Source organism: Treponema sp. JC4 (assembly GCF_000260795.1).
GTDB lineage: Bacteria > Spirochaetota > Spirochaetia > Treponematales > Treponemataceae > Treponema_D.
Genome location: NZ_AJGU01000009.1, coordinates 1 through 57671, shown reverse-complemented (window position 1 = coordinate 57671; position 57671 = coordinate 1). Strand labels below are relative to the sequence as shown.

46 protein-coding genes, 1 rRNA gene, 1 pseudogene and 1 riboswitch (1 of these 49 running past the window's edge) are annotated in these 57671 nt (G+C 41.5%); of the genes and pseudogenes, 31 read left to right on the top strand and 17 right to left on the bottom strand.

What is annotated here, in order from left to right:
* The 3 genes from MSI_RS05840 to MSI_RS05830 all read left to right on the top strand — a co-directional run.
* Window positions 1–129, top strand: the end of a protein-coding gene (locus MSI_RS05840; protein ID WP_155815502.1) for a hypothetical protein. It extends 798 nt beyond the left edge of the window; only the last 129 of its 927 coding nucleotides appear in the window; its start codon lies beyond the left edge, outside the window; its stop codon occupies window positions 127–129.
* Between the two features lie 81 nt (window positions 130–210).
* A complete protein-coding gene (locus MSI_RS05835; RefSeq protein WP_009104667.1) occupies window positions 211–1692 on the top strand; it encodes a glycine--tRNA ligase in 1482 nt (493 codons plus the stop codon).
* A 119-nt stretch (window positions 1693–1811) separates the two neighbouring features.
* Entirely contained in the window at window positions 1812–2573 is a 762-nt protein-coding gene (locus MSI_RS05830) for an aldo/keto reductase (protein WP_009104664.1), read from the top strand.
* Window positions 2574–2584: 11 nt separating this feature from the next.
* Here MSI_RS05830 and MSI_RS05825 read toward each other — a convergent pair whose 3' ends face one another.
* Window positions 2585–4009, bottom strand: coding sequence for an HD-GYP domain-containing protein (locus MSI_RS05825; RefSeq protein WP_009104662.1), 1425 nt, complete (start codon window positions 4007–4009; stop codon window positions 2585–2587).
* A 306-nt stretch (window positions 4010–4315) separates the two neighbouring features.
* Here MSI_RS05825 and MSI_RS05820 point away from each other — a divergent pair, with 306 nt between their 5' ends.
* A complete protein-coding gene (locus MSI_RS05820; RefSeq protein WP_009104660.1) occupies window positions 4316–4981 on the top strand; it encodes a DUF4912 domain-containing protein in 666 nt (221 codons plus the stop codon).
* Between the two features lie 23 nt (window positions 4982–5004).
* A complete protein-coding gene (locus tag MSI_RS05815) occupies window positions 5005–6600 on the top strand; it encodes a 1,4-alpha-glucan branching protein domain-containing protein (protein WP_009104658.1) in 1596 nt (531 codons plus the stop codon).
* Window positions 6601–6779: 179 nt separating this feature from the next.
* On the opposite strand, the gene MSI_RS05810 is transcribed toward MSI_RS05815, so the two are convergent.
* Complete coding sequence (locus MSI_RS05810) at window positions 6780–8075, bottom strand: UPF0164 family protein (protein WP_009104655.1); 1296 nt, start codon at window positions 8073–8075, stop codon at window positions 6780–6782.
* A gap of 117 nt (window positions 8076–8192) precedes the next feature.
* Here MSI_RS05810 and MSI_RS05805 point away from each other — a divergent pair, with 117 nt between their 5' ends.
* The 4 genes from MSI_RS05805 to MSI_RS05790 are packed head-to-tail and all read left to right on the top strand — an operon-like array spanning window position 8193 to window position 16424.
* Complete coding sequence (locus MSI_RS05805; RefSeq protein WP_009104653.1) at window positions 8193–10697, top strand: hypothetical protein; 2505 nt, start codon at window positions 8193–8195, stop codon at window positions 10695–10697.
* On the top strand, window positions 10690–11343 hold the full coding sequence (locus tag MSI_RS05800) for a hypothetical protein (RefSeq protein WP_009104651.1): 654 nt from the start codon (window positions 10690–10692) through the stop codon (window positions 11341–11343). Before MSI_RS05805 ends, MSI_RS05800 begins: the two co-directional genes overlap by 8 nt.
* Window positions 11344–11348: 5 nt before the next feature.
* On the top strand, window positions 11349–15992 hold the full coding sequence (locus tag MSI_RS05795) for a SpoIIE family protein phosphatase (protein WP_192807740.1): 4644 nt from the start codon (window positions 11349–11351) through the stop codon (window positions 15990–15992).
* A gap of 54 nt (window positions 15993–16046) precedes the next feature.
* Entirely contained in the window at window positions 16047–16424 is a 378-nt protein-coding gene (locus MSI_RS05790) for a hypothetical protein (RefSeq protein ID WP_009104646.1), read from the top strand.
* Here the strand turns inward: MSI_RS05790 and cytX are convergent.
* The 7 genes from cytX to MSI_RS05755 all read right to left on the bottom strand — a co-directional run bounded on the left by cytX (window position 16381) and on the right by MSI_RS05755 (window position 22719).
* Window positions 16381–17556 carry a putative hydroxymethylpyrimidine transporter CytX gene (gene cytX / locus MSI_RS05785; RefSeq protein ID WP_009104644.1) on the bottom strand — a complete coding sequence of 392 codons (1176 nt, stop codon included), beginning with the start codon at window positions 17554–17556 and terminating at the stop codon, window positions 16381–16383. The genes MSI_RS05790 and cytX overlap by 44 nt on opposite strands.
* A 32-nt stretch (window positions 17557–17588) precedes the next feature.
* Window positions 17589–18380, bottom strand: a complete 792-nt coding sequence (thiD, locus tag MSI_RS05780; RefSeq protein WP_009104642.1) for a bifunctional hydroxymethylpyrimidine kinase/phosphomethylpyrimidine kinase — start codon at window positions 18378–18380, stop codon at window positions 17589–17591.
* 61 nt (window positions 18381–18441) lie between these two features.
* On the bottom strand, window positions 18442–19116 hold the full coding sequence (locus MSI_RS05775; protein WP_009104640.1) for an HAD family phosphatase: 675 nt from the start codon (window positions 19114–19116) through the stop codon (window positions 18442–18444).
* Entirely contained in the window at window positions 19113–19763 is a 651-nt protein-coding gene (gene thiE, locus MSI_RS05770) for a thiamine phosphate synthase (RefSeq protein ID WP_009104638.1), read from the bottom strand. Before thiE ends, MSI_RS05775 begins: the two co-directional genes overlap by 4 nt.
* The gene (gene thiM / locus MSI_RS05765; protein WP_009104636.1) at window positions 19750–20571 is read right to left on the bottom strand and encodes a hydroxyethylthiazole kinase; all 822 of its coding nucleotides are present in this window, start codon (window positions 20569–20571) and stop codon (window positions 19750–19752) included. Before thiM ends, thiE begins: the two co-directional genes overlap by 14 nt.
* A gap of 50 nt (window positions 20572–20621) precedes the next feature.
* Window positions 20622–20731, bottom strand: a riboswitch (TPP riboswitch).
* Between the two features lie 66 nt (window positions 20732–20797).
* Window positions 20798–21385, bottom strand: coding sequence for a DJ-1 family glyoxalase III (locus tag MSI_RS05760; RefSeq protein WP_009104634.1), 588 nt, complete (start codon window positions 21383–21385; stop codon window positions 20798–20800).
* Window positions 21386–21393: 8 nt separating this feature from the next.
* The gene (locus MSI_RS05755; RefSeq protein ID WP_009104632.1) at window positions 21394–22719 is read right to left on the bottom strand and encodes an aspartate kinase; all 1326 of its coding nucleotides are present in this window, start codon (window positions 22717–22719) and stop codon (window positions 21394–21396) included.
* A gap of 134 nt (window positions 22720–22853) precedes the next feature.
* Between MSI_RS05755 and dapB the strand changes: the two genes are divergently transcribed.
* Together dapB and MSI_RS05745 are read left to right on the top strand one after the other, a co-directional pair.
* Complete coding sequence (gene dapB / locus MSI_RS05750) at window positions 22854–23636, top strand: 4-hydroxy-tetrahydrodipicolinate reductase (protein WP_009104631.1); 783 nt, start codon at window positions 22854–22856, stop codon at window positions 23634–23636.
* Between the two features lie 27 nt (window positions 23637–23663).
* Complete coding sequence (locus tag MSI_RS05745; protein ID WP_009104630.1) at window positions 23664–24887, top strand: LL-diaminopimelate aminotransferase; 1224 nt, start codon at window positions 23664–23666, stop codon at window positions 24885–24887.
* Window positions 24888–25045: 158 nt separating this feature from the next.
* Here the strand turns inward: MSI_RS05745 and MSI_RS05740 are convergent, their stop codons facing one another.
* Window positions 25046–26257, bottom strand: a complete 1212-nt coding sequence (locus MSI_RS05740; RefSeq protein ID WP_009104629.1) for a hypothetical protein — start codon at window positions 26255–26257, stop codon at window positions 25046–25048.
* 174 nt (window positions 26258–26431) lie between these two features.
* Between MSI_RS05740 and MSI_RS05735 the strand changes: the two genes are divergently transcribed.
* Genes MSI_RS05735 through MSI_RS05720 form a run of 4 tightly spaced genes read left to right on the top strand, consistent with a single transcriptional unit; the run spans window position 26432 to window position 31325 of the window.
* Window positions 26432–28966, top strand: a complete 2535-nt coding sequence (locus MSI_RS05735) for a chemotaxis protein CheW (protein ID WP_009104628.1) — start codon at window positions 26432–26434, stop codon at window positions 28964–28966.
* A 12-nt stretch (window positions 28967–28978) separates the two neighbouring features.
* Window positions 28979–30376 carry a CheR family methyltransferase gene (locus MSI_RS05730; protein ID WP_009104627.1) on the top strand — a complete coding sequence of 466 codons (1398 nt, stop codon included), beginning with the start codon at window positions 28979–28981 and terminating at the stop codon, window positions 30374–30376.
* Between the two features lie 10 nt (window positions 30377–30386).
* Window positions 30387–30869 carry a chemotaxis protein CheX gene (locus tag MSI_RS05725; RefSeq protein ID WP_009104626.1) on the top strand — a complete coding sequence of 161 codons (483 nt, stop codon included), beginning with the start codon at window positions 30387–30389 and terminating at the stop codon, window positions 30867–30869.
* Between the two features lie 21 nt (window positions 30870–30890).
* Window positions 30891–31325: a response regulator gene (locus MSI_RS05720; protein ID WP_009104625.1), complete on the top strand. Its 435-nt coding sequence runs from the start codon at window positions 30891–30893 to the stop codon at window positions 31323–31325.
* A 62-nt stretch (window positions 31326–31387) separates the two neighbouring features.
* On the opposite strand, the gene MSI_RS05715 is transcribed toward MSI_RS05720, so the two are convergent.
* Window positions 31388–32152, bottom strand: a complete 765-nt coding sequence (locus tag MSI_RS05715; RefSeq protein ID WP_009104624.1) for a hypothetical protein — start codon at window positions 32150–32152, stop codon at window positions 31388–31390.
* An 85-nt stretch (window positions 32153–32237) separates the two neighbouring features.
* On the opposite strand from MSI_RS05715, the gene MSI_RS05710 reads away from it, so the two are divergent.
* The 6 genes from MSI_RS05710 to MSI_RS05685 all read left to right on the top strand — a co-directional run bounded on the left by MSI_RS05710 (window position 32238) and on the right by MSI_RS05685 (window position 36658).
* Window positions 32238–32834, top strand: coding sequence for a chromate transporter (locus tag MSI_RS05710; protein ID WP_009104623.1), 597 nt, complete (start codon window positions 32238–32240; stop codon window positions 32832–32834).
* Entirely contained in the window at window positions 32831–33415 is a 585-nt protein-coding gene (locus tag MSI_RS05705; RefSeq protein WP_009104620.1) for a chromate transporter, read from the top strand. Before MSI_RS05710 ends, MSI_RS05705 begins: the two co-directional genes overlap by 4 nt.
* Before the next feature lie 30 nt (window positions 33416–33445).
* Window positions 33446–34150 carry a purine-nucleoside phosphorylase gene (deoD, locus tag MSI_RS05700; RefSeq protein ID WP_009104618.1) on the top strand — a complete coding sequence of 235 codons (705 nt, stop codon included), beginning with the start codon at window positions 33446–33448 and terminating at the stop codon, window positions 34148–34150.
* A 22-nt stretch (window positions 34151–34172) separates the two neighbouring features.
* Window positions 34173–35081 (top strand): hypothetical protein, encoded by a 909-nt coding sequence (locus tag MSI_RS05695; protein ID WP_009104616.1) that lies wholly within the window; start codon window positions 34173–34175, stop codon window positions 35079–35081.
* A gap of 73 nt (window positions 35082–35154) precedes the next feature.
* A complete protein-coding gene (locus MSI_RS05690) occupies window positions 35155–35973 on the top strand; it encodes a type I phosphomannose isomerase catalytic subunit (protein ID WP_009104614.1) in 819 nt (272 codons plus the stop codon).
* 43 nt (window positions 35974–36016) lie between these two features.
* Entirely contained in the window at window positions 36017–36658 is a 642-nt protein-coding gene (locus MSI_RS05685; protein WP_155815500.1) for a hypothetical protein, read from the top strand.
* Between the two features lie 10 nt (window positions 36659–36668).
* Here MSI_RS05685 and MSI_RS05680 read toward each other — a convergent pair whose 3' ends face one another.
* Both MSI_RS05680 and MSI_RS05675 read right to left on the bottom strand, forming a co-directional pair.
* Complete coding sequence (locus MSI_RS05680) at window positions 36669–38570, bottom strand: heavy metal translocating P-type ATPase (protein WP_009104611.1); 1902 nt, start codon at window positions 38568–38570, stop codon at window positions 36669–36671.
* Between the two features lie 43 nt (window positions 38571–38613).
* Window positions 38614–38832, bottom strand: a complete 219-nt coding sequence (locus MSI_RS05675; RefSeq protein WP_009104609.1) for a cation transporter — start codon at window positions 38830–38832, stop codon at window positions 38614–38616.
* 151 nt (window positions 38833–38983) lie between these two features.
* Here MSI_RS05675 and MSI_RS05670 point away from each other — a divergent pair, with 151 nt between their 5' ends.
* From MSI_RS05670 to leuB, 3 genes are all read left to right on the top strand, one after another.
* On the top strand, window positions 38984–39724 hold the full coding sequence (locus MSI_RS05670; protein ID WP_009104607.1) for a metalloregulator ArsR/SmtB family transcription factor: 741 nt from the start codon (window positions 38984–38986) through the stop codon (window positions 39722–39724).
* 228 nt (window positions 39725–39952) lie between these two features.
* Window positions 39953–41590, top strand: a complete 1638-nt coding sequence (gene cimA, locus MSI_RS05665) for a citramalate synthase (RefSeq protein ID WP_369759173.1) — start codon at window positions 39953–39955, stop codon at window positions 41588–41590.
* Window positions 41591–41812: 222 nt separating this feature from the next.
* A complete protein-coding gene (leuB, locus tag MSI_RS05660; RefSeq protein ID WP_009104603.1) occupies window positions 41813–42904 on the top strand; it encodes a 3-isopropylmalate dehydrogenase in 1092 nt (363 codons plus the stop codon).
* Between the two features lie 117 nt (window positions 42905–43021).
* On the opposite strand, the gene MSI_RS05655 is transcribed toward leuB, so the two are convergent.
* Window positions 43022–45058, bottom strand: coding sequence for a SulP family inorganic anion transporter (locus MSI_RS05655; RefSeq protein WP_009104600.1), 2037 nt, complete (start codon window positions 45056–45058; stop codon window positions 43022–43024).
* Here MSI_RS05655 and MSI_RS05650 point away from each other — a divergent pair.
* Window positions 45026–46033, top strand: a complete 1008-nt coding sequence (locus MSI_RS05650) for an exonuclease domain-containing protein (RefSeq protein ID WP_039924371.1) — start codon at window positions 45026–45028, stop codon at window positions 46031–46033. The genes MSI_RS05655 and MSI_RS05650 overlap by 33 nt on opposite strands.
* Window positions 46034–46091: 58 nt before the next feature.
* Window positions 46092–48136: pseudogene (locus tag MSI_RS05645) on the top strand (EAL domain-containing protein).
* Between the two features lie 9 nt (window positions 48137–48145).
* On the opposite strand, the gene MSI_RS05635 reads toward MSI_RS05645, so the two are convergent.
* On the bottom strand, window positions 48146–48517 hold the full coding sequence (locus tag MSI_RS05635) for a metal-dependent transcriptional regulator (RefSeq protein WP_009104591.1): 372 nt from the start codon (window positions 48515–48517) through the stop codon (window positions 48146–48148).
* A gap of 19 nt (window positions 48518–48536) precedes the next feature.
* Window positions 48537–48944 (bottom strand): thioesterase family protein, encoded by a 408-nt coding sequence (locus MSI_RS05630; RefSeq protein WP_009104589.1) that lies wholly within the window; start codon window positions 48942–48944, stop codon window positions 48537–48539.
* A gap of 75 nt (window positions 48945–49019) precedes the next feature.
* Between MSI_RS05630 and MSI_RS05625 the strand changes: the two genes are divergently transcribed.
* The 4 genes from MSI_RS05625 to MSI_RS05615 all read left to right on the top strand — a co-directional run bounded on the left by MSI_RS05625 (window position 49020) and on the right by MSI_RS05615 (window position 54149).
* Window positions 49020–50552 carry an ATP-dependent endonuclease gene (locus MSI_RS05625; protein WP_009104587.1) on the top strand — a complete coding sequence of 511 codons (1533 nt, stop codon included), beginning with the start codon at window positions 49020–49022 and terminating at the stop codon, window positions 50550–50552.
* Between the two features lie 250 nt (window positions 50553–50802).
* Window positions 50803–50979, top strand: coding sequence for a hypothetical protein (locus MSI_RS14665; RefSeq protein WP_009104585.1), 177 nt, complete (start codon window positions 50803–50805; stop codon window positions 50977–50979).
* 35 nt (window positions 50980–51014) lie between these two features.
* Window positions 51015–52568, top strand: coding sequence for a Na+/H+ antiporter NhaC family protein (locus tag MSI_RS05620; protein WP_009104583.1), 1554 nt, complete (start codon window positions 51015–51017; stop codon window positions 52566–52568).
* A 411-nt stretch (window positions 52569–52979) separates the two neighbouring features.
* Window positions 52980–54149: a type III PLP-dependent enzyme gene (locus MSI_RS05615; RefSeq protein WP_009104581.1), complete on the top strand. Its 1170-nt coding sequence runs from the start codon at window positions 52980–52982 to the stop codon at window positions 54147–54149.
* Between the two features lie 336 nt (window positions 54150–54485).
* Here MSI_RS05615 and ilvB read toward each other — a convergent pair whose 3' ends face one another.
* Complete coding sequence (gene ilvB, locus MSI_RS05605) at window positions 54486–56216, bottom strand: biosynthetic-type acetolactate synthase large subunit (RefSeq protein WP_009104578.1); 1731 nt, start codon at window positions 56214–56216, stop codon at window positions 54486–54488.
* 976 nt (window positions 56217–57192) lie between these two features.
* Here ilvB and MSI_RS14660 point away from each other — a divergent pair.
* Window positions 57193–57671, top strand: a 16S ribosomal RNA gene (locus MSI_RS14660); the annotation flags it as partial.

The window sequence follows — 57671 nt, the reverse complement described above, 5'->3', positions numbered from 1 at the left end:
GATATGACTAACTATCCTAACGTTATTGATATGTCTGCCATCATTATGGCCAAGGAAGCTGAAAAGAATACTGAAGTATTTGATGGAGATACGGACTTCGGTAATCTTGAAAATGTTGACGAGCCTTAACTATTTTCCTTTTTTATGATATGTTTTTTCCATTAAATTAATTCACGCGGCGCAAACCGGCGTCGCAAAAGGAATGTAAAAATGGCAGACACAAAAGACACACATGCATGTACATTGGACAAAATCATTTCGCTTTGTAAAAGACGTGGTTTTGTATATCAGGCTTCAGAAATTTACGGCGGTCAGGCCGGCGCATGGGATTACGGTCCTCTTGGCGTAGAATTCAAAAGAAACATTCAGAACGAATGGTGGCATTACATGACTCAGCTTCATGATGATGTTGTTGGACTTGATTCAGCAATTTTCCAGCACCACACAACATGGAAGGCTTCTGGTCACGTTGATCACTTTTCTGACCCTATGATTGACTGTCTGGAGTGTCAGGCTCGTCACCGTGCAGATAAACTTATTGAAGACTTTGTTGCAGCTAATCCTGACAAAGCACCTGGAAAACCAGTTGATACAATGTCACACGAAGAAATGAAAGAGTACATTGACGCAAACATCAACTGTCCTACCTGCGGAAGCAAAGAACGCAAATATACAGCAGTCCGCGAATTTAACCTTATGTTTAAAACATATCAGGGACCAATTGCTGATGAATCTCACCTTATTTACCTTCGTCCAGAAACATGTCAGGGTATTTTTACAGACTTCAAGAACATCGTTCAGTCTAACCGCATGAAAGTACCATTTGGTGTTGCTCAGGTTGGTAAATCTTTCCGTAACGAAATCATCTTTAAGAACTTTATTTTCCGCACCTGCGAATTCGAGCAGATGGAAATGGAATATTTCTGTAAACCTGGTACAGAAGATGAAACATTCGAGCGCTGGAGAAAAGACCGCTGGCAGTTCTATTTGAAGTACGGTATCCCTGAAAAACAGCTTAAATGGCACCACCACGACAAGCTTGCTCACTACGCTAAAGACGCTTACGATATTACATATAACTTCCCAATCGGATTTGAAGAGATTGAAGGTATTCACAGCCGTACTGACTTTGACCTTAGCCAGCACATGGAATACTCAAAGAAGGATATGTCTTATATCGATCAGGAAGACGGCAACAAACGCTACGTTCCATACGTAATCGAAACTTCTGCCGGTCTTAACCGCAACTTCCTTATGTTCCTCTGCGAAGCTTACGAAGAGCAGAACGTTGGTACAGACGGAAAAGAAGATTACCGTACAGTTCTTCACCTTGACCCACGTCTTGCACCAATCACTGTTGCAGTACTTCCATTGATGAAAAAAGACGGTCTTGCAGAAAAGGCTAAGGAAATCCAGCACTTGTTGAAGGAAGACTTTGTAACTGACTACGATACTTCAGGAACTGTAGGTAAACGCTACCGCCGCCAGGACGAAGTTGGTACTCCTTTCTGTGTAACTGTAGACTACGACACAATTCAGGAAACAAAAGAAGACGGTTCAAAGAACGAACTCTTCAACACTGTTACAGTCCGCTACCGCGACAGCATGGAACAGGAACGCGTTTCTCTGGATGACCTGGTATTCTTCATTCAGAAGGCTATTAAAAACTATAAGCCGGTAGAAAGAGCTTAGTAAAAAATGGGCTGTGGGACGCAGGCGGAAATTAGGGGGGAACCCGTGAGGGGGTGGTACCCTGATTTACGCCGTCGCTGGGACCCGCAGACCATTTTTTTTGGCAGGATGATTTTTATATGGACTACATAAGACTTGGTAAAACTAATGCTTTAATTTCCCGTGTGGCCTTTGGCGCAATGCGTCTTTTAGACAGCGAAGGCGAAAACAACGCCGGCGCCATTGTCCGCAAGGCCTACGATGCAGGAATTAATTTTTTTGATACTTCCCGTAAAACTCCGGAAACAGAAAAACTTCTGGGAGATGCCCTTTACGATATCAGAAAAAACGTATTCCTTTCTACAACTACAGCTTCTACAAGCGCAGAAGAAATTAAAGAAGACCTTGAAACAAGTCTTATGACCCTCCACTGTGATACCGTTGACCTTTATCAGTTTGAAACAGAGGATTTTCTTCCTTTGCCTGATGGGGAAGACGGTATCTACAAGCTTTTTATGAGCTTCAAGGCAGAAAACAAGGCAAAAAGCATAGGAATTGTTACTACAAACTTTGACCTTGCTAAAAAAGCCGTAGAATCTGACCTTTATGACACAATCCAGTTTCCTTTCAGCATGGTAAGCCCTGATGAATCTGTAGAAATTGTTAAGCTTTGCGAAGAGCATGATATGGGCTTTATTGCAATGCAGCCACTTGGAGGTGGAATCATTCAGAATATTCCGCTGGCCTTCGGCTTCTTACACCAGTACGAAAGTGTAATTCCTATCTGGGGAGTACAGACTCAGGAAGAACTGGAACAGATTTTGTATTTTTACGAGCATCCGCCGGTAATTGATGAAAAGTTTAAGGCAGATGTAGATCAGATCAGAAACTTCTTTAATTAATTTTCAGAAATTTACTCAAACATACTGATATCAACTTCTTCTGTGCTGTTTTCGGACGACTGTCCCGCAGACGGAGAAGAAGCTGCAGCGCTTACAGAAACCTTTTCAAGGCTTGCAATGCTCTGTGCCTTTTGAATTACAGGCTTCTGGGCAGAAGCGGTGTTTACAGCTACTTCGTTATTTTGGGCAATCTTTTTTGCCTGATCCATTGCGCTTTCTTTTGATTCAACAACCTTAAGAATATCCTCTTTTTCCTGCTTTGAAAGAATACGGAGAATTGAAAGCTCTGGGGAAGTCTGAATTGTTTTTGGAGAACCATCAGCTTCCTTTTCTGTAATCATCTGAACAATAGGACACTTCGGATTTTTCTGATTTGAATCAATTACTACACCAATTTTTCGGTTAGAAAGATAAACGTAAGTTCCGATAGGGTAGAGGGAAACTGTATAAAGAAGGGCCTTTAATACTACATCATCATAGGCTCTTTCCCTGTTCTGAATCATTTCCAGAAGGGCATCAAAAGTTGTTCTTTCATCCTTATAGGTGCGGGGAGAAGAAATTGCTTCGTATGAGCAGGCAACTGAAATAATTTTTGCTATCGGTTCGATTTTTTCTCCCGGAAGACGGCGGGGATAACCCATACCGTTCTCTTTTTCGTGGTGTTCGAGAACTCCCAGCTGAACCGGAATAGGGAAGTTCAAATCCTTAATGATTGTGTAGCCGAATACTGTGTGGCGTGAAATCTGAGCCCTCTGACCGGAAGTTAGCTTTTTTGAAGTATTATAAAGCTGAGGAGGAAGACGCAGCATTCCTATTTCATGAAGGATGCAGGTTACGCCAAGGTCAATCATTTTGGAAAGCGGCATTTTCAGCTGCTGGGCGATTGCAATTGCAAATACTGTTGTGCGCATTGCGTGAACGACAATAAAGTTTCTGTCCGATTCCTTTGGATTCTGTGCAAGGCGAAGAATGTAGCGGCGGTTTTCCTTGATAAAAACGCAGAGCTGCTGAACGGCATCTGATAAATCTGCCTGGTCTATTACCTTGTGGGTAGAATAATGAGTAAAAACACGTTCAATGTAGTTCATGTATTCTTCATATACTTCATGAACTGAATTAAGGCGGGCTTTTTCGCTGCTGTCAAAAATAGACTGCTTTGAATTTTCAATAACCTTTTTAATATTTACGCTGATTTTTTCTTCTGTATGCTGAATTACAGAAGAAGGTTCAAGTTCAATAGGTGTTTCTTCTATTTCGCCGCCAATACTTAAATTACCGTCGCAAAGAATGTGTTCAACATTCCAGGTTTTAAGAGCCTTTATAAGGCTTTCGTTAACGTCAGCACCTTTTGGCAGCAATAAAAAGCTGCTGTCCAGGAGGAGATCGCCGGTAAAAGAGGAATTTGGTTTTAGTGAGTCAATCGAAAGCGTTTCCATGCTTTTTTTTTTACATTATATTATCGGTAATTATACCATAAAAGTTTATAATGAACAAAAAAAAAGGCTGAAAAACCTCACACGTTTTTCAGCCCCTATAAGTAAACAAAAAAGGAATTTTTTAATCAGGTGTCTGGATGTCTTACCCACCCGAAGTTCATCCCCATTAATTTTATTATCGGGGATTAGGTTTTTGACTTTAGTAAATTTTCAAAAAAAATTATAAATTTTTGAAATATTTTCAGCTTAAGCTTTAAGAAACGCAGTTGACTAATAATGGATTTTTAGAGATTATTAACAACAATTATGGACGAAAAACAGATTAGCCGTGCTTACTTAGAAACACTTTCGTTTTCAGATCTGAGTGTTTTAGCTGATAGATTTGGAGTAGATGTTCCTGTTGATTTGGACAGGCGCTTTTTAATTGCAGAACTCCTGGAAATTAATGAGGAATTAAATCAGAGCCAGGAAGATATGGTGGTTGCCCAGCATTCTGAAGATGATCTTCAGGACTTCAAGCTTCCCCACAATTATAACGAAACTCAGGTTTCCTGCGTACTTGCAAATCCTGCCTGGCTTTTTGTTTTCTGGAATATCGGTGATTCTGACTTCCATTCCCTTAAAAAACTTGGAAATTACACTTTAAAACTTAGAATCTGTACTTTGGAATCTTCTAAAGACGCTCTGCCTGTTGAAGCTTTTGAAATTCAGACAGTAAATGAAAGTCAGGAGCAGTTTGTCCTTCTTCCTACAGGTAAAAAATACATTAAAGTTGAACTTGTATATACAACAGCAACTTCCGGAAAGGTTCTTGCCTTTTCTCCAGTCATCTCAATTCCTCAGGGCGCTCCTATTCTTACAGATTTGCAGCTGGGCCGTGATGACGACAACTTCCCGGAAATCATCAAACTTTCGGGCATGAGCAAAATATTAAAAAATCAATATAAAAATTACAGACATTCTTTTTCATGATGCTGCAATAAGTGGATACTAAAATGAATAAAAATATAGCCTTTATCATCAAAGCAAATCAGGATTTTGTAAGACATACAGAAAGTGATGTAAAAAAGAATAAACCGATTTTAAACTCTTTCTTTGAGTCAATTTCGAATGTTTATCTTCCCCTTCTGGATATGCTGGATAATTTTGAAAAGGAAGGTCTTTTTGTAAAAGTAGGACTTGTCCTTCCTCCGGTTTTATGCAGCCTGCTTTCTGATGATGCAATTCAGACTCTTTATTCTTTGTGGCTTGATGAAAGAAATGAAGTTGGAAAGAACGAACTTTCCCGCAACTCAAGCGATTCTGTCCTGGTAAAAACAATTGAAAGTCAGATTGAACGCAATATCTATCTTAAAAAGCTTTTTGAAGAGACTTATAAAAAGGATTTGATTAAGGCTTTTGCTGATAATGCTAAAAAAGGCTATATCGAACTTTTGGGAACCTGCGGAACTGATATTTTCTTTCCTCATTATACAGACATGAAAGAAATTATTTCTGCTCAGGTAGAAAGCGGACTTCATTCATACCGTCAGATTTTCGGTTTTATTCCTGAAGGTTTCTGGCTTCCAGATTTTGGCTATACTCCGGGCGCTGAAAAACTGATTAAGGCTTACGGCTATTCCTACACTATTGTTGATGCCCGCTCCCTTCTTCTTGCTCAGAAAATGCCTTCAAAGGGAATTTTCTATCCTGTACGTACAGAAAACTCTCTGGCTCTTTTTGCCAATGACCCTGACTGCTATGATGACCTTTTTGATGAAGAAAATGGTTTTGTAAATGCTCCTGCTTACCGTAACGAAAAGCGCGATATTGGTTTTGAGCTTGAACTTGATGCATTGCAGCCTCTTATGGATAAGAATACTGCCCGCTTTGCAACAGGCTTTAAATACTGGAACAAGGATTTTTCTAAGGACGGCAGCGAAGGCTATTATTCTCAGGATGATGCTTTTGCTCAGGCAGAAAAAGATGCTGCTTCCTTTGTTGAAAAACGGGTACAGCTTTTGACTAAGGCTTCTGAAGCTGCTGGGGATTCTGATTTTATAAATCTTGTCTGCACCTTTAATTCTGATGATTTGAAGGGCTGGAACGAAAGCTATAAGTGGCTGGAATTTGTTTTAAGAAAGGTTATGCAGTCTGACCTGTCTCTTGTTTTCTGTAAAAATCTTCTGGAAAAACAGTATGAGCTTGAAAAGATTGCTCCGTATTTTTCTGCTGGAAACGGAACCGGCTATGGAGAAAACCTGCTTTCTAACCGTAACAGCTGGATGATGCGTTATGTACGCAAGGCTTGTGAAAGAATTGTTGACCTTTCTGACCGCTTCCCTAACGATACAGGTCTTAAGACCCGTCTTCTGAATCTGGGGGCAAAGGAACTGATGCTTGCTCAGAGCCTTAATCTTGCAAAAATGATTGAAAACGAAGATTATGCTGACTACGCAATCACTCGCTTTAAGGATTCAATTGAGGCCTTTACAATTGTTTTTGATTCCCTTGGCTCGAATACAGTCAGCACAGAGTGGCTTACAACCATAGAGATGAAAGATTCTTTCTTCCCTTGGATGAACTACAGAATTTTCAGTAAAAAGAAATAAAGTTGCAGGAAAATTAACTTCCGGTCGCAAAGCATGGTGCAAAACCGCGCGATATCGCGCTACACGCTGCTTGCGGCAAAGAAACTATTAGATTGGCCGCTTTTGCGGCCTCCACAAGCAGAGTGTTTTTGCCCCACGCTTTACTCCCTCACGTCAATTTTCTTGAAAAATATTTTTTCTTACTCAAACTTCAAGCTCTCTTTAATCTTTCTGAACATCTCGATTTCGCTCTGGGCGCTTTCTATGCCAAGTCGGGCGGGGTCGTAGCGTTTGTTAATTTTTAAAACTTCGTTCCACACGTCAATTGCTTCCTGCCATTTTCCCTGAGAGTAGAGGGCAAGGCCTTCGCGGTAAAGAAGGTCTATCTGCTCCTGAACTTTACTTCTTCCGTTATCACCAAAAAGGATTTTTGCCCCTATGCTGACACGGTTAAAGGGATTAAAGGAGGAGGTAAAATCAAGAGTGTAATTAAAATTAAGGCGCAGTTTGAAAACTTCAAATTCAAAACCTGTGCTGAAAGCCGGGGTAGCACCTTTAATCTGAAAGCCCGTCAGGAAGGAAAGGAATTTTGTAAACTGGACTTCTATTCCAAGACTTTCGTTAAGCATGTAAAAAGTGCCCGTCTGCAGATTTACAGGGATTTTTACGTCTACGCTGATGGTAATTGGCTTTATAAACTTTAAGGACAGCCCGCCTGCAAGGATTGTCGGAAGGGCATCATCAAGAACAATGCCTTTACTGCTGCCAAAGCCTGTAAAAGCTGCTCCCAGATTCATTACAGAAAGTCCAAAGCGGACATTTGCATCACGCGAAGAGTAGAATTTCAGGAAGTTGAACTGCAGCATAAGGCCAACATCTGCCATTACTGCAAGGGCACTTTGTTCAAGGCCGGAGCCTTCTATCAGGCTGTTAGTGTCGTTGTCTGTGTAGTCAGGCATTCCCCGCCAGCCGCCCTTTATGGTCATGCCAAGGGCAAGTCCTTTAAAATTATAGCCGGCTAAAAAGTTGTAGGAGGCATTTATTCCGCCAACTGTTTCTGTGTAGTAACTTCCTGCAACGCGGTCGCCGAAAAGGTTGTATTCGGTAAAGGGAACGTAAAAGCAGCTCAAAAAGGAACCTAAAGAAAAATTGGTTTTTCTTGTCGTAAAGGCGATTGTTTCCATTTTTGAATCAGCAATCCACTGGTTATGGTAAAGTGCCAGCTGAGTCTGATTCTGGATTGAACCCGCTGCAGGGTTAAACTGGAGGTAGCTTACGTCATCACAAAAGCCGGTATAGGCGCTGCCAAGGCTTTCTGTGCGTCCTCCAAAGGGAATTAAAAGAGAGCGGAAGGTTGTTGTTCCTTCATTTTGATCAATTCGGGTATAAAAAACATCAGAAAGGGCAGAGGTAACAGACGAGTAATCCAGCGCAAAAACTGAAAGCCGGATTGTTAAGAGAAAGCCTGTAATTAAAAAGCATCGTGCCATCTTCATGTTTTTCTTGTCTGTATGGTTTGTAAACTTTTTAAAGATTTTCTCTTTTTTCTCGGGCTTTTTACTACAATATATAAGTATAAATTCCGAAAATTATACATATAATATATACTATAAATGCCAAAAAAACTACTTTTTCTGACATTACTTTTTTTCCTCTTTTTTAAGCCTTTATCCCTTTTTTCTGCGGGAAAAGTCAGGGCAAAAAATTCTGATTTAAAACTTTCAAAGATAGATTCTCTTATCAAGCGTACCGAATATGATGAAGCGCTAAGACTTTTGAACGAATATATTGCCAATAATCCGGACAACTTTGATAATGCCCAGATCAGAATAAAACACATCATTAAGGCGCGAAAGGAATATTCAAAACTTGCGGACCGCCTTATTGATATGATTTTAAATGAGCCGGAAAACAACAAGGAAATCTACGAGATTATCGCCCAGCTTGAAAAATACGAGCGCCATCCTTCCGATGCAAACCTTCAGTTTATTGCCGATGTAAAAAAATCTGCCCAGTTTAACTATTTCCGCGCAGTTTTTACAGATATCCAGACTACAGCGGCCAGCCTTACAATGGCAGCGTCTTATGTCCAGGCTGTAGAAAAAATCAGGGAAGGCTTCTGGCTTTACAAGGATGATTTTTATGAGCAGTGGGAAAGAAGACCGGAATTTACCAGAAAAGCAGATGCTATTCTTTCTGACCTAGAAAAAAATCTGACCGCCTTTGAAGGCCGTGATTATGTCCAGAAGATTACGGAAAGCGTTCAGAAATTCATTCAGTATGTAAATGCAGATTCCTACAAGGAAGCCCTTGCGGTTTTCGGCGAGGTTCAGAGGCATTTTGCCGAGTTAAATCTTCTTCATCAGAAAATTAAAAAAGATTGTGATGATTTTGAAGCTCTTTTTGCCCAGGTAAAGGCTGTAGATAATGATGCTACCGATGCTTCTTATCTTCCCTTTATGATTCGTTATATCAAAGGACTTGATTCAATTCAGTCCAGCGGAATTAATGGAGTTATTACAGGCCTCTGGGATAAACTTTGTGCAAATATGAATGATGCAGTTTTTGCACAGCTTTCTGCACGTTATGAAAAATATTACGAGGCACTGAAGCCTGAAAGTCAGAATAAAAAGAATAATGCCGAACTTAACCTTTTTGATTATGCCGACCGGGTTTTGAATTACTGCATTCTTGAAAACCGTGTAACTGCACTTTATGAAATAAAATCTGGCCGCGATTCTACAGTAAATCCTCTTCATGATTACCGTATTCTGAGTGCTTATGCGGCAAATCTTGTAAATGAAACTCAGAATTTAAAATCTGCGCAAAATCAGCTTGAGCATATTAAAGATGAACAGACAGAATTGATTGCAAAAATGGGGCAGGAAAATCAGAATAAGGCAGAAATCATTAATTCCCTTTTTTCCATGACAGACCGCCTTTCTGCCCTTACCGGCCTTCAGTCTGAAAGGGAACTTTCAAATGCCTTATGGGCAAAGGATTATATTGAGCTTGGAGCAGAAAACTGGAAAAGTCTTTCGGACTATTATTCAGCTCTTCTTGCAGAGGTTTTTACAGAGGTTCAGAAAATTGATTCTGCTTCCTGGACTCAGATTTCCAGTTTTTACAGAAACCGTTCAGATTTTTATGTTTCAGAGGCCAGGGAACTCAATTCTACGGGTAAGTTCTTTAATGCAGGGCTTTTTGAAAAACTTACTCTAAAGCTTTCTTCGGATTTTAAGAAAAATGTAAAGCTTGCCAGAGAATATGCAGAAGGGCTTGAGGAAAATACAGCTTCAGACGGGCAGGAGGATTTTGAAATTGTCTATAATTATCCTGACATAGCCAAAGTCATATTTGAATATAATAATTCTCAGATTGATAAAAACATTCAGGATATAAATGCTGCGGATTCCCTTCTGGCAGGCTTTTTTGAAAAAAATCCAGACTGGGCAGGAGACCAGGAGATTTCCGGAATTGAGAGCGAAAATAAACGCTATTTTGCTACTAACATCAGCATTTTACAGGAACTTAAAAATCTGAATGCTGAGCAGACTGCAATCTGTGATTCAAAAATTCTTGCCGCAAGGCTTTCGCGTAATGAAGCCGATCTCCGTTATGATGAAGCGGAAAGTGCCTATAGGACAAAGAATTTTGCCCTTGCCCGTAAAAAGCTTCAGGATTCGCTTACAAAGTATGATGAATCGCTTGCAAATCAGGATGACCAGGAGCTGCGGCTTTCCTGCGATAAAAAACTTTCTGAACTTGCCGCTAAAATTACCCGGCTTGAAAATGAGCTTGTAGTTGTTGAAGTTCGAAACCTTAAAACTCTTGCAAAAGATGCCTATTTCAACGGCCGTTTTGATGATGCAGAAAAGTATCTTAATCAGGCTAAAACCCGCTGGGCTGATACAAATGCTACAGAAGATGAAGAAATTACAAACCTGATGACCTTTGTAAATACAGCGGTTTCAATGAATACAGGTCGCGAAATATTGCCAAGCTATCCTCAGTATCCGGAAATGTCTCAGCTTCTTGATATTTCCTACCAGTATTATGAATCGGGAAGGAAAAATATGCAGAAGGAAATAAAAAGAAGGGGAGGCAGATTTGAATAAGGCCCTTCAGAGTATTCAGAAGGTTCAGTATGTATATCCTTTGAATCAGGAAGCTTCTCTTTTGACCCTTAAAATTAACAAACTTAAGTCTCCTGAAAAATTCCGGGAAGAATTCAGCCAGAAAATTGAAGCAGCCCGCTTTATGTGCCGGGGAACCGAAACCCGCCGGGAAGGTTATGCAAATCTTCTGGATTATTATCAGCTGGAACCGGATTATCCGGGACTTAAAAGCCTTATTTACCAGACGGAAATTGATATTGGAATCAGAAAAAAGCCTGTCGACAATTCTGATCAGAAAAAGGCAAAGAATTTTTATAATGAAGCCCGTCAGATTTTTTCCGGGGCTGGAAATGACCGTGCTAAGCTGAATAATGCCCTTGCAAAAATCAATCAGAGTCTTGCCCTCAATTCTGACGATAAGGATGCAATGAAGCTGAAAGATCTGATTACAACCCGCATAGGAGGCAGCGCTTCAACCGTGCTTTCTACAGAAGACGAGCGGCTTTATCAGCTTGCAATTCAAAGACTTCAGAATAATAATATTTCCGGGGCAAATGCCATCGTTTCAAGACTTTTACAAAAACCGGAAAACGCTTATTCTCAAAAAATAAAGGAACTTAAGGTAAAAATAGACGCAAGATCATGATTCGTTTGAGCCGTGTAAAAAAACATCTGATAACTTTCTCAACTGCGCTTTTTATGCTTTTTGCAGGCAGACTTCCTTCTTTTGCAAAAGATTTTTACTGGGAAAATCCTGTAGCCATTACCCACGGTGATGCCCGCTTTCCTTCTGTTCAGAATACAGAAAGCGGCGGTCTTGTTTTCTGGCAGAATGTAGATACTTCAAAAAAGGAGATTTACATTTCCTGCAGAAGTTATAGGGCTCTTGGTGACTTTCATGATTCAGAAAATTTTGCAGGACCTTTCACCTATTCCGGAGACGAAGTACCATATATTTATACCTCAGCAACCCTCAAGTCCGGGCTTACTGCAGTAGCGGTTTTGAGTGCCAGCAATCAGATTTCAGTTTATACAAGTTCTGATTCCGGCTACAGCTGGAAATCCTGCCATATAAAAACCTCGGGCCTTATGGTTGCGCCCCGAATTTTTGCCGGCGGCGGTGAGAAAAAAGACCGCTTTAAGATGTTTATTTCGGCTGGTGAAGAAAATTCCTTTATGCTTTATGAAAGCGTATCTTCTGACGGACTTTCCTGGTCTAGTTTTGACCAGTTTAAGCCGGCTTCAAAACTGAGAAACCCTTTTCTGCCTTATCTTTCAACTATTGAAGGAAGCGATGCCGTTGTTTTTCAGGCTCAGTATGTAAATCCTGTAACGAGCAGAATTTCCTATCAGCTTTATCTTACCGTGCAGAATCCGGACGGCAGAAGCTGGGGAGAAACAACCTTAATTTCTGACAGGCAGTCTCTTTCTCTTCGTGATACCGGAGATTTTTATGATTATCAGAATCAGCGGCCTGTAATTTATAATTTTGAAGGCAGGGCAAATCTTTGCTGGGAAAGAACTTCAAAAAATAATACTTCCATCTGGTTTGCAGTCCTTAATAAAAAAGGGCTTGAGCCTATGACGAGTGAGGCAGTAACAAGCTCTGGAAATGCCTCCCGTGCCTTCCTTTTTGAATATGATCAGACCCTCTGCCTTTCCTGGTTTGATGACCGTAGGGGAAGGGAAGGGGCTTACATGGCCCAGAGAAAAGGAAGTTACTGGGAAGAAAATGCCCTTTGTGAAAACGACAATTCAAATCAGTTTGTAAATCCACTTATAATTTCTGATAAAAATTCTGTTAATGACGGGAAGAAAGTATTAACCTTCCTCTGGCAGCAGACTTCAAAAGCAAAAAGAAATTCCGTTGCCTTCCTTGCACCGGACAGAAGCGTGGCACTTCCTGTAATTATTCCTGTAAGTTTTAATAAAAATAAAAAATCTGCAAAAACTACGGTTGATTTTCAGGTTCAGCTTCCAAAAGATTCTTCTAATATTGCAGGCTATTCATATATCTGGACTCAGAATCCAGACCAACTTCCTCCAAAAACTGTTTCTCACTTTCCAAAAGAAACGAAAATCCGGACAAAGGCCCTGCTGGGGGACGGTTCTTATTATTTAATTCTTATTGCCCAGGATTATGCAGGAAACTGGTCTGCGCCTGCTCTTATGGAATACAGGCTTGATACTACGCCTCCACTTGCTCCTCAGCTTCCTCCTTCTCAAAATTGCGATAAATACGGCTTTTTGACTTCGAATACCTTCCGCCTGGAATGGGAGCGCTCTGAAAGTCAGGATGTGGTTTCCTATCTTTATCGTCTGGATTATGCCGGAGAAATCCCGGAAAAGCTTTTTCAGACGCCGGGACATGCAATAAAACTTGGCAGCGAAAGAATTGCGAGGGAAGTTGAGGCTTTAAATCAAAAATACAGTCCTCAGCTGGTTAAAAAAAGACGGATGAGCGGAAACGGCACTTTTTCTGCTTCCGGCTTAAAATCTCAGCAATTTAAAAACCTTTCAAACGGCGTTTATATTCTTGCGGTTTCTGCTGTGGATGAGGTTGGAAATGTAAGCCAGCCTTCCCAGGCTCTTGTTTTCCTGAACAAGTATAAGCCTTCGACCCTGGTTAATCACGCAGAGCTTAAAAAAGATGAGTACGGGGAGGACCAGCTTTCAATTTACGGAAGCGGTTTTACCTACGACGGCTCTGTAACCCGGATTATAATTGACCGGGATGGAAAAGCCCCTTACGATCTGGAACTCAGCGCTAAAAATAATCAGTTTAAGGTAATAAACGACCGTCTTATCTCAAAAATCCTTCTTGGAGGGGCAGAGTCTAATCTAGACGAAGGAAAATATAAGATTGGTATTTATCACACGGACCGCGGACTTTATTTTTCTGGTGCCCTGCTTAATATACAGCAGAGCGGAACCTTAAAAATTGAAGGCGAATATCAGAAGCCCCTTCGCTTTAAAAGTTTCAGCGACGTTCAGCACGCGGTGGCAATTGCCTTTGTCCTTATTTCAATCTTAATTATTTTTGCAGGCGTGATTTTGTCATCAATTCTTTCTAAATATACACTTTCTTTTTATGAAGAAGTTTCAAATAAGCTTATGGTAAAAAATCTTGTTAACGGAGGAAAAGTTCACATGAAAAGGAGATTTTCATTATTCCGTCCTTCCCTCAGAAAAAAACTTGTGGGCTTTACATTCAGCCTGATTATTGTTGTCGTAATGGGCGTTTCACTTCTTACAGGTCGAAATAATATTTACCTGCATGCCCAGACTCTTGCAAACGGACTTGAAAACCGTACTCATGTTCTGCTGGAAAGCTTAAGTTCCGGTGTTAAAAATTTCTTCCCGGCAAATAACCTTCTTGAACTTACAGCCTTGCCGCGTCAGAAGGATGCAATGGTCGAAGTTGAATATGTTACGATTCTTGGTCAGCCTATGAATTCAACTTCAAGCGAAAATCTACGTTATGTATGGGCTTCAAATGACCCTGATATTCTTTCAAAAATTGATACTGTTGAACTTTCCTATGGACGCTCTCAAATAACTGATGAAGGATTCCTTCAGATTCTGGAGGAACTTTCTCCTATTGATAACTGGGTCAGCCAGAGTGAGCAGGAACTTTCTGATAAAATCGAGGAACTTTCCCGTCAGGCAGACAGTCTTTACGGACAGGGTAATGAGGAAGCTTTTACTCAGGCTGAATATATTTCGGAAGGTCTTGTAAGGCTTAGAGACAAGATTGATACGGATCTGCTTCATATTGCCCAGAATGCAACCGGCTCATATCCTCATTTTGACCCTTCAAATCTGAATTATGAAAACACCGATTATACTTTCTATCGGCCGGTTTTATATAGAAGGGGAACTTCAAATAATTATGTTCACGCAGTTATCCTTGTAAAGCTTTCTACCCAGACCCTTGTTGATTCTGTGGTTGCGGAAACAAAGGGAATTATTGTATTCGGCTCTGTGATTACTGTAATTGCCCTCCTGATAGGAATTTTCGGAGCTTCTTTATTTGCCATGATTATTGTGCATCCTGTCAGACAGCTTGAAAGACACGTTCAGTTAATTGGCCGCACAAAGAATAAGCTCAATCTTAAAGGAAAGGACATTCATATCCGCTCTAAGGATGAGATAGGCCGCCTTGGGGATGCTGTAAATTACATGACCCACGAACTTGTTGCCGTTGCCGAAGAAGAAGCTCTTACAATGGACGGTAAAGCGGTTCAGAATGCCTTCCTCCCGCTTACCAGCGACGATTTTAATAATAAAAAAACAACTGCCCAGTATAAGGATGACCAGGTTGAATGCTTTGGTTACTACGAGGGTGAATCCGGAGTTTCCGGCGACTATTTTGATTACCGCCGCCTGGACAAGGAGTGGTTTGTTGCAATTAAATGTGATGCTTCGGGACACGGAATTCCTGCGGCTATCATTATGACCGTTGTTGCCACAATCTTCCGCCGCTATTTTGACCACTGGACTTTCAAGCACGACGGCTCAAATATCAACCGCGTAGTTGACCAGATTAATGATTTTATCGAAAAACTCGGGCTTAAAGGTAAGTTTGCAACCCTGATAATCTGTCTTATTAACCTTAAAACTGGCGAACTCTACACCTGCAATGCCGGCGACCGTATTTTCCACATATTTGAAGCTTCTTCAAGAAAAATAAAAACCGTCACTCTGGCTTCTGCACCGACCGCGGGAGTTTTCTCTAACGATTTACTTCAGATGAGGGGTGGTTTTGCCGTAGAAAAGCATCATTTGAATAAAGGCGATGTTTTATATCTCTATACTGACGGTATTGAAGAATCTACCCGCCGTGTCCGCGAGCCTGACTTTACTGTAAAACGGGCTGAAATAAACGGGAAAATTGATGATGTTAAGGAAGAATTTGGAACAGAAAGAATTACTTCTATTATTGAATCAGTTTTAAACCGAAAGGATTATGAATTAACCAAGCTTGAAAATCCTCGTGCAGATGAAAAACTCAGTTTTAATTTTACAAAGGCTGCCGGAACAATTGAAGATTCAATTATTGCCCTTGCTTCCTGCGAAAAAGTTTTCCGCATGTATAAAACTCCTCTTGTTCCTCAGACTGAATATGTTCGGGTTGATAAAAAAATAGATAATTTCTTAAAAGAATATTTTTCCCGCTATGATTTCTATGCTGCTGCTACGGAAACAGGGGAGACTAACTATGTTGATTATAATCAGGTGCTGGAAGATGAACAGTCTGATGATTTGACGCTTTTAGCAATAAAAAGACTTTGAAAAATCTGAAAAAGGGCATTATATTATTTTATATACTTATTGAGAGGTGTACATATGGATACAGAAGAACTTGTTAGCAAAGTAAAATCAGCACTTTCAAAGGGTGCCGCAGGTGCAATGTCGGCTTTTGAAAAAGCAGGTGATAAAGTTCAGAAATTTTCTGATGCAAGCGTTGTAAAAATAGAAAAAAAACAGCTTGAAATGAAGCGCGATGCAAAATATCAGGCGTTGGGCGAAAAGCTTTCTGCCCTTATTGCTGAAAAGAAAATTGAACTTCCTGAAGGGGTTGCCATTGAGGTTGAACCGATTCAGGAAGAAATCCAGACTCTTTCTAATCAGATTAAAGAAAAAATGATTTGCTTGAGAAAGGAAAAGAAGAAGCTTCAAACTAGAATTTCAGCAAGCCCACAAGTATTGTTACGACAAAAGTAAAAATCATGTCCGGGATTGTGCAGCCGGTTATAAAATCGGTGTTCATCAAAAGGCGGTAGGCGATAAAGCCTGCCAGCCATATTGCCATCCGCGAAACCTTAATTTTCTGCGAAGAAAAATCTGTCTTTAACACAAAATAATCTGCCAGAAGAATTGCAATCATTGGGGCGAATACTGAGCCTATAAAGTAAAGGAAGTTTGTGATGTTATCCATAGGGAAAAGGATTGCACAAAATGCTCCGATTACTGTAACAATAACGGCTGTCCATTTTTCTGAAGCCTTTGCCCAGATTGTCCTGAAGGAAATTGAAGCGCTCCATGCATCAAGGAAGGTTGTTGTAACTGTTGAAAGGATGATAATGATCAGGGCTGCGTTTCCAAGTCCGGCCTTAAGCATGATTTGTGCAATGTCGCTTTCGTTTGTAAGGATTGCGGCACCCATTCCGATTATGTACATCCAGCAGGATACTACGCAGTAGGTGGCGCTTGAAGCAAATGTCGCTGCAAATGGTTTTTCGGCCTCTTTCGTGTAATCGCTGATGAGCGGGAGCCAGGAAAGAGGCATTGCAACGGCAAGTTCAATTGCCTGCCCGAAAGAAAGGGCTTCCAGGGCATCTGCAGAAAAATTACTGCCTTCAGAAAAGAAAATCACCTTACACATTACGATTGTGAGTGCAAAAAGAGCAATCATTGCAGCAAGGCTTAATTTGCCGATGTTTTTAATTCCAGCCACAATCCAAAGGATAATCAAAAGTCCTGTGATGATTGACCAGATCCATTTTTGAGTGCTGAAAATGCCATTCAAAGAAAGGGTGCTGTCGTAAATCATAATTCCAGTCCAGCCAACCAGCTGAATTACGTTCAAAAGTGCAAAAAACTTTCCGCCCAGAATGCCGAAAGACATCTGTGTTGATTCCATTGCGGATTTTTTAGAAAGAGAACCGATGTAGCCTGCAAAAAAGAGAAGGGCACAGCCAATCAGGTGACCTATTACGATTGCAAGACTTCCTTTAAAAAAGCCAAGAGGAGCAAAAAATGTTCCTGTAAGAATTTCTGCAATAGAAACTGCAGCGCCAAACCAGATGAGCGAATTAGAAAATACGCCTGTTCCTTTTTTTGTATTATTTTCCATGAGATTTTCCTTGTTGTTTTTCTTTTAGTTTTTTATTTTAGGTTCCAGTTGTGGGCAAGCGGGCCTGAGCCTTTTCCTAAATCAAGCATTGCTTCAAGGGCTCCACTGATGTAATCCTTTGCGTTTTTTACAGCTTCAGAAAGAGACTTGCCTTTTGCAAGGTTTGCCGCAATTGCAGAGGAAAGTGTACAGCCGGTTCCGTGGGTATTCGGATTGTTGATTTTTTTGCCATAGAACCAGATTCCGTCCTGTCCGCTTTTAGCGTCAAAAAGGTAGTCGTTTGCGTCATTCAGGCTGTGACCGCCTTTAAGCAAAACTGCGCAAGCGAATCTTTGACTGATGTCTTTTGCAGCTTTTTCCATGTCGGCTTCGTTCTGGATTTTTGAAGCGAATAGAACTTCTGCTTCCGGAATGTTTGGCGTGATGATTGTTGCAAGCGGAAGAAGCTCTTTTTTTAGAGTTTCGATTGCTTCATCTGTAATGAGTTTTGCCCCGCTTGTTGCAACCATTACAGGGTCTACAACAATGTTTTTGAGTCCGTATTCTTTGATTGAATCCGAAATCACTTTAATAAGGGCGGAAGAAGATACCATTCCTGTTTTTACTGCGTCCGGGAAAATATCCGTAACTACAGCTTTGATCTGTTCTTTAAGGAATTCAGGCTTTACTTCCATGATTGAGCTTACGCCGGTAGTATTCTGTGCTGTAAGTGCCGTGATTGCGCTCATGGCAAAAATGCCATTGCAGGTCATGGTCTTAATGTCAGCTTGAATTCCGGCGCCTCCGCTCGAATCGCTTCCTGCGATTGTTAATGCGGTGTTCATAATTTTTATAATCTCCTATATATTTTTAATCTTCAGGCGGTGCCCTCAAGAAGATTCTCTTTTATTTGCCAAAAAAATATTTTTTGGCTTCTTTATAATTTTTGCAGTATAGGCTGCTTATTTCTTTTAATTCTTTTATATCACTTTCTGTCATAGCATCCTGTGATGTTTTGTCATAAATTGCGCATGATTTTATTCCTGCGTGGCTGGCGGTCTGCAGGGCGTAAAGTGAATCTTCAAAAATCCAGCTTTCCTCTGCGCTTACTCCCATTTCCCGGCAAACCTTAAAAAAAGTTTCCGGCTGGCTTTTTGACATTCCCATTTCTGAAGTCGTGAAAATAAAATCAAAATACTTTTGGGCATTCAGGCGGGCAAGGGCAGGGGTAAAAATTTCCCTGTCTGTATTTGTACAAAGGGCAATTTTTATCCCGCTGTCACAAAGCTTTTGCAAAAAATCTTCTGCGCCATATTTAAACTGAACTTCGTCCCTGTAGGCATTTGCAATCACCTGATTTACACCGTCAGTTATTTCCTGCTCAGAAAACTTCAGATTATAATTTTTCTTCAGATAGTCTGCGCCTTCTTTCATATTCATAGAAAAAAGTTTTTTTCCTAAATCTTTTTCGGGTTCAAGACCAAGAGAAGAAATATATCTTTCTGCACAGTTAAGCCATAGCGGCATGGAATCAAGCAGAGTTCCGTCCAGATCAAAAATGGCAGCAGTAAAATCGATCACAATATCTCCAGAGTTCTTTTTTTAAGCTCTTCTGCCGCTGCCTTTATGTCCTTCTGGGCAAAAATCGCACTGATTACAGAAATTCCTGCAATTCCGCTTCCTTTAAGCTGGCAAAGGTTATTTTTTGTAATGCCCCCAATTGCAACAACAGGGATTTTTACAGCCTTGCAGATTGCCTTTAGAGTCTCATGCGGTACATCAATTGCGTCTGATTTACTTCCTGTAGGAAAAACAGCCCCAACGCCCAGGTAATCTGCCCCCTGCTTTTCTGCAAGGATTGCTTCTTCTACAGTCTGGGCGCTTACTCCAAGAATTTTATCCGGGCCAAGAAGTTCGCGTACTTTGCAGGCATTCATATCTTCCTGCCCAACGTGAACTCCGTCCGCGTCAATTTTTTTTGCAAGCTCAACATTGTCGTTCACAATAAAGGGAACCTTGTATTTTTTGCAAAGAGCCTGAAGCTCAAGCGCTTCTTTTTCAAAATCAGCTTCATTCAGCTCTTTTTCGCGGATTTGAAGAAAAGTTGTTCCGCCCAGAATTGCCTCTTCTGTCTGCTGGTAAAGAGTTTTTTCTCCGGTCCAGTGGCGGTCGGTAACAGCATACAAAAGAAGGCTTTTTCTTAAATCAAAATCCTTATCTGATTTCATATTTTGCACCGTCTTCCAGCTGTTTTCCGTCCATGTTGTAAATGGCGTCAATAATTCTGTTTCTGTAGGTTGAGTTTCCGTCCCCATTCTGCATTTTTGACCAGGCGATTTCTCCGGCAAGACCCATTGCGCATACGGCGGCAGCAGCGGCTTCAAGCACATTGTCCGGGTTAGCTGTAATAAAGGCTGCGGTCATTCCGCTAAGCTGACAGCCGGTTCCTGTGATTTTTCCCATCTCAGCCCGGCCGTTTCTGATTACATAGCAGGTATTTGCGTCTGCAACCAGGTCAATTTTTCCTGTGATTGCCACAACGCTATTCATTTTGCCTGCAAAATCTTTTGCAAAGCTGATTGATTTTTCAAGATTTTCTTCGGTTACGGCGTCGCTTACATCGGCATCTACGCCCTTTGTAGTCCCGCTTCCCAAAGCAAGGGTTTTGATTTCAGAAATATTTCCGCGGATTACGTCAAACTTTACTTTTTTAAGCAGATCTATTGCAGTTTCAGTTCTGAGTTTTGAAGCTCCGGCTCCAACCGGGTCAAGCAGAACCTTGTGACCAAGCTGATTAGCTTTCTGTCCTGCCAGGAACATTGAAGGAATTGTATTTTTGTTCAAAGTTCCAATGTTGATGTTAAGTCCGCCGCAGATAGAAGTAATTTCTTCAACTTCACCTTCGTCGTCGCTCATAATAGGACTTCCGCCACAGGCAAGAAGAATGTTAGCAACATCGTTTACAGTTACATAATTTGTGATGTTGTGGATTAGCGGGCATTTTTCCCGCACGTTTGAAATGATTTTTGAAAACATAACAAGCCTCTTAAAAAATAAGTTGCCTGTTTGAATATGCTGCCGGGAGACGGCAAATTAGACTGGTTTCCCTACGTTGGCATTATCCAAATCAGGTTATGGGTCAAGACACAATAGTCTACTCTCAGCAAGGTTGAACCAAGCTCCCCTTTATGGCGCCTATTATTGCAACTTTTGTTTATTGTTGCAATAAAAATCAGGCGTCTAACGGTTTTTTATTATTTTTCTATCTCTGCAAAGTTCCGTCGTGTATTTTTTTTGCAACTTCGTCACCGCACAAGAGTCTGATTAATTCCATTGCGAACTCTTCTGCTGCTCCAGCTCCTCTTGCTGTAATCAGTTTTCCGTCAGTTACAAAAACCTTGTCTTCATATTTCAGCTGATAATCAGGATGACTTTCTTTCTGCATGCCCGGATAACAGGTCCAGCGTTTTCCTTCCGGCACCTTAGTTTTTCCAAGAACTACCGCAGGGCTTGCGCAGATTGCACTTACATATCTTCCCTGGTCATAGCATTTATCAAGATGCTCAAGAAGGTCAGCACATTCAGAAAGATTGTCAGCGCCTACAGAACCGCCCGGACAGAAAACTAAATCCGGAGCATTTTCTGCGTACTCTGCAAGGTATTCCTTTAAGGTTGTGTCTGCAATAACCGGAATCTTATGCGAACCCGTTACAGTTTTTTCTTCTTTCATTGTGGAAGATGGAATTGCAATTGTAATAACTTCAACTCCTGCCCGTCTCAAGTAATCTACCGGAGTAAGGGCTTCTACTTCTTCAAATCCGTCTGCAAGAAAAACCGCAGCTTTTTTCATATTGCCTCCTAGTTAAAGAATGCTTTATGCAAAATCTTTACAGTCTTTTCAGCTTCATCATCGTCAACAATCATGCTGATATTAACCTTGCTTGCGCCCTGGCTTATCATCTGCACGTTGATTCCTTCATCAGAAAGGGCAGCAAAACCGCTTGCAAGAATTGCAGAAGAATGAGCTGCGTCACAAATTATTGTTACGATTGATTTTCCTGTGTGAACAGAAACTTCGCTTGCCTGTTCAAGATCTGAAATAAGTCCCGAAAGGTCTGCTTTTGTATTTACTGTAAGAGAAACTGAAACTTCAGAAGTTGCAATTACGTCAATACTTACGTTCCACTTCAAAAAGTTATTGAAAACGTGGGCAAGGAAGCCTGCAGCACCCAGCATACGTGAAGAAACAATATCAATCAAAGTGATGTGCTTTACAGTTGTGATTGCGCATACTGGTGGAACTTTACCGGTGTGTTTTTCTACGATGATTGAACCCGGGCTCTGGATGTTATAAGAGTTCTTTACGCGAACCGGTGTACCAGTTTTGCGGCATGGAACCATTGAACGAGGATGAAGAACCTGAGCTCCGAACATTGCAAGTTCCTGAGCCTCTTCATAAGTAACTTCAGGAACAGGTTTTGCATCACTGCAAACGCGAGGATCTGTTGTCAAAATACCGTCAACATCCTTCCAGGTCTGGATTTCTTCAGCACCCATTGTAGAACCGATGATTGTTGCAGTAAGGTCTGAACCGCCGCGACCAAGTGTTGTGATATTTCCTTTTTTATCTTTTGCAATAAAACCAGTTACGATTGGAATTTCCTTATCGCTGCCGTTTTTGTAGGAATTAAGATGAAGAGGAATATTCTGCCATACTTCATCCAGAAGTTCTGCGCTCATAAAAGAAGAATCGCTTACGATTCCGATGTCCCAGGCATCATAAAAATGGGCTGGAATTCCCTCTTTCTGAAGATAAGCAGCCATAATTCGTACAGAAAGTCGCTCACCGAAGGAAACAAGATAGTCGCGGGTACGTTTGGTAAGTTCTTTGAGCATTGAAATACCGGTTAAAAGCTGGTTAAGCTCTTTCAAAAGTTCTTCTGTTGCAGTGCCGTCAAGTCCAAGTTCATTGATTGTATCGCGGTGAAGTTTTGCAACTCTTTCTACATCAACTTTACCGTTTACTGCATCGTCTGCTGCTGCCAGAAGATGATCTGTGGTATCACCCATAGCCGACAAAACTACTGCCGGGCGCTTTTCCTGATATGCTTTAATAATTGAAGCAACATGTTTAATTCTTTCTGCATTTGCGACACTTGAGCCGCCGAATTTCATAACTATCATAGAAAAGATTATAATGATTTGCTGACTTTAGTAAAAGTGAAATGCTTAAATATTTGTAAAACCTTTCGATTTTCGGGTGAATAAATTTTTCATTTTTGATAAGATACAAAATCAAAAAAAAGGGGTGTAGAAAAATGAAAATCGCACTTGTTGGATATGGAAAAATGGGCCACATGATTGAAATGTGTGCTAAAAAGGCCGGACACGAGGTTGTTGCTACAATCGATGTAATGGCAGAAGATGCTACAAATAAAATCCCTGCCGGAGACCCAGCTGCTCTTACCCGCGCTGTAAAATCAAGCGGGGCAGAGGGAGTAATTGAATTCTCTCATCCTACAGCAGTAATGGATAACATTAAGGCTCTGCTCCCTCTTGGACTTCCAATCGTAGTTGGAACTACCGGCTGGAACGACAAACACGAAGAAGTAAATAAGCTTGCCGGAGATTGTGGTGGAGTTATCATGACTTCTGCTAACTTTTCTATCGGCGTAAATATGTTCTATAAAATTGTTGAGGAAGCTGCCCGCATTATGGCTGAATATTCAGACTACGATGTTGCAACCTGGGAAGCTCACCACAATCAGAAGGCAGACAGCCCTTCCGGAACTGCCCTTGAAGTTGCCCGCCGCGTAATGCTTGGTAACAAAACAAAGACAGAAATCGTAACAGATGCCTTCCACGAGCGTCCAAAAGCTAATCAGCTTCATGTAAGTTCTACCCGCTGCGGAAACATTCCTGGAACCCACAAGGTTTTCTTTGACGGAACTGCCGACACAATCGAACTTACCCACACAGCAAGAAGCCGCGAAGGTTTTGCCGTAGGTTCAGTAAAGGCTCTGGAAAAACTTTCATCTGCTGTAAAAACTGGCAAGCTCTCAAAAGGCAAATTGTACGGCTGGGACGATCTTTTTAATTAGTCAAAAATATCTAAAAACGAGGAAACTATGATTACACGAAACGAAGGATTTGCAAATCTTACCGCCGGCTACCTCTTCCCGGAAGTTGCCCGCCGCCGCCGCGAATATGCAGCCGCTCACCCGGATGCAAAAATCATCAGCCTTGGAATTGGTAACACAACAGAACCTCTTCCAAAGTTCATCGCCAAAGCAATGGCAGATTACTCTCTTGGACTTGCTACTCCTGAAGGTTATTCAGGTTACGGAGACGAGCAGGGTAATACAGAACTCCGCAAGAAGATTGCTGAAGTATGGTACAAGGGCTTGGCAGATGAATCAGAAGTATTTATTTCTGATGGTGCAAAATGTGATATTGCCCGCATTCAGACTTTGTTCGGCCGTAATGTAAAAATCGCCGTTCAGGATCCTGCTTATCCTGTTTATGTAGACGGTTCTGTAATTGTAGGGGCTGCTGGTAAAAACAATGGCACAGGCTACGAAGGTGTAACCTATATGCCTTGTACCCCGGAAAACGACTTTTTCCCTGATCTTTCTGTAGTTGAACCAGACTCTTTGATTTATTTCTGTTCTCCAAATAATCCTACAGGGGCCGTTGCTACAAAAGAACAGCTTAAAAAACTTGTTGACTTTGCTAACAAGAATGGCTGTATCATCATTTTTGACGGCGCTTACCGCGAGTTTATCCGCGATCCTGAGCTTCCAAAAACTATTTTTGAAATTGAAGGTGCCCGCACTTGCGCTATTGAAATTAACTCTTTCTCAAAGCCAGCAGGCTTTACCGGTGTTCGTCTTGGCTGGTCAATCGTTCCTAATGATTTGAAATTTACAGACGGTACAAGCGTAAACCGCGACTGGAACCGTGTAATGACAACTTTGTTCAACGGTGCTTCAAACGTAGTTCAGGCCGGTGGTCTTGCCTGTCTTGAGTCTGAAGGTCTTAAGGCAATGAAAGAAGTAATCGACTACTATCTTGAAAATGCTGCTCTTATAAAGAAGACTTTTGAAGGGGAAAACTTCAAAAAAGCCGGTGCCCAGGTTTACTTTACAGGAAACTCTCCATATATCTGGGTAAAATTCCCTGGAAAGAAAAGCTGGGATGTTTTCGACACCCTGCTTGATAAATGCCGTGTAGTTACAACCCCGGGAAGCGGCTTTGGCCCTGCCGGAGAATCTTTCATCCGCATCAGTGCTTTCGGTCACCACGCTGACGTTGAGGAAGCCTGCAAACGCCTGGCAGAATTGGTTTTGTAAGAGGAAGTTTTGTAAGAAAATATTCTAAAAAATGCGCGAGCGAGGCGGGGATTCGAACTGCATTGTGGGGTGCGAGCGAAGCGAGTCAGATTCCTTATACCCCACACCCGCAGTTCGCAAGACACGCCTGGCGGGAGCATTTTTTTATGGTGTTTAGCCTAAATCTTACACTTATATCCTAAATCGATAACAAATGCCTTTCCAGGTTTTCCTCTTGTAAATTCCTTAAACTTTACCTTCAAAGAGGCGTTAAGAGTTCCTGCCAGAATATTTGTTGAAAAGTACGGAATCAGATTTACATTCAAATCTGAAATATCATAATCAGAAAATTTAATCAAATCATTAACATATTTATCATCAAAGCCTGCGCCTAAATGAAATCCGATTGTAAAGATGTTATTACGGGTATTAATGTTTCTGAATACATTAAGGTTAACTCCAAGAGTATCATCCAGCACCATCAGCTCAGAAACTGTATCCTTTGGCAGTATGTAAAAGGAAATATGAGCATGAGCTACGCCGTTGTAAAATCTTGGTTCAAGCAGAAAATAACAGGTTTCAGGTGTAATTTCCATTTTATTGGCTTTAGGCTGAATTGAAGCGTTGTTAATACCCATCTGAGCAAATAAAGCTGCGGCAGTATAATTATTTCCCAATAAAATTGTAGTTCCCATATGCCAGTAAAGCTTGTTTATTGCAACAATTACATCCTTTCCCTGGCTCTTATCCGAAAGCGGAGCTCCAAGACCTGCTGCTAAATCCATTGTAAAATAATGGAAAGAAAATGCATTTCTAAGGTCAACGTTAAAAACCTTGTATTCATCATCTTCGCTGTTTACGTAGGCATAAATTCCTATAAGGGTAGGCAGGGTGTAAAATTTCAGAACATCTGCCATTCCCATACCCCACTGAGGGTAAAGAATAGAATTTCCTGTACCAAGCCAGCTGTCTGTTACTTTTGAAGCAATTCCTTCTATACCAAAGTAACGCTGAAGAAGAATGTCAGAACCAATAGGATCATACATTCCTATAAAGGCACTCAGATAATTTACTGTGCTGGTAAAAGTCATTTTTCCGGTGAGGGAAAGTTCATCAATGCGGAATTGTGCAGGAGTCTTTTTGAAAACATCATCAGTTAAAAGGTTGTCTGTATCTATAGAAAATTCCAGGTGAGACCAGATATTCTGATTAAAATTAAACTGGCCGGCAAAGAAAGCCTGAAGCTTTAAGTCTCCTTCGTAGTCTTCAGCCTTTTCGTTAGCCCCCTGATTCAGTTTTCCTCCCGCATATCCTGTAAAGGCAGTAACGCCAAAAACTCTGGAAGCAGCAGAAATCAATAGTAATATAGAAACAAGAAACTCCTTTTTCATAGCAACCTCTGTGCAGTGTTTAATAGTAAAAAAGTTTAAAACACTCCGTTTTTATTATCGGCATAAATCAAAATCTTCTTTAATAAAATCTTTCAGATCCTAAAAAATAAATATTTATTATCATTTTTACTTTTTTTTCTTGAAATATAGGTTTTTCGGGATATAATTTATTCTATGAGCGATTATCTTGACCCAAATAATGAAGAACTCTTGAAAGACTTCTTTGCTGAAGCTGAGCAGCAGGTAGAACAGCTCGAAAGTAACATTCTTGTTATTGAAGGCGATCCTACTAATCATGATGCTATCGATGAAATTTTCCGTGCTGCCCATACTCTTAAAGGTGGTTCTGCAACTGTTGAAATGACTGAAATCACTCATTTTACACACACAGTTGAAGATGTTCTTGACGAAGTGCGTTCAGACAGAGTAAAGGTTGATGAAAATATCGTTGATATTCTCCTTTCCTCTATCGATGTAATAAAAGCGATGCTCGAAGCGCGGCAGAATGGTTCTGTTTATGAAGAAGATACCAGTGCCATTGTGTCTAAACTCCAGGCTTACATTCCTGCAAAGGATGCAAAAGGAAAACCTATTGCACAGCCTGCCGCCGCAGCTCCAGCTCCTGAGCCAACCCCGGCTCCTGCTCCAGAACCAGTACAGGCAGCTCCTGCCGCACCTGCAGCAGCAAGTGGTGTAGTGCTTCCGGAATTAAGTGAAGATGAGTATCAGGAGCTTAAGCAGACTTGCGAAGGCAACCAGAAACTCTGGTGTATCGCCGTTAAATTTGATGAAAGCAACCCTATGAACTCGGTCGGCGGTATTCAGGTATTCGCCGCATTAAAGGCAATCGGTAATGTTCTTAAAACAAATCCTGATTTTGATGCCCTTTATGAAGATCAGTTCTATGAATGGGTTTATTACTATGTTGCAACTGATGCAGAAGGCTCTGCAATTGAAGATACTGCCTTCTTAAGTGATGTAACCTTGATAACAGATGCTCAGCTTATAACTGATGCAAATTATAAGGGAGGTGGAGCCGCAGCTCCAGCAGCTCCGGCTCCACAGGCAGCGCCAGCTCCTCAGCCGGCTCCTGTACAGGCAGCTCCAACACCTGCTCCTGCAGCAAGTGCCCCGGTTTCGCCATCTTCAGATATGCCTGCCGGAGAAATCTCTGCAGCTCAGAATGATCTTTTGAACGATATTCTTAATGATAACGTTCTGAAGCCAGAGCCTAAGCCTGCAAGTCCAGCTCCAGCCCCTGCTGCTGCTCCTAAGGCAGAAGAAAAGAAAGCTGAAGCAAAACCTGCGGCTGGTGCTGCACATGCCGCACAGCAGGGCTCAATTCTTCGTGTAGATTCACGCCGAATTGACTATCTTTTGAACCTTGTTTCAGAAGCTGTAATTACAAAGGCTTCCTTCAACCAGCTTGCTGCCCAGACTTCAAGCGAACTTAACCGCTTCCAGGCTCTGCAGGCTGAATACAAAGAAAAACTCCGCAGTCTTTTTGACCACCTTACTGATTATATGGAAAAAGTTAAGGATGGAGAAAATCCTGCAGAAGTTAAAAAGGCAATTGTTCAGGAATACGGTGATCTGGGTTCTGTTTTTGAAGCATATGAAGCAGAATCAAAAGGAATTACAGGCCGTTTCCGTTCTACAACTCAGAACCTTGGAACTATTGCCAGCGAACTTCAGGAAGGTGTAATGAAAATCCGAATGGTTCCTATCAATCAGATTTTCAGCCGCTTCCCTCGTGTAGTTCGCGATTTGCAGCGTGATTTGAACAAGAAAATCGACCTGGTAATTGAAGGTGAGGATACAGAACTTGATAAATCGGTAGTAGAAGATTTGCTCGATCCGATTATGCACTGTGTACGAAACTCAGTTGACCATGGTATTGAAATGCCTGATGTACGAAAGGCAGCCGGAAAGCCGGAAACTGGTACAGTTCTCCTTAAGGCGTCTAACGAAGGTAACCAGATTGTAATCGAAATCAAAGATGATGGTGCCGGCGTTGACGTAGAAAAGGTAAAGGCTAAGGCTATAGAAAAAGGACTTATCCATCCGGATAAGCAGATTTCCGAACAGGATGCCTTCCAGCTTATTATGATGCCTGGCTTCTCTACAGCGGCTACAATTTCTAATATTTCTGGTCGTGGTGTAGGTCTGGACGTTGTAAAAACTATGATTAATAACCTTAAGGGTACAATCACAGTTAATTCTGCAAAAGGAAAGGGTACAAGTTTTGTAATCAAGCTTCCTCTTACTCTTGCAATCATTCAGGGCTTGCTGGTTCGCGTTGGAACAGAGGTTTACTCTATTCCTATTGCAAACGTAATTGAAAGTCAGTGTGTAAAGATTACTGATATTAATCACATTGATAACTACGAAGTAATGAATGTCCGCAACGAAGTAATTACAGTTCTTCGTCTTGCGCGTCTTTTTGGTATGCCTGAAGCAGAGCAGAAGGACGAATGTTATATTGTAATTGTAGGTAACCAGGATAAGAAGATTGGTGTAATGGTTGATGCCCTTGTCGGCGAAGAGGACGTTGTAATTAAGCCTCTTAAGGATCAGTTTACTAATTCTCCGGGAATCGCCGGAGCTTCAATCCTGGGTGATGGTTCTGTTTCCCTGATTATTGATGTTGGTGCCCTCCTTGATCTGGGAGTTAAGCACGAACAGCTGGATCAGGAACAGAGTGCATAAAAGGAGTCGGAAATGGAAGCAGAAAATCAGGTAGTTGTTCAGACTCAAGTTGCAGAAAAACAGGAAGAAGATAAAAATACCGTCGTTGATTTTAAGATGGTTACTTTCTCTCTTGCAGATAAAGATTACTCTCTTGATATTATGCACGTAAAGGAAATCGTAAAGGCAGACAGATTTACTTTTGTTCCTAATACGATGGCTTTTGTGCGCGGTGTTTACAATCTTCGTGGTGAAATTATTCCGATTCTGGATTTACGCTTATTCTTTGGTGTAGAAGTTCAGCCAAAATCCGGAAAAAAACTTGAAAACATCATTATTCTTGCGGTAGATGATCAGAAATTCGGTGTAATTGTAGATAAGATTGATAAGGTTGTAGGTATTCAGAAGAGTACAATTCAGCCGCCTCATCCTTTGTTTGGTGATATTAATATCAAATATATTGATGGTGTAGTTGAGGCTAATAACAGACTCTACGTACTTCTGGACATTACACGCATCTTCTCTGGAAAGGATGCTCTGGAAAATGTTCCTCGCCCTCAGCCGACCTATACACCACCGGAGAGAACTCCTGCAAAACCTGCCGCAGCAAGAGCGGCTCCTGAGGGTAAAGCAGCTCCTTCCGGACTTGCAGCTAAAGCCGAAAGTATGAAGGCAGCTGAAGCTCCAAAAAGTGATTTTGATGATCAGGCTTATAAATTTGCAGTTGAATCGCTTGCAAATTATAAAAAATTCTACGTTTCTTCTGTTAATGAATCATGGGTTCGACACCGCTTTACCGAATGGACTAAGGCCGGTAAATCTCAGATTCAGAACGAAGCTGATGCAGAGGAATTCCTTTCAACCTTCTGGTCTTCTTGTACCGGCAAGTGGTGGACAAAGGAATTTGCAGATGCAGTAGAAAAAATTCTTCCTGATAATTCTGCTAAACAGATTATTGTATGGAATCCGGGCTGCGGAAAGGGGACAGAGTCTTATTCTCTGGCCTGCGTGCTTGCCCGTCGTTATCCAAAGAGCAAAATCAGAGTCTATGCTCAGGACGTTGACCTTTTGACAGTGTCAAATGCGGCTATGATGAGCATTCCGGCTGAATTAGCAGACGATTGGTATAGTTCTTATTTGACAAAAAAGGCAAATGGGGAATATACTTTTAATCAGGACATAAAAGACAGCATCATGTTTGAATATCATGACTGCAAGAATACGAATGCTCTGCCAATGGTAGATATTGTTTTTGCAAGAGATGTTGTTTCAATGCTTGATGAGGCTTCTCAGAATACTGTTGTGGCAGATTTCCAGGAGAAGATGAAGGGAAACGGTATTGCAATTCTTGGAGAGAATGAAACAATGCCGGCTTCGTTTAATTTTGGTGAAAATACAGTTGGTGCGCTTGTAGCATACAATAAAGATTAAGGAGATAAAAATGCGAGTTGAGTATATTAATCCGTTTGTTGAAACTTCTTTTCGTATTTTGCAGGAAGTTCTTGGTGGTGCAGAAGTAAAGCGGGGCGATTTATATTTGAAATCAACCGCAATGCCTGTTATGGGTGTTGCCGCTTTAGTTGGTCTTGCTGGTGATGTTGAAGGACGTGTTCTTTTCGATATGACAATGGAGACCGCTCTTAATATTGCTTCGGCAATGAACGGAGAAACTCTGGCACAGTTTGACGACCTTGCAAAGGCTACAATCAGTGAGCTTGCAAACCTTATCACTGCACAGGCTGTAACTAAGCTGCATGAGCTGGGATTTAAGTTCGACTTGACTCCTCCAGCATTGTTTATCGGACAGAAAATGGAAATTGCAGCTTTGGGTGGAACAACAGACAGTGTTGAAGCTCTTATTGTTCCATTAATTTCTAATTGCGGTAAAATAGAAGTAAACGTTTCTATCAGGGAACGCGCATAAAAAATCAAGAGGAGTTGAATTATGAAAACTACACAAGACTATCCTACAATTAATGAGCGTCCTCCTGAGGGTCGTAAAGATGATGGAACTTCATTCAGAGTCTTGATTGTTGACGACTCTATGTTCGTTGCAAAACAGCTTGGCCAGATTCTTACAAGTGAAGGCTATGAAGTTGTTGCTACTGCTGGAGACGGTCAGGATGGAGTTAATAAATACAAGGAACTTTGTCCAAATGTTGACCTGGTAACAATGGATATTACTATGCCAAAGATGGACGGTATTACAGCTTTGGAGCAGATTGTTGCTTTTGACAAGAATGCAAAGGTTGTAATGGTAAGTGCCCTTGGTAAAGAGGAACTTGTTAAAAAATCTTTGATGGTTGGTGCAAAAAGCTATATCATCAAGCCTTTGGACAGAAAGAAGGTTCTTGAAAGAATCTCAAAAGTTTTGTCTTAGTCTTTATTAACTGTATGAAAGCCGGTAGATTCGCCGGCTTTTTTCTTTAACACTTATCTCTTTTAGCCGATGGAAAATTTGTAGCCTTTTTCATTGTGGTCAAGTCTGTAATTAAATTCCGGATACTTTTTGAAATAAGATCGGAGATTTGAAAGCATTACTTTTAATGAAGCTTGAGATATCTGCTTTTTCTTTTCTGAGTAGAGAAGAATTAAATCATAAATAGTAAGAATATCATCCTTGTGGTCAAAGAAAATCTGAAGCAGAAGGTAAAGGCTTTCCGGCAGCTTGCTTTCACTTTTAAATCCATCAATTGATTTGTAATGATTTTTATTATAGGTAAATTTTTCGTATAAAAAATCTGTCGTAAAACTTTCTGGGAAGGGCTCAGGCTTTTGCATCAGATAAATATAGGGTGAAAACTGATCAGATTCCACAAAATCTGCAACAATTTTTAAGACAGTCTCAATTGTTTCTTCCTTTGGAACATATTTTCCTTCCGGCAAATAATCTTTATTGCAGAAATTTCTGATTATATCTGCCCAGACTGCTGCCCGTGCGCCTTTTGCAATACAAGGATCATTGTAAAAAATAAGTGGCAGATAAGTTTTATCTTTATCTAGCTTTTCGTAGGGATTTGTAGAAAGCAGATGATTTTCAGCCATATAATCAATCAGAACAAGGTCAGGCAGGTAGTTTGATTTTATCAGGGTATTCTTGAGATTTGTGTAATCACTGAACAAAAGACAGGAATGTCCCAGCTTTTCTATTTTGTTTGCGAGAAATCTGAAAATATCCGGCTGTGTTGAACATAAATAAACTGTCATAATTTTTAGTATGTGCCAATCTTATAAATAAATCCAGTAAAAAATCTGACTTTTGGAACTTGCTTTAATCTGATAAAATACAGCTATGAAAAAGTCGCTCTTTTTAGAACTTATTGATTTATATCTGGCCTTTGTAAAAATCGGAACCTTTACGATTGGTGGCGGGCTTGCTATGATGCCTATGCTGCGCAGGGAATTGATTGAAAATCGCGGCTGGATAAGTGAAGAAGAATTAATTGATTATTATGCAGTGGGGCAGAGTACACCAGGAATTATTGCAGTAAATGTCTCTACTTTTGTTGGCTTCAAACAGGCTGGAATAATTGGTGGAATTATTGGAACTCTTGGAATGGTAACTCCATCCTTTGTGATTATTATGCTTTTAGCCCGTTTTATTAATTCAGTCTCTGACTATCCTGCGGCCCAGAAAGCTTTGAAGGGTATAAATGTTGCTGTTGCTGCTTTGTTGACCCATGTTGTGGTAACTTTTGCAAAAAAAACAATTAAAACGCCTGTAAACTTTATTTTTATGCTGGTTGCTTTTCTTTGCGTTGGTATACTTAAGCTGCCTTCTTACATTGTCATCCTGGGAGCCATAACTATTGCCTGTATTCTGGTCTTTGTCCGTGCAAGGCAGCTTAAGAAGCATCCTTCTGATTCTGATGAAGGAGGAGAAAAATGAGTATTTTTATGCTTTTCTGTACTTTTTTTTATATTGGGCTTTTTACGATTGGCGGTGGGGTTGTTGCCCTTACCCTTATGCAGCAGACAATTGTGGACAAGGGTCTGATTGAGTCTGCGACCTTCTATAATATGGTAGCGATTTCGGAATCTACGCCAGGACCTCTTGGAATTAATATGGCAACTTACATAGGCTACAACCTCTACGGCATTCCGGGCGGAATTATTGCCACTGCAGGGGAAGTTCTGCCATCTTTAATCTGCATTATGATTATTGCGGGCTTTTTGAAAAAGTTCAGCGATAATGCTTATGTAAAAGGAACTCTTGCTTTTCTGCGGCCTGTGAGTACCGGCCTTGTGCTTCTGCCTTTTTTGCAGATTTTTGTTTTTGCTCTTTTGAATCTACCGGAAGGGGCTGGATTTAAGGGAGTTCTTTCTGCAGCCCGGGAAAATATATTTGAACTTTTTAATCCTGTGAATATAGCGGCCTATGCTCTTTTTACCTTTTTATTTTTTAAGTTTAAGCTGCATCCGATTTTTATTATTGTGGCCGGCGCTGTGTTTGGAATTATATTTTTGTAATTTTTCTTAATATATGGTAGAATTAACTTTATGAGTACACATATTAACGCACCAGAAGGTGCAATCGCAGACAGAGTATTATTACCTGGAGATCCTTTAAGAGCTAAATTTATTGCTGAAAATTTTTTAGAGGATGCTAAATGTTATAACGAAGTTCGCGGAATGTATGGATTTACCGGAACTTACAAAGGAAAGAAAGTTTCTGTTCAGGGTACTGGAATGGGACAGCCGTCTCTTTCTATCTATGTAACAGAATTGTTTAAGTTTTATAATGTGCAGAAAGCAATCCGTGTAGGAACTTGTGGTTCAATTAGTGAAGATTTGAAGCTTCGTGAAGTGCTTCTGGCTAATGGTGCCTGTACAGATTCAAGCCTGCAGTCTCAGCGCTTTGGACTTTTGCACTTTGCTCCTGTTCCAAGCTTTAATCTTTTGTATACTGCATATAACCGTGCAAAAGAAATTGGAATGAAGGCAAAAGTAGCACCATGTGTTTCCAGCGATTTCTTCTATGATATCAACGAAAACTGGAAGCTCTGGAAAAAATACGGTGCTGCCGGAATCGAAATGGAATCTGCTGAACTTTATACCCTTGCAGCTCAGTATGGTCGTGAGGCACTTTCTATTCTTACTGCAAGTGACAGTATTCTTGATGGAACTGCTACAACTGCAGAAGAGCGTCAGACAACCTTCAAGGAAATGATGATGCTCGCCCTTGATACAATTGTAGCTGAATAATAAAAAAAGAGAGAAAAAAACTATGAAACCAACCTTGTTAGTATTAGCTGCCGGAATGGGAAGCCGTTACGGTGGAGTAAAACAGATTGACGGTGTAGGCCTCCATGATGAGTGCCTTCTTGATTTTGCAACTTATGACGCAAAAAAATGCGGCTTTGGAAAAGTTGTATTCATTATCCGAAAAGATATTGAAGCTGATTTCAGAAGCCGTCTTTTTGACCGCATTGCAAAAAACTTTGATGCTGAATATGTTTTCCAGCAGCATGAAAGTCTTCTGACACCGCAGCAGCTTGCTGATTCAACTGGCCGTGAAAAGCCTTGGGGAACTGCTCATGCTGTTTTGTGTGCAGAAAAAGCTGTAAAGACTCCTTTTGCAGTTATTAACTCTGATGACTATTATGGACGTCAGGCATTTGAAGTTTTGGGAAAATATCTTTCAGATCTTCCTGCTGATTCAACTGAGCACGCCATCGTCGGCTATATTCTTGGAAACACTATGAGCCGCAATGGTTCTGTTTCACGCGGTGTCTGCACTGTAAAAGACAATAAGCTTGAGTCAATCGTAGAAAACCTTAAGATTTACTACGAGGATGATAAAATCATCAGTGAAATTGACGGCGGAAAGAAAATCATGACTGGTAAAGAATGGGTAAGTATGAACCTCTTCGGCTTCAGTCTTAAGGCTTTTGAAGAATTCCATGTTTACTGGGACGACTTTATGAGTAAAAACTCTAAGGAACCTAAAAAAGAAGCCCTTCTTCCTGTTGCAACAAGTGATATTATTGCTCACGGTAAGGGAATCGTAAAATTCTTCAGTTCAGAAGAAAACTGGTTCGGTATGACTTATCCGGAAGATCGTCAGCTTGTAAAGGATGAAATTGCAGCTAAGATTAAGTCTGGTTATTATCCGGAACAGCTCTGGACTTTGTAAGGTAAAATTACAGAAAATCTTATGAAAGGCGGGCAGTGTATTTTGCCCGCTTTTTTATCTTTGGGAAGTTATTATGTTAAAATTAAATCCAATTAAATCAGATAAAATCTGGGGTTACGAGCTTTGGATTGCATCTACTCACCCTAACGGATGCCAGGAGGATTTTAAATCAGCCTGTGGTGGTGATTATCCGCTTTTAGTAAAGGTTATTCAGGCAGATGACACACTTTCTGTTCAGATTCACCCGGATGATAAATTTGCAGTGGAACTTGAAGGGCAGGGGAACCGTGGAAAAACTGAATGCTGGTATGTACTGGATGCTGCCCCTGATGCAAAACTTGTTTACGGCCTAAAAGATGGCGTTACAAAGGAAGAGCTTCGTTCTGCAATTGAAAATAACACTCTTGAGCCATATTTGAACTTTGTTTCTGTAAAAAAGGGTGATTTTATTTTTATTCCTTCTGGAACCGTTCATGCTATTGGCGGCGGACTTAGACTTATGGAAGTTCAGCAGTCTTGTGATTTAACCTACCGTTTTTATGACTGGGGACGTGGCCGCGAAGTTCACGTAGAAAAAGCTCTTGCGGTAATCAAAGAAAATAAGGATTTCCCTGTAGGAGCTTTCCCTGGAAACTTTGAATGCGAATATTTTTCAATTGATGAAATTGATGTAAAAGGCGGCTGGAGTTGTTTCTGTTCTAAAGAACATGAGGAAGCTCTGCCTTCAGACTGGCAGCTTTTGTATGTTCTTTCTTCAGAAAAAGCTGTAATCCGTAATGGCGGCGACAAAATTTCTAAAACAATTGCAGCAGAAGAAATTTATGCCCTTCAGCCCGGAGAAAAAATTACAGTTGAAGGTAAGGCAAAAATCCTAAGGATTAAGGCAAAGTAATTGCTGTATTGCAAGAAAAATAAATAAAGTGTAAATTTTAGCCATGCTGTTATTTTTATTGCTATTGATGCCGCTTTGTCTTACGGCTTATTGTTACAACAAAGAAATCAGAAATGTTCTTCCCTGTCTGCTTCTGGGATTTTTTATTTCTCTGATTTTTTGTGGATTTAAAAGTTTTTTCATGTATTCGCATCCTGTAATTTTCTATTCAGTTGCAAAAACTTTTTCATCCATTTTTGTTTTTCAGATTTTGCTGCCGGTAGCAATATTGTACGGAGCCTTCTTTTTTGTTTCGCACGATTCACTTCTTTTTAAATCTGCTGCTTTTGTTCCGCTTGTTATGTCCTTTTATGCAATATTCCTGCCATACATGGTAATAAGCGGAACTGAATCAATTTATTCAGGCTTTCAGATTTTGATAAAACCGGTTTTGTATGCAGCAATGATTATGCAGGCGGGAGCTTTGCTTTCAAGTCTTTTTTATGCTCTTCAGATTCATTCAAAAAGGCTTTTTATTCTGAATGCCTTCCTCGTTATTGTATATCTGGTTTCTCCTGCCATTATTGAAACAATATATCTTTTAAGCTGCAATAACTTTATTGTCCTTATATTGTCAGCTGCCTATGTATTCTTAGTATTCTTCTATCTGATTATTAAAAGAGTCGTTACAAGAAATAAACTTTAATTTCCCTGTTTTAGCTGATTTTTAATGCTCTGATTGCATTAAGAACGGCTAAAATCATAACTCCCACATCGGCAAAAATCGCAATCCACATATTTGCAATACCAAGGGCGCCCAAAATCAGGCAGGCTGCTTTAATTCCGATAGAAAAGGTGATGTTCTGGCGTACGATTCTAAGGCTGTGTTTAGAGATTTTAATCGCATTTGCAATTTTAAGCGGATCATCATCCATGATTACAATGTCTGCTGCTTCTATTGCTGCGTCGCTTCCTATGGCTCCCATGGCAATTCCTACATCGGCGCGGGTAATTACAGGCGCGTCGTTGATTCCGTCTCCGCAGAAGGCAAGGCTGGCATCTGGATTTTTCTTTTTTGTTGCTTCAATCAATTCTTCTACTTTAGAAACTTTATCGGCCGGCAAAAGTTCTGCGTAAACCTGATCAATTCCAAGCTGGGCGGCAACAAAGGTGGCGGTGTTTTTTTCATCACCGGTCAGCATTACGGTATTATTTATTCCAAGCTGCTTAAGCTGGCAAATGGCAGGGTGAGAATTCTTTTTAATCAGGTCAGAAATTACGATGTGGCCTGCATATTCATCGTCCAGCGCGATATGAATTATTGTTCCTGGCTTATGGCATTCCTTGTATTCAATTCCAAGTTCTGCCATAAGTTTTTTATTTCCTACTGCAACCTTTACGCCGTCAACTGTGGCAATAATTCCTTTTCCGCTGATTTCCTGAATGTCTTTTACGCGATTCCGATCCAGTTCTTTATTGTGGGCATTTTTTAAGCTTGTGCTGATAGGATGGCTTGATGCACATTCTGCAAGGGCTGCGTATTCAAGAAGTTTTTCGTCTTCTATTTTTGAGTGATGAATACCGCTTACTTCAAAAGTTCCGTGAGTCAGGGTTCCGGTTTTATCAAAAACAACTGTTTTTACTTTAGAAAGAGTTTCAAGGTAGTTTGAACCTTTTACAAGGATTCCGTTGCGGCTTGCTCCTCCGATTCCTGCAAAGAAGGTTAGCGGAATGCTGATTACAAGGGCGCAGGGGCAGCTGATTACAAGGAAGGTGAGGGCGCGGTAAAGCCAGGTCTGCCAGAGGGGAGAAGAGCCCAGAATGAAGGCGCGGATTACCGGCGGTAAAATTGCGATTGCCAGGGCGCTGTAACATACAAGAGGGGTGTAAACGCGGGCGAACTTTGAAATAAAGGCTTCTGATTTTGATTTTCTTGAAGTTGAGTTTTCTACCAGCTCCAGAATTTTTGAAACTGTTGATTCAGAGAACTCTTTTGTTGTGCGGATTTTTAAGACTCCTGTAAGATTGATACAGCCGCTGATAACTTCGTCATCTTTTGAAACGTCGCGGGGAAGACTTTCGCCTGTTAAGGCTGTGGTATTAAGTGATGAGTTGCCTTCTGTTACGATTCCGTCCAGCGGAATCTTTTCACCCGGCTGAACGGTGATGATTGAGCCCAGGGCAACTTCGTCCGGGGAAAGTTTTTCAAGCTTTCCGTCTTTTTCGATATTTGCGTAATCGGGGCGGATATCCATAAGGTTTGAAATATTCTTGCGGCTTTTTCCAACGGCAATGTTTTCAAAAAGCTCTCCAACCTGATAAAAAAGCATAACCGCAACGGCTTCTACATAGTCGCCGCTTTTTGTGTAAAGGGCCAGGGAGAAGGCTCCAAGCGAAGCTATTGCCATCAGGAAGTTTTCATCAAATACCTGACGGTTTAGGATGCCGCGGCCGGCCTTTCTTAGAATGTCGCCGCTGATAAGAATGTAAAGTGCAAAATAAAGGACAAGTTTTATAAGGGAAGCAATTTTTGATTCAAAGGGAATAAAATGTAAAATCACAAGTGAAGAAAAAGTTGTGATAATCCGCCATGTCATTTTTTTCTGTTTCTTTGTCATAATTGCCTCCTTGTGAGAGCCCGCCGGTCAGAGCCTGCGGTTTTTAGAATTCAATTTCGCAGTCCGGCTCTACCTTGCGGCAAGCCTTGAATACAGCCTTCATAACTGATTTTTCATCTGTGCCGTCTGCAAACTCTACTTCCATTTTCTGAGTCATAAAGTTTACAACGGCATTTTTTACGCCTTCTACCTTTTTTGTAGTTTCTTCCATAAGGTTAGCGCAGTTAGCGCAGTCCACTTCGATTGAATATTTTTTTGTCATTATAGGCCTCCTGTGCGCGCGTTCTTATTTACACGCTTAAACATTTGTTTAATCTTTATAAAAAGAATATAATTCAAAGTGTAATTCCGCAAGTTTTTGAGCCTCGAAATTTCTTTTTGGAATATTATTATTTCTGATTGGGATGGTCTTTATGGAAAATCTGATTCACAGTCACGACGAGTATTTTAAGCTGGATTTTTTGTGTTCCGAGCTTTCTAAGGATAAGGAATTTTCCGCTGTTTCTGACATTTTTGCCCTGCTTGCGGATTCTACCCGCCTTAAAATCTTCTGGCTTCTGTGTCATTCAAAGGAATGTGTCCTGAATATTGCGGGGGTTATGAAAATGACCATGCCGGCGGTTTCTCATCATCTTAGGCTCTTGAAAGACAGCGGCCTTATTGAATGTTACCGCGACGGGAAGGAAGTTTTTTACACGGCGGTTGAAAATGAAAGGGGAAAAATCCTTCACGGAATTATTGAAAAACTGATGGTTATGACCTGCCCGGATTTTAAAATCGAGCATGAATCAATAAACGAAAACTCCGAATATCTTGAAAATCAGGTTGAAACGATTAAGGGCGTTCACGATTATCTTTTGAGAAATATTTCCCGCCGCATTACTATAGAAGATGTCGCTCATCAGTTTGCCATGAATACGACCACGCTGAAAACCGTTTTTAAGGACGTTTACGGAACTTCCCTTGCGGCTCACATCAAAATGCACAGGATGGAAGAAGCAGCAAGGCTTTTGAAAGAGACCGACAAAAATATAAACGACATTGCCCAGAGCGTAGGCTACGAAAGCCAGAGCAAGTTCAGCGCGGTCTTTAAGGAATTTTATCAGGTGACGCCGGCGGAGTTCAGACGAAGCCAGGCGTTGCGAAACAATTAATTGTTTCGAGTTTGTTTTCTTGATGAGCCTAAAAATTGCGTTGCAATTTTTTTAACGGCTCTTCGATATTAAACAGGGGCGGCGATTGAGCCCCGCAGAAGGGGTAGCAACCGCGACGGCAAGCATAGCTTGCCGAGCCATCTTATCGTAAAAGCTAAACGGCAGTCACAACGGACTGTCGTTTTTAACGCTTTTTCTATTGTCGGCAGGGAAGGCTTTCCCCACCTCATGCGGTTGAAAAAAATCGCTTTTCTGTTTAGTATGCACATGATGAAAAAAATTGAGATTCTTGATTCGACTTTGCGTGATGGTGCGCAGGGCGAGGGCATTAGTTATTCGGTTCAGGATAAAATCCACATTTGTCAGACTCTGGACGAGCTTGGAATCGGCTATATTGAGGCCGGAAATCCTGGAAGTAACCCTAAGGACATGGAATTCTTTCAGGAGATGAAGAAGGTTGAGTTAAAGACTGCTAAGCTTTGCGCCTTTGGTTCGACCCGCCGCAAGGATATTAAATGTGCGGAAGATTCTAACCTTCAGAGTCTGCTTGCTGCGGGAACTGATTACGTTGTAATTTTTGGAAAGACCTGGGATTTTCAGGTTACGGACATTATCAAGACTACGCTCGAAGAAAATCTTAATATGATTCGCGAAACCTGCGAGTTCCTGCGCGAAAACGGACGTACTGTTTTTTACGATGCCGAGCATTTCTTTACGGCTTATCAGCAGTGCCATGACTACGCTTTTAAGACTTTGCAGGCTGCGGTTGACGGCGGTGCTGAGGTTCTCTGCCTTTGCGAAACCAAGGGCGGCTTTATGATTGATGAACTTCGCGAGGCTGTAAAAGACGTTGTAAAAACATTTGGAAGCAAGGTCCGCATCGGTATTCATACTCATAATGATTCGGGACTTGCCGTTGCAAACTCCCTTGTTGCCGTTACAGAAGGCGCAAGTCATGTTCAGGGCGTTCTTCTTGGTTTTGGTGAACGCACTGGTAACGCAAACCTTTCTACAATCATTCCTGATTTGCAGCTTAAGATGGGCTACGAATGTATCCCAGAAGAAAATATCAAAAATCTTACTTCTATTTGTAAACGTGTAAGCGAAATTACTAACGTCAGCCTGAACAGCCAGCTGCCTTATGTTGGTGGAAGCGCTTTTGCTCACAAGGCTGGCATGCACATTGATGCGGTTCTTAAAAATCCTTCGGCATACGAGCATATTTCGCCTGAAACTGTTGGAAACAGCCGAGTCTTCCTTATGAGCGAGGTTGCAGGCCGCAGTACAATCATCGAAAAGATTCAGAAGTTTGCGCCACACGTTCAGAAGTCAGATCCAATCGTAAAAGAAATCATCGCAAAGATGAAAGATCTGGAAATGAACGGCTATCAGTTTGAAGGTGCGGACGGCAGTTTTGAGCTTATGGTTCGTAAAATGCTGGCTCAGTATCAGCCATTCTTTAAGCTGCACTATTACCAGACAAACGGTTCAAACCCAAGACCGGAAGAAGGCGTTGCATCCTGCGCTCAGATTAAGGTTGAAGTTGACGGACAGATTGAAATTACAGCGGGCGAGGGTGACGGTCCTGTAAACGCTCTGGATATTGCCCTTCGTAAGGCTCTGGAACGTTTCTATCCTGCAGTTAGCCGCATCCGCCTTGTGGACTTTAAAGTTCGCGTTCTGGACGGAAAATCTGCAACCGCTTCTAAGGTTCGCGTAATCATCGAAAGTACCGACGGCGAAGCCAGCTGGACTACAGTCGGTGTTTCCGGCGACTTGATTGAAGCCTGCTGGATTGCCCTGAGTGACTCTTTCGAGTTTAAGCTTATCCGGGACATTGAAAAGAGATATAAAAGATTAAGCTAGAATTTATATGAAATCCTGTGCGTAAAGGCGCAGGATTTTTTTTATGGGGGCGTTGCGGGGGTATCCCCCGCTGGGTGGGGTAGCGAGTAACGAAGTGCGAGCGTAGGGCAGGGCTCCGCCCTTCATCTTGACTTTAATTTGTTTCTTAAGTATAACTAAAGAGAATTAAATATTATTAAACTTTGCGGGCGGAAAGTGGCGCGCAGAGTGGGAGTTGTACTTATGGAAAAGACTATTGCCCTTATTCCTGGTGACGGAATTGGACCGGACGTTGTAGCTGAGGCTGTAAACGTTCTTAACGCTATTGCAAAAAAATATAATCATACATGGATTTATAAGGATGTAATTGCCGGCGGCCGCGCTATTGATATGTTCAAGAATCCGCTTCCAAAGGATCAGCTTGATATCTGTCTGCGTGCTGACTCTGTTTTGCTTGGTGCAGTAGGCGGTCCAAAATGGGATAACGTTGATCCTTCTATCCGCCCTGAAAAGGCTTTGCTTGGACTTCGCGGCGGCATGAAAGTTTATGCTAACCTTCGTCCTGCTGTTATGTTCCCTCAGCTTAAGGCTGCATGTCCTCTTAAAGATGAAATCGTTGGTGATGGTCTGGATATTTTGATTGTTCGCGAACTTACTGGTGGTATTTACTTTGGTGACCGCGGATTTGCTTCTGACGGACGTTCTGCTTACGATACTGAAAAATATTCATGGGAAGAAATTGAGCGCATTGTCCGCATTGGTTTTGAAGCTGCTAAAGGCCGCCGCAAGATTTTGACTGTTGTTGATAAGGCTAACATTTTGAACACAAGCCGTCTCTGGCGTTCAGTTGCAGAAAGCGTAAAACCTGAATATCCAGATGTTGAACTCAACTACCTCTACATCGACAATGCCGCTATGCAGCTTGTCCGCAATCCTAAACAGTTTGACGTTATTGCAACTTCTAACATGTTCGGCGATATCCTTTCTGATGAAGCTTCGCAGATTACAGGTTCTATTGGTATGCTGGCTTCTGCTTCTTTGGGTAATGGAAAAGGCCCTGGACTTTACGAGCCAATTCACGGTTCTGCTCCTGATATTGCAGGTAAAGACCTTGCTAACCCTCTTGCAACAATTCTTTCTGCCGCAATGATGCTCCGCTACGACTTCAAGCTTGAAGAAGAAGCAAAATCAATTGAAAATGCCGTTCAGGAAGTTTTGAACGAGGGCTACAGAACAGGCGATATCGCCGGTGCTGACCGCGACGCAGTTAAAGCTGCCGGAAAACTCGTTGGTACTAAGGAAATGGGTAAGCTGGTCGTTGAGCACCTGAAGTAAAAGTTGCACTTTGAAAAAGCGCGAGGGAGCGGAAGGCAGGGCAAAAACATTCTGGTTGTGGAGGTCGCGGAAGCGACCGGTCAAATAGTTTCTTTGCCGCAACCAGCATGTAGCGCCTTATGGCGCGGTTTTGAACTGCGTTTCGCGACCGGAAGCTTTTTCACATGTAGACTCCATTTCACTTATAATGCTTGCCACCTGCTTAGCCATTTCCGGGTTGAGCATGGCAAGTTCTTCGAAGTAGATTTCCTGCTCCAGTTCGCTTTGTTCGGACTGGGGCATTTTTTTTGCAAGCTCAGCAAGGGCTTCGTCCCTTTCCTCTCCATATGCCCATTCTATTTCTGCAATCTGTTCTGTATATCTGTTGTATTCATTTTTTTCCTGGCTATCATAGGCTTTAGAATGAATTATTTCTGTATCTTCATCTGTGTAGGGCGGAGTAAAGCCTGCATCCCGCAGGGCATATAAGATTCGCGGACGAACGGCTTTTTCTTCTATTAAGACACGGGCTCCAAATTCACGAAGCTGGTCATTTACGCTGGCCACGTGGCCTGCAAGAACAAGTTTAATTCCCGCTTCAAGAAGTTCTATGTAAAGCGAAAGAAGTCGTTCTGATGCGGTTCCGTCTACGCTGCTAATTCCGCTGGAATCTACGACAACAAGGCGAACCGCTTCTATGCGGCAGCTTCCCGGGTCGGTAAGTGCTGTCTGCCCGGTCTTAACTGCCACCTCTGCCGGGGCTTCCAGCCCGCATGCCCTCCTGATATCATGGCAAAAGCCTTCTACATTCGCATAAAAAAGCGGGGCAGAAAATCTGTATATTACAACGCCCTTAAGAGGTTTTGCCTGGCTGTTGCGCCTTGTAAGTGAATAATAGCCCTTGATTCCCGGTACAATGCCAAGAAAATCGCTGGCAGGCTTTGAAAGGCGGAGAATAAAGGTAACGGTTGCAAGAATAACGCCGACAACAACGCCGTAAATTGTTCCAAAAATTAAAACTGCAAAAAAGGCAGCGTAAAAAATAAAGAATTCCTGCCGGTCTACGTGCTTGAGTTTATGGGCAAGACGGAATTCCAGAGTTCCAACCAGGGCGGCAATCACAATTCCTGTAAGCACCGGCACCGGAAGATAGCTGATAAAACCTGTTCCCAAAAGCAGAATCAGGGCCATAGTCACGCTGGCTGTTACGCTCATAATCTGACTTTTTACGCCAAGCTGGTCTGCAATTCCAGAGCGGGAAATACTTCCGTTGATAGGGCAGGTGCCGGTAAGGGCTGCAGAAAAGTTTCCCAGAGCATAGGCGGCAACTTCCCGTCGGGCAATAATTTTTTCCTTGTGTTTTCTGGAAAGGTTTTCGGTAGCAAGAAGGGTTTCCGAAAGAATTACGATTGCGATGCCCGCTGTATCAATAATCAGTTCGCGGGGGTGGGCAAGAAGAAGGCTGAAATCCGGAAGATAAAGGCGTGGAAGTCCCTTTGTAACGGCAGGCAAGGTTGCAATTCCAAGCCCGCCAAGACTGTCTCCGAAAATCCAGAAAATGCCCGCTCCTAAAAACATTAAAATCGGCTGCATAGGGATTTTTGGACAAAGCTTCCTCGTCACAAGCAGAATCAAAACCGTGCCCAGTCCCAGTACCAGGGAAGGCAGATTAAAAGAAGTTTCCGCCTGCCTTACAATATGCAGCAAAAGCTCAACTGCTTCCCCATGGGTTGCACTGCCTCCAAAAAGTTTAGGCACCTGCATCAGAATAATTGTCGTTGAGATTCCGCTGATAAAACCGCCCATCACAGGCTCAGAAATAAAATTGATAATCCTGTCCGCCCGCAAAAGAAAGAAAATGCCAAGCCAGAGGGCAACAAAAAGCGTAATAAGAGGGATGATGGCTGTTGCCGCGGCACTCTCAGAGTTTATCCCCCATGCGGCAATCATCCCACCGACAATGGCAGCGGGCGCCGCGTCAACCCCGAATACAAATCGCGGGCTTGAACTTACAAAAGCAAAAATCAAAATTGGAAGCAGAGAGCCGTAGAGTCCGTAGACCACCGGCAGTCCCGCTACCGTTGCGTAGCCCATGCTGATTGGAATTGAAACAAAGGCAATAATTACGCCTACAAATACATCATGAAAAAAGTCCTTTTTAGATGGTATATTCATAGAAGAATTATAGCATGCTTTTTAAAAATCCAGTATTCTATATTTTATGAACCACAAGCAATTTGTTTTTTTGACTGCGAATGTGCAAATACTTTTGAGGGAGTGGGAAAAATCTGTTCCCTTGGTTATGTTATTACAGATGACGAATTAAATGTCATGGAAAGTGAAGATGTTGTAATTAATCCTGAATGCGATTTTGACTGGTATCTGCTTTCTGCCAAAAATGAATGTCATCTTGCCTACTCAAAAGATTATTTCCGTGCAAAACCAAATTATGAGGCATATTATAAGGATATAAAAAAACTTTTTACAACCGGGAACCGTTTTATAGCGGGCTTTGCAGTTGGTAACGACGTAAGTTTTGTTAACAGTGCAAATGAGCGCTACGAGCTTCCAGATATTAATTTCCGCGCCTTTGATCTTGAAAAGCTTTTGAACAAACATTATGAAACAAAGCGCAAGCTCAAGGAATGGGCTGAGTTTTTTGGAGTTAATGTTGCAAAGTTTCAGAGTCATAAATCAGTTGATGATGCAATGATGACTATGCTCTGCATGAAAAAGTTCTGTATGGAGCAGGGAAAGTCCTGCGAAGAGGTAATGCAGGAAAACAAGGACTTTTTTATTTCCAGCGAACAGATGCTTATTGCGGCAGAAGAAAGAGCTTACCGCAAGGAAATGCAGGAAAAAATCAAACGTCTTTATAATAAGAAAAATCCTATGCCGCGCCACAAGGGAGTTCTTGGCATCCACATTGAGCTTGACGGTCATGTACTCAAGGATGTGGATTACGCTTTTGAACTTGTAAAACGCATTTATGATAACGGCGGTATTGTTCATGAACACTGCACCGGAAGCGGACTTTGTGTTTTTGACGTAGAAAATAAAGCGGAACTGAATGAAAACCTTGTCGCAAAGGTTGAAAAACGAGGACTTCAGGTAATTACTCTGGCAGAACTGGAAGAAAAACTGGGCTAGTTTAGGGGCTTAGACGAAAATTTTAGACAAACAGAGAATTCAGGTTTATCATTAAAGCATGCATTTTCTGGAATTTGACATTGCGGCTTTTTTCTTAGGCATACTTGTCATGTGGTTTTTCCATAAAAACCGCCCGATTCCTAATTTGCAGAATAAAATTTTCTATTTTTTAATTATCACTTCCTTTACTGTTACAGTCCTGGATTTTGTTTCCGTTGTTTTCACCACATATGCAATTTATCTTCCCCGCTGGCTTTTGTGGCTGACAAACTGCCTTTATTTTACGGGGTCAGATTCCCTTGCCATGATATGGGCGGCATATTCCTATTCAATCGTAGAAAGATCTATTCCGCCGACAAGAAAACAGAAGACTTTTTTCCGTCTTGCCATTTTTCTTCCCTGGATTGCCGCCATTTCTCTTGTCTGGCTTACGCCTCTTCTTTCCGGCTCTCATGTAATTCTTTTTTATTTTGATGAATTCAATCTATATCACCGTTCAAATAATATCTGGTTTTTCATCCTTCACGTAATTGTTGCCTACTATCTGATTTATTCTATTGTTAATCTTTTTGTAAACTGGAAACGCATAGAAAGACAGAAAATCGTGATGTTTTTGATTTACGCGGGAATTGTCGTTCTTTCCGTTGCCCTTCAGCTTACATTTGAAAGTCTTTTGATAGAATCCTTTGGAATTGCTGTTGCCACAATGGCCTTTCTCTTTTACATACAAAAGCCAGAGGATTTTATCGATTATCTTACCGGCCTTTACAATCAGAATGCCTTCATAAAACTGATGCAGTATAAGTTTGCAACAGAAACTCCTTATGTCTGCCTTGCCATTATTATTGATGATGTGCCTTTTTTATCTCACACCTTTGGCTTTGCCCAGGTAAACAGGCTTTATACAGATATTGCAGATTTCCTTAAGCATAATTTTTCGGGTGGAATGATTTACAATCTTGACCGCGGCCTTTTTGCAATCGTTTATAAAAGCCTTGGCGAAAGTGAACGTCAGGAAATTATTAGTAAAATCCAGAACCGTTTCCGCCAGCCCTGGATAAAAGACACGGTTGAAATTAAGCTTTATTCCCGACTTTGTATAATTGACTGTCCAAAAGATGCCCAGTCTGCCGAAGATACCCTTGATATAATCAATTTTGTTACAAATGATGACCGCTATAAACTGGGCGTAGTTTTTGCCCATGAAATTGATATCGAAGAAAAAAAACGCACTGCCTATATTGAACGTGTTTTGCGCGGCGGTATGAGCGAAGGACGTTTTGAAGTTTATTATCAGCCTCTTTATTCAACTCAAAAAAAGCGCCTTATTGGAGCTGAAGCCTTAATCAGACTGCGGGATGCTAATGGGGAATTTATATCGCCGGAGGATTTTATTCCTATTTCCGAAAAAACGGAACAATTTTACGAATAGGCGAGTTTGTTTTTGAATCGGTTTGTAAAACCCTCTCTTCAATTAATACCCGGGAACTTGGAATTGAAAAAGTTGATATTAATCTTTCTGTTGCCCAGTGCATGCAGGAAATTCTTGCAGACCAGATTCTGACAATAAAGAGCCTCTATAAGCTTCCTTCTTCTATAATTAATCTTGAAATTACAGAAACTGCGGTTGCCCATACGCCTGCGATACTCTTAAAAAACATGGAACGCCTTTCTAAAGCCGGCATAGAACTTTCTCTTGATGATTACGGTTCCGGCTATTCAAATATGAATTATCTTCTTAGCCTTCCTTTCAAGATGGTGAAAATCGATAAGTATATTGTCTGGGCTGCCCACAAGGATAAACGTGCCGCAACCGCCCTTGCTTATACAATCAAAATGATTAAGGCGCTTGAAATGTCTGTACTTGCAGAAGGTGTTGAAACAAAAGAGCAGGCAGACTGGCTTACAGAACTTGGCTGCGATTATCTTCAGGGCTTTTATTTTTCAAAACCAATTCCAAAAGATGATTTTATTGCCGTAATGAAGGAAAATTCCAAAAATCTCACAGAAGAAGAAAAAGCCCCGGCTTCAGAAAATGAATTCTTAAAAGACATAGAAGCAATTGATGGTATTGATGATGTAGAAGAACTGGAAGAAATCTAAAATCAAGATTTACAGGCAGTGAGCTTCTTCTACGTGCTTTTTGATGCAGTTAAAAGTTTCTTCGCTGATTACGTGTTCCATTTTGCAGGCATCGTTTTCGGCAATTTCTTCAGGTACTCCGATATTTGTAAGGACTGCTGTAAGAACCCGGTGGCGTTCGTAAATGCGTTCTGCAATTTCGCGGCCTTTTTCTTCAAGAGTAATGTTTCCGTTATCTGCAATTTTTATGTAATGCTCGTTTTCAAGATTGTGAACAGTTACGCTTACAGATGGGCGGGAGAAATTCATTTCACGTGCAATATCAATTGAGCGGACGTTGCCTTTTTCAGAGAGAACCAAAATTGTTTCAAGATACATTTCTGCTGATTCTCGAATTTGCATATTATACCTCTGTGTTAAATTAGTTTGTTTCCGGTTTTAAGCCTTCTACCATAAACTCATCCGGCAGTTTTGTCGGGTGTCCGTCATCTTTTCTTACGATGCACCATTCTACATCAGCTTCAACACAAACAGTTCCGTCTGCCTTTTTAATTGTCTGATGAAAAGCGCCGTGTACGGTCTTGAGCAGGGTAGGGCAGCTTTCAATATAAAGAGTGTCTCCTAAAACCGCCATTGCCTTGTAACAGATGTCGATGTGGGTTATAGGAAGAATATATCCGGCATTAAAACAGTCGTTATAACGGAATCCGATTTTATTTAAGAAATCCATGCGCGCGTGTTCAAGATAATTCTGATAAACTGCGTTGTTTACATGGTTGTAAGAATCAAGCTCATAGGAGCGCACTTCAATTTGTGTTGTTACTTTCATATAAAATAATTCTAGCAAATTACAGAAAAACTGTCATTGATTTTGCAGCTTTTCGGGCTTATTATAAAATAAGAAATGCTTCATCTTGATGTAAAAGTAAAACTACCCTTCCTCTGGGGAAAGGCAGTTTTTAGAAAATCAGAATGGCCTCAGATCAACCTGATTGTTGGTCCAAACGGAAGCGGAAAAACCCTCCTTGCTCAGGAAATTTCTTCAACTTTTTCTGCTGCCGGCTATAAGGTGCACTTTTTACAGCCGGGAACAAAAAATCATCAGAAGGCGGTCGAAGTTCTACGTAAAGACGAAAGAATCCGCGGAAAAGTTGAAACAGTGCTTTCCGGTATGTTCAGAAAAACCATTCAGTTTGTAGATGACATTGACGGAACCTTTATTCCCGTTGTTACAAACCGTGCCTGGAATGTCGAATATGATTTGAACTCGGTGGAATGTCACGGCCTTAAGGAAATAATCATCCTGCTGGTTAATCTTTACAATAATTCAAATGACGCAATTTTCTTTGATGAGCCTGAACTGCACCTGCATCCCCAGTTCCAGCAGTTTTTTATGAATGAACTCCGTAAGGTTGCTGCCCGTCACCGCAAAAGACTCTTCTTTTTAATTTCTCATTCGCCTTATTTTATCGATCTGCGTACTTCTGAAGACCTTCTTGGCGTAATTGCCTGCCACACAAACAGCGAGCCGACCCATATCGAAAGTCTTTCCGAAAGTGATGATGATTTGTTCCGCCGCTTTTTGCCCCGCTTCAACACCTATCACAAGCAGTTTTTCTTTTCTGATAATCAGATTTTTGTGGAAGGCTACACAGACCAGCAGATGTTCACAAATCTTCTGCCTTTTATAGAAGATGAATACTCTTCGGCAGGAACGGGAATTATTGATGTGGGCGGAAAGGACGAGCTGGGCGTTTTCTGTAAGGTCTGTTCTCTTTTGGGAACTAACGGCCGCATCATTACAGATCTGGATTCTTTATTCAGCGGAAAGCTTCGTGATGTTTTCTGTAAAGATGAAAGGGTAGAGCAGTGGCTTTCAAAGCAGCAGGATCGTCAGCTGTCTTTTTATGAGACAATTTTCAGTCCTAAAGAGCTTAATCACACTATAACGCTTGAAAAACTGATTTTCAGGCTGGAACGCTACCTTACATCAATCGGAAAAGAGATTCTTTCAAAGGACGAGCAGTCACCTAAAAAACTTTCCCTTTATATCGAAAAGCTTGAAGCCCTCAGAACAAAGCATGTGAATGTAGAAAGTGTTGATACTTTTAAGACGGTGCTTTTGCAGGGAATTTTACTTTATACTCCGGAACTGGAAAAATATCTTTCAAAGGCAAATGCCCAGACACTTCCTATCATCAAGAATCTTTATTCATTCATTCTTGCCGCTGCCGAGGCTGCCAGGGTTTATATTCTTCCCCGCGGTTGCATAGAGCATTATTATGTGCGTAACGACATTCTTTTTATGCCAGTTCCCGGTAAAGACCGGCTTTTTCATGCAGAACTGGAGCACATTACAACTGCCAGCACCAAGGTTGTCCGCCGTGATTATTCCGAGCTGATTACTATATTAGAGAAAGCCCTGCAAAGGTTGTAATTATTCACTTAGATTGGCGCGAAGAAGCAAAGTGCGTGGCAAAAACATTCTACTTGTGGAGTACCGCGAAAGCGGTACGGCTAATAGTTACTTTGCCACAAGTAGCATGTAGCGCATTATTGCGCGGTTTTGACACGCATTTTGCGACTGGGAGCCATTTTTAGGAAAAATTTATTATAACTTGCAAGTCCGAAATAGTTTCTATACATAAAAACAAATTTTGTGGTAAAATATAAACAGAGGTAATCTTATGGAAAATATTGAGATTTCAAATGAAAAAGCTTTAAAAGCACTTGAGCAGATGAAAACTTACTGCTCGGCTACGAATCTTGATGAATTAAATTACGTCATCAAAGTAATGAAAAAACTTCGCGATGCAGGTGTTACAAAACCTCTGGATGCCGATTTTTCTTCCCTGAAAAATTAATTTTACTCATATAAATCATTAAAAAAGGAAAAATTATGACAAATTCGTTCTGGTCTTTAGTGCCTGCAATTGTTGCGATTGTTCTGGCTCTCTGTACAAAGGAAGTTTATTCTTCCCTCTTTATTGGAATTGTAATTGGCGGTGTATTTTATGCCATTGATGCTGCAAGCGGTTTTGCAGGTTTCTTTAATCATGTTTTTAAGGACGGCATGATTTCCCAGCTTTCAGACAGCTGGAACGTTGGAATCCTTGTTTTCCTGGTTGTTCTGGGAACTATGGTTGCCCTTATGAACAGAGCTGGCGGTTCTGCAGCTTTTGGTAACTGGGCAAAAAAACACATTAAGACAAAGGTTGGCGCTCAGGTTGCTACAATCTGTCTTGGTATTTTGATTTTTATTGATGACTACTTCAACTGTCTGACTGTAGGTTCGGTTATGAAGCCTGTTACAGACAAGTACGGCGTTTCAAAATCTAAGCTTGCTTATCTTATTGATGCAACTGCCGCTCCTGTCTGTATCATCGCTCCAATCTCTTCCTGGGCCGCTGCAGTAAGCGGTTTTGTTAGCGAAGGTGAAAACGGTATCGCCCTTTTCTGTAAGGCAATTCCTTTCAACTTCTATGCTTTCTTCACTCTGATTATGATGTTCGCCATGGTTTTCATGCGTTTTGAATATGGAACTATGTCGGCTTATGAAAAAGCCCTTGATTCAATGGCAAGTGATGAAGCTGAAGATTCTGATGAAGAAGACAATACTAAAAAAGGTAAGGTAATTGATCTGGTTCTTCCAATCGTTCTTCTTATTGTATTCTGTGTTCTTGGAATGATTTATACAGGCGGCTTCTTCAGCGCTCAGGTTCCTGGTGAAAATGAAGGTGAAATGGTTGCAAACGGCAGCTATCTGAACTTTATTGAAGCTTTTGCCGGTTCTGATGCTTCTGTTGGTCTTGTACTTGGTTCTTTTGCAGCCTTTATTCTGACTCTGCTCTTCTACATTCCTCGCAGAGTTCTTTCTTTCAAGGCTTCTATGCTTTGTATCCCAGACGGATTTAAGGCAATGGTTCCAGCCATTTTGATTTTGACTCTTGCATGGACTCTTAAGGCTATGACTGACAGCCTTGGAGCAGCAAGCTATGTTGCAGGTCTTGTAGAAGGCTCTGCTAAGGGCTTCCAGAACTTCCTTCCTGCAATCATCTTCGTAATTGCTCTTTTCCTTGCCTTTGCAACAGGAACTTCATGGGGAACTTTCGGTATTTTGATTCCAATCTGTATTGCAGCCTTCCCAGAAGGTGCTCTCCGCATCATTTCTATTTCTGCATGTATGGCAGGTGCTGTTTGCGGTGACCATATTTCTCCAATTTCTGATACAACAATCATGGCCAGTGCCGGTGCCCAGTGTGACCACGTAAATCACGTTGCAACCCAGATGCCTTATGCTTTCTCTGTAGCAGCTGTTTCTTTCGTAACCTACATCATCGCCGGCTTCACCCAGAGCATGGGAATCGTAGCCAGCGCCCTTATTTCCTGGGTAGTAGGCCTTGCCGGCCTCTTCGGCTTCCTCTTCTTTATGAAGAAGAAGGTAACAAAGTAGAAAAAAATCGAAACTTGTAGGGTAAGTAAAAATGGCGTGAAGGAGTGAAGTATGGGGCGAAAACACTCTGATTGTTGTGACCGCGAGAGCGGTCAATTCTATAGTTTCTTTGCAACAATCAGCGTGTAGCGCGTTATCGCGCGGTTTCGGCTCAAGCTTCGCGACTGGTAGCCATTTTTACGAATTAGCACTTTTTAGAATTTTTACTATATTTATGAATAAGGCTTATGGCATTTAAGCCTTATTTTTTTATATTTTTTTTTCAAAATATATTTATCAATCTGTCATTTTCTTTTACTATCACCTTTACCATTGAAAAAATCAGGGTTCCTGCAGAGCAATGTGGGCGGAAAGTTAATCTGACGCTTGTTATGTGATTTCCGCTATTATATTTACGAACAGGTAAAAGCCATGTTTAATCGTAAAGACTATGTCAGTGACAAAGACTGGCAGAATTTTCTGGAGTTTTCAAAAGATTTAGAAACACCAAACATTGTTATCAACTTAAACACCGTGAAGCAGAATTTCATCCGCCTTCGCGATTCATTTCCGTATGCGCGCATTTATTACGCCATTAAAGCAAATCCCGGAGAGCCGGTTCTTAAGATGCTTTCCGAAATGGGTTCAAATTTTGACATTGCATCCCGCTATGAACTCGATTTAATCAACAAATTCAACGTAAGTCCTGACCGCCTTTCTTACGGAAACACAATTAAAAAGGCAAAGGACATCAAGTATTTTTATGATAAGGGTGTCCGCATGTTTGCAACAGACAGCAAGGACGACCTTAAAAACATTGCAGAACAGGCTCCTGGAAGCCGAATTTACGTTCGAATCCTTATTGAATCAACAACAACTGCCGACTGGCCTTTAAGCCGCAAATTCGGCTGCCACCCGGACATGGCATACGACCTTCTGGTACAGGCCCGCGAGCTCGGACTTACTCCTTACGGAATCAGTTTTCACGTAGGAAGCCAGCAGCGCGATATCGGTCAGTGGAATGATGCCATTGCCAAGGCAAAATACCTCTTTACTTCCCTTGAAGAAGAGGAGGGCATCCGTCTTTCTATGATTAACATGGGCGGTGGTTTCCCAGCAAGCTACATCGATCCTACAAATGACCTTAGCACTTATGCTTCTGAAATTACACGTTACATCGAAGAAGACTTTGGAGATGATATTCCTGAAATCATTCTGGAGCCAGGACGCTCATTGGTAGGTGACAGTGGTATTTTGACAAGTGAAGTTGTTCTTACTTCCCGCAAAAATAACACCGCCTTGAACCGCTGGGTTTACACAGATGCCGGAAAATTCAACGGCCTCATCGAAACTCTGGATGAATCAATCAAATATCCGCTCATTACAAGCAAAGACGGCCCTAACGAAAAGGAAGGCGAAGTAATTATTGCCGGCCCGACCTGCGACAGTATGGATATTATGTACGAAAATGCCAAATACAAGCTCCCGGTTTCCCTCAAAGCCGGCGACAAAATCTACTGGCTCTCAACCGGCGCCTACACCAGCACCTACGCCAGCGTAGCATTTAACGGATTCCCTCCGATTAAGACTTACTTTATGTAATGGAAGGATGAGTTAAACTTGAAAGCCGTGCGTCCGCACGGCTTTTTTCATCTATTTTTTCTAAGGTGATGAATAATTTGGAGGGAAAATGCGTAGTAGAGGTTCGTAATTTGCGGCGCATTGAAGGCGATAGTTTTGATACAACGCGTAAGAAACATACAGAGCAAGCGAAGCTTGCGTCGAGCCTTCTCGGCAGAGCAAATTACGGTTCTCTACGAAAGCATTTTTTTACACTTGTAATGGGGCTCGCTAGTCTCGCCCCTTGAGATGATTTCTCGTAGAAGCTAAACAAACCCGCTGTCGCAGCTTTGTTTTTAACGCTTCTGCTATTATCATCTAATCCATAACATCCTTAGAAAGTTCCATAATCATGCTGTAAATCGCACTTCCACCCGGAACCATAGGCAATACCATTTCGTCCTTGTCTACGCGGGCATCGATAATTGCAGCCTTTCCGCTCTTGAATGCCTCTTCAAACACTTTAGCAAATTCCTTAGCGTTAGTTGCACGGTAACCTTTAATTCCGTAGGCTTCGGCAAGCTTTACCCAGTCAGGACCAAAATCAAGAGTAGTCTGGCTGAAGCGTTTTCCGTAGAAAAGACGCTGCCACATGCGAACGTTACCGAGAGCATTATTGTTTTCTACAACAACTACCAGTGGCAGATTGTAGTGAGAAATTGTTGCAAGCTCATTACAGTTCATGCGGAAAGAACCGTCACCTGCAATGTGAACAACGCGGTTTTTCTTATCAGCACACAAAATACCGATTGCAGCACCAGTTCCATATCCCATAGTTCCCAAACCGCCGCTTGTTACAAACTTGCGCGATTTTGTAAAAGGGTAGAACTGGGCAGTCCACATCTGATGCTGACCAACTTCAGTTGTAATAAAGGTATCAGGACCTGCAACGCGGGCAATTTCCTCGCAGATAAATTTCGGATTAATAGAATTAGCAGGATTCTTGTCGTAGCAAGAAGGGTATTCCTTCTTCCATGCATCAATCTGTGCCAGCCATTCCTTGTGCTCAGCCTTCTTAATCATAGGAGTAAGCTTTGCAAGAACTGTCTTAGCATCGCCGATTACGCTTGAATAAGTTGCAATATTCTTGCTGATTTCAGCCGGGTCAATATCAATGTGAAGAATCTTAGCCTTGTTGGCAAATTTATCAGCATTTCCGTAAACACGGTCGCTGAAGCGGGCACCAATAGCAATAACAAGGTCACTTTCAGTAACACCCATGTTACTAGCCTTAGTTCCGTGCATTCCCACCATCCAGGTACAAAGAGGATTGTCAGCCGGGAAGCAGTCTCGTGCCATCAAGCTTTCACTAACAGGAATCTGAGCCTTTTCAGCAAACTCCAGCAGTTCCTTTTCAGCACCAGAGATTTTTACACCACCACCGGCATAAATAATCGGACGTTCAGAAGCGTTGATAAGTTCAACCGCAGCCTTAAGTTCCCCTTCATCAGGATCGCTTACAGTAATAACGCGGCGGATATTTTCATGACCGTTAGAAAGAATCTCCGCATCATTAATATTTTTCAAAGGTTCAAAATCAGTTTCAGCCGCAGTAATATCCTTAGGAATATCAATCAGAACAGGTCCCGGACGTCCAGTCTTAGCAATTGCAAATGCCTCGCGGATAGTCTGAGCCAGGTCTTTAATATCCATAACAATAAAATTGTGCTTAGTAATAGGCATTGTAACGCCCGTAATGTCAATTTCCTGGAAGGAATCCTTACCCAGAAGCGAGCGTCCAACGTTACAGGTAATTGCAACCATAGGAATCGAATCCATGTAAGCAGTCGCAATACCAGTTACCAGGTTAGTTGCACCAGGACCAGAAGTTGCCATACAAACGCCAACCCGGCCAGTCGCACGCGCATAACCGTCAGCCGCATGAGCCGCCCCCTGTTCGTGCGCCGTCAAAATATGAGTCAAACGACCTTCGTTCTTATAAAGCTCATCGTAAATATTAAGGATTGCTCCTCCCGGATACCCGAATACAGTATCAACACCCTGTTCAATAAGACATTCAATTACAATCTGCGAACCGTTCAGTTTCAAAATCAACCTCGCTTAAAAATATTTCTCTTGATTTTATCTATTTTACGCTTTTTGTACAATATTAACCAATATTTCAGACCTTAAGTATTTATAAAGATTTTCTATTATATAACCCAAAGCAGTCCCCCTCGTAACCGCCCTTCCGGGGTTCGGTCCCCTCAGTGCCTCCCGTCTGCGTTCCCCGCCTCCGTCCGGCACCAGGCCCCTCCAGCTCGGGCTATGCTGCCTCTTAACTTTGGAAAGTTTTATATTCATACGTAAAAGAAATCGATTATTGAACTTATTTTGAAATTGTAAACAAAAAAATGCGTAGTAGAGGGGAGTTGTTAGAAAACTGCTGAATTGATCGTTAGCTGGTAGTAAAAAAAAATGCGTAGCGGGTGGCCATATTTGCGCAGTATAGAAACGCTATCAGAATGCTTCCCTTACATACCTCGTGATAACGATTTCATATATCCCATACATCCCGTTTACCTGCATTTCTCGGCGGAGCAAATGTGGACGCTCGCGAAAGCATTTTTTTTCTGCAAATTTAGGTAAAAATCCCTGCAAAACACAACTTTTCACTAAATTTTCAAAAAATTTTAAAAATTTTTCACACTTTAATTCTTAATATTATCGGTAATTACAAATATTTTTACAAAAAAGTTAAAAATTTTTCAAAAATTTTAACTTTTACTGTTGACACTTTTTTCTAAAACATATATATTCATATTCACCGTCGCGCAGTACTGCTGCTCGACAAAATAAAAACCAAAGATACGAAAAGTACAGGTTTTAAGTGTTTGACAGTTTAAGGAAGGAAAGAAAAGTAGAACAAGTAAGGTTCTAAATTGCGATTTAATCGCTAGTTTAGTTCTAAAAGTTGACTTCATGTTTTATCAGTTTTATCCAAAACTGATTCTTAATCAATTCAACTATAATTGGTTAGGTTCTTACAATTTATGAGATCAATACCCTTCGGGGTTTTGAAATAATCATGGAGAGTTTGATCCTGGCTCAGAACGAACGCTGGCGGCGCGTCTTAAGCATGCAAGTCGAGCGTGATTATCTAGCTTGCTAGATATGAAAGCGGCGGACTGGTGAGTAACGCGTGGGTGACGTACCCTACTGATGGGGATAGCTCCTAGAAATAGGAGATAATACCGAATACGCTTGGTGTTGTCAGAGGACATCAAGGAAAGGTTCTTTTGAACCGCAGAAGGAGCGGCCCGCGTACTATTAGCTAGTTGGTGAGGTAACGGCCCACCAAGGCGACGATAGTTACCCGGCCTGAGAGGGTGAACGGGCACATTGGGACTGAGATACGGCCCAGACTCCTACGGGAGGCAGCAGCTAAGAATATTCCGCAATGCACGAAAGTGTGACGGAGCGACGCCGCGTGGACGATGAAGGCCGGAAGGTTGTAAAGTCCTTTTTAATATGAGGAATAAGTAAGGTGAGAGAAACGCCTTA

Coding starts and splice junctions, on each gene's coding strand:
- MSI_RS05835 (WP_009104667.1), top strand. CDS start 211: ATGGCAGACACAAAAGACACACATGCATGTACATTGGACAAAATCATT.
- MSI_RS05830 (WP_009104664.1), top strand. CDS start 1,812: ATGGACTACATAAGACTTGGTAAAACTAATGCTTTAATTTCCCGTGTG.
- MSI_RS05825 (WP_009104662.1), bottom strand. CDS start 4,009: ATGGAAACGCTTTCGATTGACTCACTAAAACCAAATTCCTCTTTTACC.
- MSI_RS05820 (WP_009104660.1), top strand. CDS start 4,316: ATGGACGAAAAACAGATTAGCCGTGCTTACTTAGAAACACTTTCGTTT.
- MSI_RS05815 (WP_009104658.1), top strand. CDS start 5,005: ATGAATAAAAATATAGCCTTTATCATCAAAGCAAATCAGGATTTTGTA.
- MSI_RS05810 (WP_009104655.1), bottom strand. CDS start 8,075: ATGAAGATGGCACGATGCTTTTTAATTACAGGCTTTCTCTTAACAATC.
- MSI_RS05805 (WP_009104653.1), top strand. CDS start 8,193: ATGCCAAAAAAACTACTTTTTCTGACATTACTTTTTTTCCTCTTTTTT.
- MSI_RS05790 (WP_009104646.1), top strand. CDS start 16,047: ATGGATACAGAAGAACTTGTTAGCAAAGTAAAATCAGCACTTTCAAAG.
- cytX (WP_009104644.1), bottom strand. CDS start 17,556: ATGGAAAATAATACAAAAAAAGGAACAGGCGTATTTTCTAATTCGCTC.
- thiD (WP_009104642.1), bottom strand. CDS start 18,380: ATGAACACCGCATTAACAATCGCAGGAAGCGATTCGAGCGGAGGCGCC.
- thiE (WP_009104638.1), bottom strand. CDS start 19,763: ATGAAATCAGATAAGGATTTTGATTTAAGAAAAAGCCTTCTTTTGTAT.
- thiM (WP_009104636.1), bottom strand. CDS start 20,571: ATGTTTTCAAAAATCATTTCAAACGTGCGGGAAAAATGCCCGCTAATC.
- MSI_RS05760 (WP_009104634.1), bottom strand. CDS start 21,385: ATGAAAAAAGCTGCGGTTTTTCTTGCAGACGGATTTGAAGAAGTAGAA.
- MSI_RS05755 (WP_009104632.1), bottom strand. CDS start 22,719: ATGATAGTTATGAAATTCGGCGGCTCAAGTGTCGCAAATGCAGAAAGA.
- dapB (WP_009104631.1), top strand. CDS start 22,854: ATGAAAATCGCACTTGTTGGATATGGAAAAATGGGCCACATGATTGAA.
- MSI_RS05745 (WP_009104630.1), top strand. CDS start 23,664: ATGATTACACGAAACGAAGGATTTGCAAATCTTACCGCCGGCTACCTC.
- MSI_RS05740 (WP_009104629.1), bottom strand. CDS start 26,257: ATGAAAAAGGAGTTTCTTGTTTCTATATTACTATTGATTTCTGCTGCT.
- MSI_RS05735 (WP_009104628.1), top strand. CDS start 26,432: ATGAGCGATTATCTTGACCCAAATAATGAAGAACTCTTGAAAGACTTC.
- MSI_RS05730 (WP_009104627.1), top strand. CDS start 28,979: ATGGAAGCAGAAAATCAGGTAGTTGTTCAGACTCAAGTTGCAGAAAAA.
- MSI_RS05725 (WP_009104626.1), top strand. CDS start 30,387: ATGCGAGTTGAGTATATTAATCCGTTTGTTGAAACTTCTTTTCGTATT.
- MSI_RS05720 (WP_009104625.1), top strand. CDS start 30,891: ATGAAAACTACACAAGACTATCCTACAATTAATGAGCGTCCTCCTGAG.
- MSI_RS05715 (WP_009104624.1), bottom strand. CDS start 32,152: ATGACAGTTTATTTATGTTCAACACAGCCGGATATTTTCAGATTTCTC.
- MSI_RS05710 (WP_009104623.1), top strand. CDS start 32,238: ATGAAAAAGTCGCTCTTTTTAGAACTTATTGATTTATATCTGGCCTTT.
- MSI_RS05705 (WP_009104620.1), top strand. CDS start 32,831: ATGAGTATTTTTATGCTTTTCTGTACTTTTTTTTATATTGGGCTTTTT.
- deoD (WP_009104618.1), top strand. CDS start 33,446: ATGAGTACACATATTAACGCACCAGAAGGTGCAATCGCAGACAGAGTA.
- MSI_RS05695 (WP_009104616.1), top strand. CDS start 34,173: ATGAAACCAACCTTGTTAGTATTAGCTGCCGGAATGGGAAGCCGTTAC.
- MSI_RS05690 (WP_009104614.1), top strand. CDS start 35,155: ATGTTAAAATTAAATCCAATTAAATCAGATAAAATCTGGGGTTACGAG.
- MSI_RS05685 (WP_155815500.1), top strand. CDS start 36,017: ATGCTGTTATTTTTATTGCTATTGATGCCGCTTTGTCTTACGGCTTAT.
- MSI_RS05680 (WP_009104611.1), bottom strand. CDS start 38,570: ATGACAAAGAAACAGAAAAAAATGACATGGCGGATTATCACAACTTTT.
- MSI_RS05675 (WP_009104609.1), bottom strand. CDS start 38,832: ATGACAAAAAAATATTCAATCGAAGTGGACTGCGCTAACTGCGCTAAC.
- MSI_RS05670 (WP_009104607.1), top strand. CDS start 38,984: ATGGAAAATCTGATTCACAGTCACGACGAGTATTTTAAGCTGGATTTT.
- cimA (WP_369759173.1), top strand. CDS start 39,953: ATGCGGTTGAAAAAAATCGCTTTTCTGTTTAGTATGCACATGATGAAA.
- leuB (WP_009104603.1), top strand. CDS start 41,813: ATGGAAAAGACTATTGCCCTTATTCCTGGTGACGGAATTGGACCGGAC.
- MSI_RS05650 (WP_039924371.1), top strand. CDS start 45,026: ATGAAAAAAGTCCTTTTTAGATGGTATATTCATAGAAGAATTATAGCA.
- MSI_RS05655 (WP_009104600.1), bottom strand. CDS start 45,058: ATGAATATACCATCTAAAAAGGACTTTTTTCATGATGTATTTGTAGGC.
- MSI_RS05635 (WP_009104591.1), bottom strand. CDS start 48,517: ATGCAAATTCGAGAATCAGCAGAAATGTATCTTGAAACAATTTTGGTT.
- MSI_RS05630 (WP_009104589.1), bottom strand. CDS start 48,944: ATGAAAGTAACAACACAAATTGAAGTGCGCTCCTATGAGCTTGATTCT.
- MSI_RS05625 (WP_009104587.1), top strand. CDS start 49,020: ATGCTTCATCTTGATGTAAAAGTAAAACTACCCTTCCTCTGGGGAAAG.
- MSI_RS14665 (WP_009104585.1), top strand. CDS start 50,803: ATGGAAAATATTGAGATTTCAAATGAAAAAGCTTTAAAAGCACTTGAG.
- MSI_RS05620 (WP_009104583.1), top strand. CDS start 51,015: ATGACAAATTCGTTCTGGTCTTTAGTGCCTGCAATTGTTGCGATTGTT.
- MSI_RS05615 (WP_009104581.1), top strand. CDS start 52,980: ATGTTTAATCGTAAAGACTATGTCAGTGACAAAGACTGGCAGAATTTT.